At 37.2% G+C, this 57,671-nt stretch carries 58 protein-coding genes (2 of these 58 only partly in view); 56 read left to right on the top strand and 2 right to left on the bottom strand.

Annotated features, from left to right (window positions below; all coding sequences use genetic code 11):
• The 35 genes from TEPIRE1_RS08735 to guaA form a co-directional block, all read left to right on the top strand.
• On the top strand, positions 1-713 hold the 3' portion of the coding sequence (locus TEPIRE1_RS08735; RefSeq protein WP_013778806.1) for a nickel-dependent putative hexonate epimerase. Its footprint begins 559 nt before the window's first position; only the last 713 of its 1,272 coding nucleotides appear in the window; its start codon lies beyond the left edge, outside the window; the stop codon is at positions 711-713.
• Between the two features lie 39 nt (positions 714-752).
• On the top strand, positions 753-2,165 hold the full coding sequence (gndA, locus tag TEPIRE1_RS08730; protein ID WP_013778805.1) for an NADP-dependent phosphogluconate dehydrogenase: 1,413 nt from the start codon (positions 753-755) through the stop codon (positions 2,163-2,165).
• A gap of 110 nt (positions 2,166-2,275) precedes the next feature.
• Complete coding sequence (locus TEPIRE1_RS08725; protein WP_081460119.1) at positions 2,276-2,899, top strand: SDR family NAD(P)-dependent oxidoreductase; 624 nt, start codon at positions 2,276-2,278, stop codon at positions 2,897-2,899.
• A 385-nt stretch (positions 2,900-3,284) separates the two neighbouring features.
• Positions 3,285-4,442 carry an ABC transporter substrate-binding protein gene (locus TEPIRE1_RS08720; RefSeq protein ID WP_013778804.1) on the top strand — a complete coding sequence of 386 codons (1,158 nt, stop codon included), beginning with the start codon at positions 3,285-3,287 and terminating at the stop codon, positions 4,440-4,442.
• A gap of 111 nt (positions 4,443-4,553) precedes the next feature.
• Entirely contained in the window at positions 4,554-5,441 is an 888-nt protein-coding gene (locus TEPIRE1_RS08715; RefSeq protein WP_013778803.1) for a branched-chain amino acid ABC transporter permease, read from the top strand.
• A gap of 11 nt (positions 5,442-5,452) precedes the next feature.
• The gene (locus TEPIRE1_RS08710) at positions 5,453-6,427 is read left to right on the top strand and encodes a branched-chain amino acid ABC transporter permease (protein WP_013778802.1); all 975 of its coding nucleotides are present in this window, start codon (positions 5,453-5,455) and stop codon (positions 6,425-6,427) included.
• A gap of 5 nt (positions 6,428-6,432) precedes the next feature.
• On the top strand, positions 6,433-7,224 hold the full coding sequence (locus TEPIRE1_RS08705; RefSeq protein ID WP_013778801.1) for an ABC transporter ATP-binding protein: 792 nt from the start codon (positions 6,433-6,435) through the stop codon (positions 7,222-7,224).
• 2 nt (positions 7,225-7,226) lie between these two features.
• Positions 7,227-7,940 carry an ABC transporter ATP-binding protein gene (locus TEPIRE1_RS08700; RefSeq protein ID WP_013778800.1) on the top strand — a complete coding sequence of 238 codons (714 nt, stop codon included), beginning with the start codon at positions 7,227-7,229 and terminating at the stop codon, positions 7,938-7,940.
• A gap of 50 nt (positions 7,941-7,990) precedes the next feature.
• Positions 7,991-9,229 (top strand): Gfo/Idh/MocA family protein, encoded by a 1,239-nt coding sequence (locus TEPIRE1_RS08695; protein WP_013778799.1) that lies wholly within the window; start codon positions 7,991-7,993, stop codon positions 9,227-9,229.
• Positions 9,230-9,336: 107 nt separating this feature from the next.
• Positions 9,337-10,377: a zinc-dependent alcohol dehydrogenase gene (locus tag TEPIRE1_RS08690; RefSeq protein WP_013778798.1), complete on the top strand. Its 1,041-nt coding sequence runs from the start codon at positions 9,337-9,339 to the stop codon at positions 10,375-10,377.
• Between the two features lie 28 nt (positions 10,378-10,405).
• On the top strand, positions 10,406-11,491 hold the full coding sequence (locus TEPIRE1_RS08685) for a M24 family metallopeptidase (protein ID WP_013778797.1): 1,086 nt from the start codon (positions 10,406-10,408) through the stop codon (positions 11,489-11,491).
• A gap of 31 nt (positions 11,492-11,522) precedes the next feature.
• Positions 11,523-12,341, top strand: coding sequence for a 5-deoxy-glucuronate isomerase (gene iolB / locus TEPIRE1_RS08680; protein WP_013778796.1), 819 nt, complete (start codon positions 11,523-11,525; stop codon positions 12,339-12,341).
• 158 nt (positions 12,342-12,499) lie between these two features.
• Entirely contained in the window at positions 12,500-13,216 is a 717-nt protein-coding gene (locus TEPIRE1_RS08675; RefSeq protein WP_013778795.1) for a GntR family transcriptional regulator, read from the top strand.
• A 357-nt stretch (positions 13,217-13,573) separates the two neighbouring features.
• Positions 13,574-14,950, top strand: coding sequence for an N-acetylglucosamine-specific PTS transporter subunit IIBC (gene nagE / locus TEPIRE1_RS08670; RefSeq protein WP_013778794.1), 1,377 nt, complete (start codon positions 13,574-13,576; stop codon positions 14,948-14,950).
• A gap of 128 nt (positions 14,951-15,078) precedes the next feature.
• Positions 15,079-15,921 (top strand): PRD domain-containing protein, encoded by an 843-nt coding sequence (locus TEPIRE1_RS08665; protein WP_013778793.1) that lies wholly within the window; start codon positions 15,079-15,081, stop codon positions 15,919-15,921.
• A gap of 38 nt (positions 15,922-15,959) precedes the next feature.
• Positions 15,960-16,466 (top strand): PTS sugar transporter subunit IIA, encoded by a 507-nt coding sequence (locus tag TEPIRE1_RS08660; protein WP_013778792.1) that lies wholly within the window; start codon positions 15,960-15,962, stop codon positions 16,464-16,466.
• Between the two features lie 112 nt (positions 16,467-16,578).
• Entirely contained in the window at positions 16,579-17,778 is a 1,200-nt protein-coding gene (locus TEPIRE1_RS08655) for a sigma 54-interacting transcriptional regulator (RefSeq protein WP_013778791.1), read from the top strand.
• A 363-nt stretch (positions 17,779-18,141) separates the two neighbouring features.
• The gene (locus TEPIRE1_RS08650) at positions 18,142-19,326 is read left to right on the top strand and encodes an NAD(P) transhydrogenase subunit alpha (RefSeq protein ID WP_013778789.1); all 1,185 of its coding nucleotides are present in this window, start codon (positions 18,142-18,144) and stop codon (positions 19,324-19,326) included.
• 22 nt (positions 19,327-19,348) lie between these two features.
• Positions 19,349-19,612, top strand: a complete 264-nt coding sequence (locus tag TEPIRE1_RS08645) for an NAD(P) transhydrogenase subunit alpha part 2 (protein WP_041591561.1) — start codon at positions 19,349-19,351, stop codon at positions 19,610-19,612.
• A 14-nt stretch (positions 19,613-19,626) separates the two neighbouring features.
• Positions 19,627-21,021 carry an NAD(P)(+) transhydrogenase (Re/Si-specific) subunit beta gene (locus TEPIRE1_RS08640; protein ID WP_013778787.1) on the top strand — a complete coding sequence of 465 codons (1,395 nt, stop codon included), beginning with the start codon at positions 19,627-19,629 and terminating at the stop codon, positions 21,019-21,021.
• A 235-nt stretch (positions 21,022-21,256) separates the two neighbouring features.
• On the top strand, positions 21,257-22,099 hold the full coding sequence (locus tag TEPIRE1_RS08635) for a MurR/RpiR family transcriptional regulator (protein WP_013778786.1): 843 nt from the start codon (positions 21,257-21,259) through the stop codon (positions 22,097-22,099).
• An 83-nt stretch (positions 22,100-22,182) separates the two neighbouring features.
• Complete coding sequence (locus TEPIRE1_RS08630) at positions 22,183-22,863, top strand: PIG-L deacetylase family protein (RefSeq protein WP_013778785.1); 681 nt, start codon at positions 22,183-22,185, stop codon at positions 22,861-22,863.
• Positions 22,864-22,961: 98 nt separating this feature from the next.
• On the top strand, positions 22,962-23,453 hold the full coding sequence (locus TEPIRE1_RS08625) for a PTS system mannose/fructose/N-acetylgalactosamine-transporter subunit IIB (protein ID WP_013778784.1): 492 nt from the start codon (positions 22,962-22,964) through the stop codon (positions 23,451-23,453).
• Positions 23,454-23,473: 20 nt separating this feature from the next.
• A complete protein-coding gene (locus tag TEPIRE1_RS08620; RefSeq protein WP_013778783.1) occupies positions 23,474-24,256 on the top strand; it encodes a PTS mannose/fructose/sorbose/N-acetylgalactosamine transporter subunit IIC in 783 nt (260 codons plus the stop codon).
• 3 nt (positions 24,257-24,259) lie between these two features.
• Positions 24,260-25,126 (top strand): PTS system mannose/fructose/sorbose family transporter subunit IID, encoded by an 867-nt coding sequence (locus tag TEPIRE1_RS08615; protein WP_013778782.1) that lies wholly within the window; start codon positions 24,260-24,262, stop codon positions 25,124-25,126.
• Between the two features lie 76 nt (positions 25,127-25,202).
• Complete coding sequence (locus tag TEPIRE1_RS08610) at positions 25,203-25,592, top strand: PTS sugar transporter subunit IIA (RefSeq protein WP_013778781.1); 390 nt, start codon at positions 25,203-25,205, stop codon at positions 25,590-25,592.
• A gap of 130 nt (positions 25,593-25,722) precedes the next feature.
• Positions 25,723-26,661: a GNAT family N-acetyltransferase gene (locus TEPIRE1_RS08605; protein WP_013778780.1), complete on the top strand. Its 939-nt coding sequence runs from the start codon at positions 25,723-25,725 to the stop codon at positions 26,659-26,661.
• Positions 26,662-26,767: 106 nt separating this feature from the next.
• A complete protein-coding gene (murQ, locus tag TEPIRE1_RS08600) occupies positions 26,768-27,670 on the top strand; it encodes an N-acetylmuramic acid 6-phosphate etherase (protein ID WP_013778779.1) in 903 nt (300 codons plus the stop codon).
• Between the two features lie 366 nt (positions 27,671-28,036).
• Positions 28,037-28,447, top strand: a complete 411-nt coding sequence (locus tag TEPIRE1_RS08595; RefSeq protein WP_013778778.1) for a GntR family transcriptional regulator — start codon at positions 28,037-28,039, stop codon at positions 28,445-28,447.
• Positions 28,422-29,321, top strand: coding sequence for an ABC transporter ATP-binding protein (locus tag TEPIRE1_RS08590; RefSeq protein ID WP_013778777.1), 900 nt, complete (start codon positions 28,422-28,424; stop codon positions 29,319-29,321). The genes TEPIRE1_RS08595 and TEPIRE1_RS08590 overlap by 26 nt, the downstream gene beginning before the upstream one ends.
• Positions 29,296-30,360 carry an ABC transporter permease subunit gene (locus tag TEPIRE1_RS08585; RefSeq protein WP_013778776.1) on the top strand — a complete coding sequence of 355 codons (1,065 nt, stop codon included), beginning with the start codon at positions 29,296-29,298 and terminating at the stop codon, positions 30,358-30,360. The genes TEPIRE1_RS08590 and TEPIRE1_RS08585 overlap by 26 nt, the downstream gene beginning before the upstream one ends.
• 215 nt (positions 30,361-30,575) lie before the next feature.
• Entirely contained in the window at positions 30,576-31,802 is a 1,227-nt protein-coding gene (locus TEPIRE1_RS08580) for an efflux RND transporter periplasmic adaptor subunit (RefSeq protein WP_013778775.1), read from the top strand.
• Entirely contained in the window at positions 31,802-32,485 is a 684-nt protein-coding gene (locus TEPIRE1_RS08575; protein WP_013778774.1) for an ABC transporter ATP-binding protein, read from the top strand. The genes TEPIRE1_RS08580 and TEPIRE1_RS08575 overlap by 1 nt, the downstream gene beginning before the upstream one ends.
• Complete coding sequence (locus TEPIRE1_RS08570; protein WP_013778773.1) at positions 32,472-33,659, top strand: ABC transporter permease; 1,188 nt, start codon at positions 32,472-32,474, stop codon at positions 33,657-33,659. The genes TEPIRE1_RS08575 and TEPIRE1_RS08570 overlap by 14 nt, the downstream gene beginning before the upstream one ends.
• A 180-nt stretch (positions 33,660-33,839) precedes the next feature.
• Positions 33,840-35,375 carry a glutamine-hydrolyzing GMP synthase gene (guaA, locus tag TEPIRE1_RS08565; protein WP_013778772.1) on the top strand — a complete coding sequence of 512 codons (1,536 nt, stop codon included), beginning with the start codon at positions 33,840-33,842 and terminating at the stop codon, positions 35,373-35,375.
• A 642-nt stretch (positions 35,376-36,017) separates the two neighbouring features.
• Here the strand turns inward: guaA and TEPIRE1_RS08560 are convergent.
• On the bottom strand, positions 36,018-36,365 hold the full coding sequence (locus TEPIRE1_RS08560) for a tyrosine-type recombinase/integrase (protein WP_023211538.1): 348 nt from the start codon (positions 36,363-36,365) through the stop codon (positions 36,018-36,020).
• Between the two features lie 16 nt (positions 36,366-36,381).
• The gene (locus TEPIRE1_RS08555; RefSeq protein ID WP_015295585.1) at positions 36,382-36,807 is read right to left on the bottom strand and encodes a hypothetical protein; all 426 of its coding nucleotides are present in this window, start codon (positions 36,805-36,807) and stop codon (positions 36,382-36,384) included.
• A gap of 935 nt (positions 36,808-37,742) precedes the next feature.
• Here TEPIRE1_RS08555 and TEPIRE1_RS08550 point away from each other — a divergent pair.
• The 21 genes from TEPIRE1_RS08550 to TEPIRE1_RS08455 form a co-directional block, all read left to right on the top strand.
• A complete protein-coding gene (locus TEPIRE1_RS08550; protein WP_023211536.1) occupies positions 37,743-37,934 on the top strand; it encodes an antitoxin VbhA family protein in 192 nt (63 codons plus the stop codon).
• Positions 37,927-38,151, top strand: a complete 225-nt coding sequence (locus TEPIRE1_RS08545) for a hypothetical protein (RefSeq protein ID WP_049779037.1) — start codon at positions 37,927-37,929, stop codon at positions 38,149-38,151. Before TEPIRE1_RS08550 ends, TEPIRE1_RS08545 begins: the two co-directional genes overlap by 8 nt.
• 345 nt (positions 38,152-38,496) lie before the next feature.
• On the top strand, positions 38,497-38,673 hold the full coding sequence (locus TEPIRE1_RS13775) for a hypothetical protein (RefSeq protein WP_013778769.1): 177 nt from the start codon (positions 38,497-38,499) through the stop codon (positions 38,671-38,673).
• A gap of 461 nt (positions 38,674-39,134) precedes the next feature.
• Positions 39,135-39,740, top strand: a complete 606-nt coding sequence (locus TEPIRE1_RS08535; protein WP_013778767.1) for a hypothetical protein — start codon at positions 39,135-39,137, stop codon at positions 39,738-39,740.
• Between the two features lie 63 nt (positions 39,741-39,803).
• Entirely contained in the window at positions 39,804-39,929 is a 126-nt protein-coding gene (locus TEPIRE1_RS14255) for a hypothetical protein (protein WP_013778766.1), read from the top strand.
• A gap of 202 nt (positions 39,930-40,131) precedes the next feature.
• The gene (locus TEPIRE1_RS08530) at positions 40,132-40,359 is read left to right on the top strand and encodes a hypothetical protein (RefSeq protein ID WP_013778765.1); all 228 of its coding nucleotides are present in this window, start codon (positions 40,132-40,134) and stop codon (positions 40,357-40,359) included.
• Between the two features lie 255 nt (positions 40,360-40,614).
• Positions 40,615-41,703: a fructose-1,6-bisphosphate aldolase/phosphatase gene (gene fbp / locus TEPIRE1_RS08525; protein ID WP_013778764.1), complete on the top strand. Its 1,089-nt coding sequence runs from the start codon at positions 40,615-40,617 to the stop codon at positions 41,701-41,703.
• Positions 41,704-41,893: 190 nt separating this feature from the next.
• Complete coding sequence (locus tag TEPIRE1_RS08520; RefSeq protein ID WP_013778763.1) at positions 41,894-42,649, top strand: arginase family protein; 756 nt, start codon at positions 41,894-41,896, stop codon at positions 42,647-42,649.
• A gap of 235 nt (positions 42,650-42,884) precedes the next feature.
• Positions 42,885-44,468, top strand: coding sequence for a HEAT repeat domain-containing protein (locus TEPIRE1_RS08515; RefSeq protein ID WP_013778762.1), 1,584 nt, complete (start codon positions 42,885-42,887; stop codon positions 44,466-44,468).
• A 32-nt stretch (positions 44,469-44,500) separates the two neighbouring features.
• A complete protein-coding gene (gene metK / locus TEPIRE1_RS08510) occupies positions 44,501-45,697 on the top strand; it encodes a methionine adenosyltransferase (protein WP_013778761.1) in 1,197 nt (398 codons plus the stop codon).
• 163 nt (positions 45,698-45,860) lie between these two features.
• A complete protein-coding gene (locus tag TEPIRE1_RS08505) occupies positions 45,861-47,015 on the top strand; it encodes a sensor histidine kinase (protein WP_013778760.1) in 1,155 nt (384 codons plus the stop codon).
• Positions 47,016-47,029: 14 nt separating this feature from the next.
• A complete protein-coding gene (locus TEPIRE1_RS08500; RefSeq protein ID WP_013778759.1) occupies positions 47,030-47,677 on the top strand; it encodes a response regulator in 648 nt (215 codons plus the stop codon).
• An 88-nt stretch (positions 47,678-47,765) separates the two neighbouring features.
• Positions 47,766-50,612: a sigma 54-interacting transcriptional regulator gene (locus TEPIRE1_RS08495; RefSeq protein ID WP_013778758.1), complete on the top strand. Its 2,847-nt coding sequence runs from the start codon at positions 47,766-47,768 to the stop codon at positions 50,610-50,612.
• Positions 50,613-50,826: 214 nt separating this feature from the next.
• Positions 50,827-51,246 (top strand): PTS sugar transporter subunit IIA, encoded by a 420-nt coding sequence (locus TEPIRE1_RS08490; protein ID WP_013778757.1) that lies wholly within the window; start codon positions 50,827-50,829, stop codon positions 51,244-51,246.
• A 12-nt stretch (positions 51,247-51,258) separates the two neighbouring features.
• Positions 51,259-51,732 (top strand): PTS sugar transporter subunit IIB, encoded by a 474-nt coding sequence (locus TEPIRE1_RS08485; RefSeq protein WP_013778756.1) that lies wholly within the window; start codon positions 51,259-51,261, stop codon positions 51,730-51,732.
• Complete coding sequence (locus TEPIRE1_RS08480; RefSeq protein ID WP_013778755.1) at positions 51,729-52,187, top strand: PTS sugar transporter subunit IIA; 459 nt, start codon at positions 51,729-51,731, stop codon at positions 52,185-52,187. The genes TEPIRE1_RS08485 and TEPIRE1_RS08480 overlap by 4 nt, the downstream gene beginning before the upstream one ends.
• Positions 52,188-52,383: 196 nt before the next feature.
• Positions 52,384-53,541 carry a pyridoxal-phosphate-dependent aminotransferase family protein gene (locus TEPIRE1_RS08475; RefSeq protein WP_013778754.1) on the top strand — a complete coding sequence of 386 codons (1,158 nt, stop codon included), beginning with the start codon at positions 52,384-52,386 and terminating at the stop codon, positions 53,539-53,541.
• A 188-nt stretch (positions 53,542-53,729) separates the two neighbouring features.
• Positions 53,730-55,388 carry a PTS system mannose/fructose/sorbose family transporter subunit IID gene (locus TEPIRE1_RS08470; RefSeq protein ID WP_013778753.1) on the top strand — a complete coding sequence of 553 codons (1,659 nt, stop codon included), beginning with the start codon at positions 53,730-53,732 and terminating at the stop codon, positions 55,386-55,388.
• A gap of 315 nt (positions 55,389-55,703) precedes the next feature.
• Positions 55,704-56,201: a PTS system mannose/fructose/N-acetylgalactosamine-transporter subunit IIB gene (locus tag TEPIRE1_RS08465; RefSeq protein ID WP_013778752.1), complete on the top strand. Its 498-nt coding sequence runs from the start codon at positions 55,704-55,706 to the stop codon at positions 56,199-56,201.
• Positions 56,202-56,407: 206 nt separating this feature from the next.
• Positions 56,408-57,580, top strand: coding sequence for a MalY/PatB family protein (locus TEPIRE1_RS08460; RefSeq protein WP_013778751.1), 1,173 nt, complete (start codon positions 56,408-56,410; stop codon positions 57,578-57,580).
• Positions 57,581-57,644: 64 nt separating this feature from the next.
• A protein-coding gene (locus TEPIRE1_RS08455; protein WP_013778750.1) for a DgaE family pyridoxal phosphate-dependent ammonia lyase crosses the window boundary here: on the top strand, positions 57,645-57,671 show its beginning. The gene runs 1,077 nt beyond the window's last position; 27 of the gene's 1,104 nt are visible here — the first part of the coding sequence; the start codon lies at positions 57,645-57,647; its stop codon lies off the right edge, out of view.

Genomic DNA, 57,671 nt, shown 5'->3' with positions numbered 1-57,671 from the left:
AAAGAATTATGGGTAAGGATCATTCCCCGGTTCGAAAGGTTTACGACTATGCAGAGGAGAACTTTTTTGCAGATGTACCTTTAATGTATGTTTTAACAGTTATATCCCAAGAGCAAGGTGAAAATCAATTATCCGGACTTTTTATAGGCCGTGAAAGAGCAGTTTTTGAAGAGGCGGTTAAGCTCAGTCAGGAAAAAAATATAGTATTTCTAAAAAAACCTCTTAAAAAAATAGTGGTATATCTTGATCCGGAAGAATTTAAAAGCACATGGGTGGGTAACAAGGCTGTCTACAGAAGCCGCATGGCTATAGAGGATAATGGGCATCTGATTATTGTTGCTCCGGGTGTCAAACAGTTTGGAGAGGATAAAGGTATTGATAATTTAATAAGAAAATATGGATATGTAGGCAGAGATAAGATACTTTCCTTAACACATGATAACGATGATTTACAGAATAATTTATCGGCTGCGGCTCACTTGATTCATGGTTCATCAGATGGTAGATTTAAAATAACCTATGCGACAGATAAGCTTTCAAAAACGGAAGTAGAAAGTGTTGGCTTTGAATATATGCCGCTTAAAGATGCCCTTAATAAATATGATATTAGCAAATTTAAGGATGGTTTTAATGTCGTAGAAACTGGTGAAGAAATATTCTATATAAGCAATCCGGCACTAGGATTATGGGCATATGAAAAAATTTTTGACTAAATTAATGATAAAAGATATGAGAGAACAGGAGTAGTAATTATGAATAAATCTGATATAGGCTTGATTGGACTTGCTGTCATGGGCCAAAATCTGGCACTAAATATCGAAAGAAACGGATATCAAATCTCTGTTTATAATAGAACTGCAGAAAAAACTAAAGAATTTTTGGAAACATCAGCTAAAGGTAGGAGCAGGATAAAGGGTGTTTTTTCCCTAGAGGAACTTGTGGCATCACTTAAAAAACCTCGTAAAATAATGCTTATGGTAAAGGCAGGAACTGCAGTTGATGCTGTAATACATCAATTAGTGCCTTTAATGGAAAAAGGAGATATTTTAATAGACGGTGGTAACTCTTACTTTAAAGATACAGTGCGTAGAGCAAGGGAACTTGAGCAAAAAGGAATACATTATATGGGTGTAGGAGTTTCCGGCGGTGAAGAAGGGGCACTGAAGGGTCCGAGTATTATGCCCGGTGGCTCGAAAGAGGCATGGGAACAAATATCGGACATCTTTATAAAGATATCTGCAAAAACACCTGGCGGAGCAGCTTGTTGTGACTATGTGGGACCGGATGGTGCAGGTCACTTTGTGAAGATGACTCATAACGGTATAGAATACAGTGATATGCAGCTTATTAGCGAAGCCTATTTTCTAATGAAAGAGTTGCTTGGCATGACTGCTCTTGAAATGAAAGAAATCTTTGCCGAGTGGAACCAAGGAGAACTTAATTCATATCTAATAGAAATAACCGCCGATATTTTAGGTAAAGTAGATGATAAAACAGGTAAGCCTTTGGTTGATGTAATACTTGATAAAGCAGGGCAAAAAGGCACCGGAAAATGGACATCACAAGAAGCTTTAGATATTGGCGTTTGCATACCTACTATAACAGAAGCGGTGTTTGCAAGATATATGTCCTCAGCCAAAGAGGAGCGGGTTGAGGCGTCTAAAATACTGAAAGGACCTTCTACATCTTTTAAAGGTGATAGGAAGCAATTTTTAGAAGACATAAGGAAGGCACTATATGCCTCAAAAATCTGTTCATATGCTCAGGGGTTTGATTTAATGGCAAAGGCGTCAGATATATACAATTGGGATCTGAATCTTGGCAATATAGCCTTACTTTGGAGGGGAGGCTGTATAATACGGGCACAGTTTTTAGAAAAAATCAAACAGACATATGATGAAAACCTGCAGCTCAAAAACTTAATGCTTGCACCATACTTTAACCAAAGCATAGAAAACTGCCAAGCAGCCTGGCGCAGTGTAGTAAGTACAGCGGCTCTTAATGGAATTCCCGTGCCCTCTTTTAGTTCTGCACTTGCATACTATGATTCCTATCGCAGACATACCTTACCTGCAAACCTGATTCAAGCCCAGAGGGACTATTTTGGTGCACATACTTATGAAAGAATAGATGAAGAAGGAATTTTTCATACGATTTGGATGTAATAATTTGAATCAAAATTTTAAATGATGTGAAAATGGCTTGACATAATACGAGTAGATATAGATAGAAATAAAAGGGGGCGGTTAAAAAACCACAGAAAAGAAGATCAAATATTTTAGTCTTAATACTACTTGGAGGTGAAGCTGTTTTTGTTCCAGGGGATGTATCAGATGTAAAATCTGCAGAAAGCATCATTGAAAAGGGAATAGAGGCTTTTGGAAAGATAGATATATTGGTTAACAATGCAGGCGTTGTGATACCGGGGAATTTGGAAAGCACGTCTGAAGAAGAGTTTGATTTAACTATGGATATAAATGTAAAAGGAACTTTTTTCATGTCTAAATTTGTATTGCCTCATATGAAGAAACAAGGCGGCGGCGTAATAGTCAATATGGGTTCGGTTGCAGCACTTAAAGGTCATGTGGATAGAGCAGCATATTGTGCATCAAAAGGAGCTGTTGTTGCATTATCTAGGGCTATGGCTGCAGATTATGTAAAAGATAATATTCGTGTTAATGTAGTTTGCCCGGGTACTACTTATACTCCTGCCATTAAAGAAAAAATTGCTACAGCCGAAGATCCTGCCGCAATGGAAGCGACTTTTATAGGGAGGCAACCTATGGGCAGACTTGGTCGCGTAGAGGAAATAGCTCATGCTGTATTGTTTGCTGCAAGCGATGAAGCTGCTTATATGACAGGTAGTATCATAGTTATTGATGGCGGCATGACTATGTAAAGCTACTGCTATTAGTTGCAATGCAAGAAGTTTAGGAAGAGTCATCCAAGTTAAGTAGCCGGCAAAATACTATTTGAGCAGCAGCTCAAAATAATTTTCATAGCAGTAAAAGGAGGAGGTGTAAGTCAAATTTAATAAATTTGTAGTAGATTAAGTATTGCAATAAAAATTAAAAAATTTAGAAAAAGGAAGTGAAAAATCGTATTTAGGAGGATGTTAGATTTATAGCTAAAAAATTCTCAAGGCAAAAATTATATAAAATACACCACTTTATAGCTCACAAATATCAACAAATTTATAAACTCAAGTCGTATTCCCTTAGAATGATTATTGTCGTAAACAAATTAAAAAGACAAATAAATAAAAATAAGGGGGAGGACCTTATATGTTAAAAAAATTAATAGTAAAACGCGGTTTTGCGATTGTTTTACTGGTTATCATGGGTTCCAGTTTATTGCTAGGAGGGTGTAATAATAAACCAGAGTCATATAAAATTGTACATTTGGCACCTCTTACAGGTGATGCATCGTTTCAAGGTCAAATTTTGGTAAATGCGGCTAAAATGGCAGTGGATGAAATAAATGAGAATGGCGGAATTAATGGTGTTCCAATAGAATATGTAACGGTTGATGAAACTTCAAGCACAACAACAGGGATTGAAGCAGTTCGTAAGGCTATTGCTTTAGAACCTGTAGCTGTTATAGGGCCTAACCGTTCAGGGACTATTCTTGCAGCAGAAGATTTATGGAGACAAGCTAAAATACCGTTTATTACAGATGGAACAAATGCCGATACCACTAAAAAAGGCAATCCTTATACCTTCCGAATCCAAATCCCATCAACCTATTGGATTCCGATTTTAGCTAAGACAGCTAAAGAACATTTCAATGTAACAAGACCTGCTGTCTTATACGGTAACAATGAGTATTCCAAAGGCCTTTGGGATGCTACCTTACCTGCGCTTGCGGAATACGGGCTTGAGCCGGTTACTATTCAAACATATAATGACGGTGACCGAGATTTTACGGCTCAACTCCTACAAATTAAGAATACCGGTGCAGACGCCTTGTTTCTATATGGTTATGAAGCAGAGCTTGGGCTAATTTTAAGACAACGGATGGAGCTAGGAATGGAAAATATGCTTGTATTTGGAGAACGCGGTTGTGCTTCTCCGGCTGTAGAGGAATTGGCAGGAACAGCTAATATTGAAGGATTAGTATGTAGCACAACATTTTCACAAGGAGATCCAGATCCTAAGCGTCAGGAGTTTATTAAGAAGTATGAGGAAAAATTTGAGGAGTCGCTTTCGCCAACTCATATTAACCATTATGATTCAATTTATATCTTGGCAGATATAATAGGCCGCGTTGGCGGAAATCGGGAAAAGATACGTGAAGAACTCTCAAAGCTTGATTATGAAGGTGTTCTTGCTCATTACCAAGCGGACAAGGAAGGCAATTTAGTTCATACAATTTACACCCAGATATTTAAGGATGGAAAATGGCAGTTGCTTTTAACAGAGGAGTATCCTGTAGAGCGCTAGCATTAATATATTGTTGTAATTAAGGAATGAGTTGGTCGCTAGCAATTTAATACAGAGGTAAGCCTGCTAGCGACCTTATTACCTACAACAATCAGAAGAGGTGTTGATATTTTGACAATTGCTACCTTATTTCAGCTTATTTTAAATGGTCTTGCTATGGGCGTTATTTACTCTTTACCAGCATTAGGCATATCCTTAATCTGGAACGCTTCAGGCTTGTTTAATTTTGCTCAAGGTGATTTGCTTACACTTGGCGGTTATCTCATGCTCTCGATTTTTGGTGCATTGAAAATACCATATATTCCTGCTTTTGTTACTGTTATAGTCATAATGGGACTGTTGGGATATATTCTGAGTCAAATCTACTTTTATCCTATGCTAGAGCAGGGAGTGAATCCACAGATCATTCTTATTGGTACGATAGCTCTTTCAGTGTTTATCCGTAATCTAATTCTGGTTATCTGGGGGTCGACGCCTAAGACCTATGCTAATCCCTTCGGTTCTAAAGTTATGCAGATTGGCAAATTATATTTGATGCCACATGTAATAGGGATTGTTATTATAGTAACTTTACTTCTCATATTACTGCAATATTTTCTTCGAGGAACAATGATTGGAACTGCTATGAGAGCTGTGGCACAGAACCAAACTGCATCTTGGTTAATGGGAATCAGGAATGATCGTATGATTGCATTAACTTTTCTGTTGAGTACGGCAATAGCTGCTGTTTCTGGAGTATTAATTTCTCCAATTATTCCACTAACTCCATCGATGGGGGGAATAATTGCGGTAAAAGCTATGTCTGCTGTAGTTATTGGTGGTCTTGGCAGCTTTACCGGAGCCTTAGTAGGGGGCATAGTAGTTGGCGTTGCAGAGACAATTTTTGCGACATTAGTTGATCCGGCATACCGCGATGTATTCACATTTGTTGTGCTTGTGATATTCCTCCTTTTTAGGCCGGGAGGAATCTTTAGAGCTCAAATTTCCGAGAAGGTTTAGGGGGTTTAATAATGTCAAAACTTATAGAGCTGCTGCGCAAGCATGTGCTATTAGTAATTGGAATAATTCTACTAATAGCACCACACATAACATCTCAATATGAATTCTATGTAGTACAACGGGGTGTGCAAAATGCAATACATGTGGTTGGCTTATTAATTCTAACCGGTTATGGCGGAATGTTATCAATGGGCAGTGCTGCACTTTTAGCTGTAGGTGCTTACGCCTATGGTATTCTTCTTGTTAAGTTTGGTTTATCTCCGTGGCTGGGGATGATATTAGCTACTGCTTTAACTACTATTATAGGGACAGGTTTAGCCTTTCCTTCTTTTAAGCTTTCAGGACCATTTCTAGTCATTACTACGATAGGTTTTGGCGAAATAGTACGCATCTTACTTCTCAATCTTGAGCCGATTACAGGAGGGGCATACGGATTATCTGGGTTTGCGAAACTGTTTCCCAACGTACAATGGGTTTATTACTTTATGGTTATTACATTAATATTTGTTATAATTGGAACGGAAAGAATAGGCAGATCTCGATTGGGCTTAGCATTAAAAGCAATTCGCCAAGATGAAGTTGTTGCCGAATCTATGGGAATTGATGTAAGACGCGCAAAGCTTGTTGCCTTCAGTTTATCCGCGATGTTAGCCGGTTTATCAGGGGTTTTCTTAGCCAATCTAACTGGGTACATGAGTCCGGACTCTTTTACATCGGCTGAGAGTACCACTTATTTATTGATGGTAGTAATGGGCGGTATGCAAAGTGTAATAGGAACCGTAATATCTGCGATTATACTTACTGGACTGCCTGAAGTTTTGAGGTTTTTATCTAGTAGTCGTTTGTTAGTTTATTCACTAATTTTATTAATCTACCTTCGATTAAACTGGGTGAAATCCGACAATGCATTTCTCAAATTACTTAAAAGTATAACAAAAAGGTTTGGAATGTACACAAGCTCGACTGAACCAGGGAATAGGAGTTGATTGTAATGAACGCCGAAAAAAATGATGATAATTTAGTACTAAAAGCTGAATGTATTACTAAGCGTTTTGGTGGACTAGTAGCGGTAGACAAGCTAAATATAAACGTTTATGACGGCCAGATTTGTGCATTAATCGGTCCTAATGGGTCGGGAAAAACTACAGCAATCAACCTTATTACTGGTATTTACAATGTTGACGAAGGAATTATCGAATTTCTAGGACAGCCGATACAAGGCCTCATGCCGCACTCTATTTCTTGGATGGGAATAGCCCGCACCTTCCAAAATATACGAATTTTAGGCTCGCAAACGGTATTTGAAAATGCATTACTAGGTAAAGGCTATGGTAATGGTGGTGCGAGTATTATTCATACTGTTTTGAACTCAGCTTCATATCGCAGGGAGGTTGTTGCTAGTACAAAAGAAGTAGATGAAGTCTTAGACTTTGTGGGACTAAGCGATTTGAGCAATGAGAAAGCGTGCAATCTCCCGTATGGCAAACAGCGAATTCTTGAAATTGCAAGGGCGCTTATTACTAAACCAAAACTACTTTTACTTGATGAACCAGCAGCTGGACTAAATTCCCAAGAAATACAAGATTTGACGGAATTAGTTAAAAAAATTAATAAGCAGGGCATCTCAATTCTGCTTATAGAGCACCGCATGGAAGTTGTAGGTAAACTTGCGGACTGGGTATTCGTTATTAATCACGGTAGCAAAATTGCCGAAGGTACCTTTGATGTTATTAAAAAGAATCCGGTCGTAATTGAGGCTTACCTAGGCAGAGGAGGTCGCTAAATTTGCTCAAAATTTATGAACTTACAGTGGCTTATTCTACAGTTCCGGTATTACACGGAATTGATCTTGAAGTTCCGCAAAACAAGATTGTCGCTTTGCTTGGGGCAAATGGTGCAGGTAAATCCACAATTTTAAAGTCAATATCAGGCTTGATTAAACCTATATCTGGTCGAATTGAATTTTGCGGACAATCTATAGCAGGTCTACGCCCGGATGAAATCGTAAAACTAGGAGTAGCACATGTTCCGGAAGGTCGTCTGGTATTTCCTGGTTTAACTGTAGCAGATAACTTAAAAATTGGAACATATTCCCGTAAATACTCGAAAAACAAGCTAAAAGCTAATATGGAAAAAGCCTATGAGCTATTTCCCAGGCTAGCTGAACGTCGCAATCAATTAGCAGGTACAATGTCTGGTGGAGAACAGCAGATGCTAGCTATAGCAAGAGCGATCATGTCGGAACCCAGGCTTTTGATGTTAGATGAGCCATCCTTGGGTCTTGCACCGGTGATTGTGGATTTGATAATGGATAAGATTAAAGAAATAAATGAACAGGGTACTACAATACTGCTTATTGAACAAAATGCGGAGCTTGCACTTGCTATATCTGATTACGCCTATGTAATGAGCGTCGGAGAGTTAGTGCTATCTGGCGAAAGCCGCGAAGTTGCTAAAGATAAATCTATGCTTGACGCGTATCTTGGCGGTGAAAAATAGCCAAGTTAGCTGCGATAAATAATATATGACGAAAGAAGGGAAGAACGCGTATGAAGAAGATTAAGATTGGTCTTGTGGGAGCGGGATTTGTATCTCACATACACATGGACGCATATAATCAAGTAATTGGGATTCCTATTGAGGTGTTAGGTGTTTTCTCGCGAACGAAAGAGAAAGCGGAATGTTTTGCAAAACAATATGGGATAGTTCGGGTCTATGATGACTATCAGCAGATGCTCAATGATAAAGACATTGACATAGTGGATATATGTGCCCCGAATATACATCACAGACAACTGTGCATTGATGCTGCAAAGGCAGGAAAGCATATTGTATGTGAAAAACCTTTGACAGGTGCTTTCGGGGAAGGTTTTAAAGGTAATGTGGACCAAACAGGGCATATTCCAAAACTGCATATGTACAAAGAGGCCATGGATAATGCCAATGCTATTCTGGCTGAAGCCAAACGCAATAATGTGAAGATCTGTTATGCTGAAGACTTTATCTATGCACCGCCGGTTGCAAAAGCAAAGCGGCTTTTGAAACAAAGTGAAGGTGCAATTCTTGAGATTAGGTCTGAAGAAAGTCACAGCGGTTCTCATGCAGCCTATTCGAGGCATTGGAATCTTGCGGGGGGTGGATCTCTGCTGAGGCTGGGTTCACATCCTTTGGGTTTAGTTATACATCTTAAACACTTTGAGGGCAACCTAAGGCAAGGAAAGCCCATTCATGTAAAATCAGTAGTAGCAGATGTAGGCAACCTTACACGTACAGAAACTTTTAAAAACTTGTCCGCTCGATGGATTGTAGATGAATGGAAAGATGTAGAAGACTGGGCTACTGTAATTATTACTTTTGAGGACGGTACTAAGGCATTGGTAAAGTCTAATGATACAACATTAGGCGGCGTTGTAAATACACTTGATGTTTATACTACGAATTGTGTGATTAAATGCAACATGGCATCTAATGATTCGGTTAAAGCATATGCACCTGCAAATGAAATATTTGGTAATGAATATATTTCAGAAAAGATAGAAACAAAGGCAGGTTGGACTTTCCCGTCACCGGATGAAGATTGGATGCGCGGTTATCCTCAGGAGATGCAAGACTTTGCAGAGGCGGTTTATTACGATCGTGAACCTATTTCCAATGGTGAGCTTGGTCGGCAGGTTGTTCAGGTTATTTATGCGGCGTATCTAAGCGCAGAACAGGGCCGGCGAATAGATTTAGAAGAACTGGATGCAAGCATCAATGATTCCAAAGGGAGTAAAAAAATTAATATATAGCTTAGAGCTAACATTTTATCATTTTATTTTTGTATATGTTTGAAGTTTAAGGTTAATCAAAAGTTTGCTCAATTTTATATATTTATTATTATAGGGGAGGAATAGTAATGAAGGCAGCTGTAAAGAATGATGACTCTAAAAGGTTAGTAATAATGGATGTTCCCATTCCGGAACCCAAGCCGTATGAAGCATTGGTAAAGGTAAAAACAATAGGATTATGTGGGACTGATGTTGCTATTAGAAATAATACATTTATGGGGCGACATGGTAGAGTAAAAACCCCAATAATCCCCGGGCATGAACTATGCGGTGAGGTCGTTGCTGTTGGCTCGCAAGTGCGTAAAGTAAAAGTCGGAGATCGTGTTACATCAAGTGCAATTCGTGGTTGCGGACAATGTTATGCTTGTCGTACGGGAGTATTGAATAGGTGTCGCAAATGGGAGCATATAGGTATAGACTTACCCGGGAGTTTTGCAGAATATGTGGCTATAGATGAAGATATTTTGTTTCAAGTACCCGATTTTGTTTCTGATGACCATGCTGCGATTTTAGAACCTGCTACTACCGCTGCAAGAGCAGTTAGGACAAATAAGATTACGCCGGGCAGCTTTATTGTAATGTTTGGTCCAGGGTCATTTGGTCTGCTTATTATGCAAACAATGCTTGCAACTTCACCTGTGCGCTTAGTAATGGTTGGTTTAAGTTCTGATAGCGAACGATTAAAGCTTGCGTTGGAGTTGGGTGCTACTGATGTAATTCAAAGCGATATTGAAGATCCTATTGAAAAAATAAATGAAATGACCGGTGGAAAGGGTGCTGATGTAGTTGTTGAAGCTACAGGAAACACCGAAGCTGTAACCCAGGCAATAGAGGTTGCTGCGGCAGGCGGACTGATTCTCATGGGTGGAAGCGGCTTTGGCGGTAAAGAGGTCAGTTTTAAACCATGGAATGTTGTACGTGATGAGAAACAGCTGAAGGGTCTGCAGGGATTTGAATGGGCTGATTATTTATTAGCATTGGATTTGTATGCTTCAGGCAAATTAAAGCTAGCACCCATGATTAGCAAAAAACAACCATTAGATGAGGTTAATGAGGCATGTGAGCTGGTAGAGGCTAAAAAAGCTTTGAAGATTATATTAATTCCATGAATGTAAAATGTAAATGGAGGTATTTTTGATGAGTTGGACTAAAGCGGAATTTGAAACGAAACTGTTTAGGATACGTACATTAATGGACAGAAAAGATATTAAAGTTTTATCTATCAGTGATGCCATCAATTTTCTATGGCTTACAGGGGGGAGGCCTTATATTGGAATTACCTCACCCAAGGCATGCGCAGAAATATTAATTACTCAAGATAATGTTTATTTACTTTCAAATAATATAGAGGCGCAAAGGCTAATACAAGAAGAACTGAATGGTCTTCCTATAGAAGTGGTGGAATTTCCTTGGTGGGAACCCAAGGGACGTCAAACGTCATTGGACGAAATTTCAAGAGGGAAAAAGGTGTTTATTGATACCGACTTAGGGGAAGAATTAACGCAATTACGGTGGGATCTGCTTCCCGAAGAGCAGAAAAGATATATGGAAACAGGAATTTGTGCATCGAAAATCCTTGAGAAGGTGGCTTTTAGTGTAAAGCCTGGTGACACTGAAATAGAAGTTTCTAGAATGATCAAAAAAATTTCGGCGGAATATGATTTTTACCCGTTTGTAAATCTTGTAGCTTCTGATGAAAGAGCTTATAAATATAGACATCCGTTACCAACGGAAAAGCCAATAGAAAAATATGTTCTTCTTGCAGTTTCCGGTCATAAATACGGTCTGATGACTTCTCTGACACGTTTAGTTTGTTTTGGGGAAATTCCCGAAGATTTAAGAGAACGCCATCAAGCGGTACTAAAAGTTGATGTTGCTTTTATAGATGCAACAAAACCAGGACGCAAAGTAAAAGATATATTCGAAGAAGGTAAAAAAGCCTACAAAGAAGTAGGATTTGGTAATGAATGGCATTATCATCATCAGGGAGGAATGGCTGGATACAATTCTAGAGAGTTTAGAGCTACTTCTTATAGTGATGTAACAGTAGCCGTAAATCAAGCTTATGCATGGAATCCGAGTATTGCAGGAACAAAATCAGAGGATACGATTCTAATAACTGAAGACGGTGCTGAAATTATAACTAAAACGCTCGAATACCCCTTAACAGAAATTGAGTTTAGAGGAGTTTCTATGCTCAGGCCAGATATTTTAGTAAGGTGAAGTAAATTTTAGAAATAAAGGAGGCAGGCATATGCAATATTTGTATCCAAATCAAGATTTAACTGGTTATAGGCAAATAGTAAAAGTTGGAGAAGATCTCGAATTTTGCGGGTTTGAATTGCTAAGATTAGATGCTGGAAAAAGCTTTGAATCAGAAACTTTAGATGAAGAAGCTGTTCTGGTTATTCTATCGGGTAAGTGTGATATTTCAGTAAATAAGAAGGAATATACTAATTTGGGTGTGCGAAAGGACGTATTTTCCGGTAATCCAACTTCTGTTTACGTTCCTGTTAAAAGTTCATTTAAAATCAGAGAAGCGCAAGGCTTATTCGCGGAAGTCGCTATTGTAACAGCTAAAGCAGAAAAACAATTTGAGCCTTTTATTGTAATGCCGGAAGATGTAGTTTGCAATAATCGTGGTATATTAAACTATAAGCGAGATGTAAGAGATATTATAGTAGCTAATGGTGAGGGAAAGGTTCATCGTATCATAGTTGGTGAAACAATAAACTATCCTGGTCATTGGTCTGGGTACCCATCGCATAAACATGATGTTTATAATCCTCCTTATGAAACTAAAATGGAAGAAATATATCATTTCAGGATAAAACCTGAAGGTGGATTCGGAGTTCAGGTAATGTATAATGAGGATCTTTCCTTAAGGAAGGCTTACTTAATAAAAGACGGAGATACTGTAATATTGCCGGAAGGGTATCATCCGATTGCAGCTGCTCCTGGGTTTCAGGTGTATTACCTTTGGGTAATGGCAGGCGAACATGGGAGAAAACTTTTACCTAGGGAAGACTCCAAACTTTCATGGCTGAACAATGTAGGTCCTTTAATAAAATAAAATATTATAATGTAATTACGTAAAATTTTGTCCTACCTACTAAGTGTTTTAAAATCTCATGCATCAGTGCAGTAAATTTTATTGACATCCATGCTATTGACTTTTTATGGGCTTATACAATATAATATCAAAAGAGTAGGAGAAAGTTTGGGGAAATTATGTTTGAAAAGCTAGAAAGACTTCAAAGAGAATATGCAAGAGAATATGTAATAAGAGTTTTGCGCCATAACATTATAAATATGAATCTCAAACCAGGACAATTAGTTAGTGAAAATGAAATTGCAGAAAAATTAGGAGTTAGCCGTACCCCAGTCAGAGAAGCTTTTATAGAGCTTTCCAGATCATCGTTGGTTGAGATATATCCTCAAAAGGGAACTTGTATTTCACCTATTGATATGGATATTGTTGAGGAATCTCGCTTTATGAGATGTGTTATGGAAAAAGCCGTTGTCCAATTCTGTTGCGATGTCCTTTCAAAATCTGATATTGTTATTTTGGAAGAGAATCTTCGGCTACAAGATTTCTGTGTTGAGGATAAAGATTATAAACGTTTGCTGTCATTAGATAATAGCTTCCACGAACTATTGTTCAGATCATGTCAAAAGGAAATGACCTTTAATCTGATTAAAAGCGCATTGGCTCAGTTTGACAGGGTACGCATTTTGAATTTCGCAGAAATGGATATGCAAATAACTGTCGATGAACATAAAAAAATATTGCGGGCTATAAAGAACAAAGATAAAGAAGTGGCGTCAGACCTTATGGAAAAGCACCTTACCAGGATTATTTTTGATATGTCTTACCTTATGGAAAAGCATCCAGAATATTTCAAGAGAACTTCGATCCAAGCTGAATACTTAGCTGAGAGAACATAAGAAATATACATTATTTTTATTACCTATTGGCAATGAGAGGATTAAGCTATCTAAAATAATACACAAAAAAAGTAAAGTATTGAAAATCACAGAAATATCTGTTATAATAAATACAAATAAATATTTAAGTTTTTAACCAGCGTGTTACTGTTTTGCAGGCATGAGCTGGGAAAGGATTTTATTTTCCTTTCTCAGCTCTTTTATTTTTCTAACAAATATAGCAGCCTAATAAATGTTATTTATGCAGCATTTTTTGATAAAAAAAATAATGGGAGGTGAAAGCTATACGAAAATAATGTAAGGCGAAAGGCTAGAAGAATTGAAATTGACTTTAGAAAAATGTAAGGGGGTTAAAAAGTGAAAAATTATATAGGGAATCTTCAAAAATTGGGGAAAGCTTTAATGGCTCCGGTGGCAGTGCTGCCGGCAGCAGCACTTTTGATGAGACTTGGCGCTCCTGATGTGCTAAATATTCCTATAGTTATGGCTGCCGGTGATGCAATATTTGGAAACTTACCATTAATCTTTGCTCTTGGAGTTTCCATGGGTCTTGCCGGCGGTGCAGGGGCAGCCGCATTGGCCGGTGGCGTAGGTTATCATGTCTTAATTAAAGTATTGGATACTATGAATCCTGATATTAACATGGGAGTTTTAGCAGGGATAATTACAGGTGTAGCAGCTGCTTCCCTATATAACAAGTATAAAGATATCAGACTGCCGGATTTTTTAGGGTTTTTTGGAGGGAAGCGTTTTATTCCTATTGTAACTTCCTTTACAATGCTCATACTTGGAATCATATTTGGATTTATCTGGCCACCAATTCAAGCGGCAATATATGCTGCAGGTGAATGGACCATACAAGCAGGAGCTCTCGGGGTAGGAGTATTTGGTTTTTTAAACCGCTTGTTAATACCTACCGGCTTGCACCATGTTATAAATAATGTGGTATGGTTTATCTTCGGAGAATTTACCAATGCTGCAGGGGAAGTAGTTACCGGTGACCTATATCGATTCTTTGCAGGCGACCCGAGTGCCGGAATTTTTATGACAGGGTTCTTCCCGGTAATGATGTTTGGCCTGCCTGCCGCATGTTTTGCTATGCTTCACGAAGCTAAAGATTCGGAACGAAAGGCTGTAAGCGGTGTATTGATCAGTGCCGCATTGACATCTTTCCTTACAGGCATTACCGAGCCTATTGAATTTGCCTTTATGTTTTTAGCACCTGTTCTTTATGTGATACATGCTCTGCTTACGGGAATATCAATGGCATTAACGTATATGTTGGGATTAAGACACGGTTTTGGATTTTCTGCAGGATTTATTGACTACGCGCTGAATTTTAAGCTGGCTACACAACCAATATTATTGTTGATTATTGGTGTTGCGTATGGCGCACTGTATTATGTAATATTTAGATATTTCATCAGAAAATATGACCTTCCCACTCCCGGACGTATTGAAGGTGAGACCAGCGAGACTCCGAAGGGAAAGGTAAAAATCAGCGAAAAAGCCGAAAGAATTTTGGCAGGTCTTGGAGGCCCTGATAATATAGAGAATATGGATGCTTGCATAACGCGTATAAGACTTACGGTTCGCGACATCTCTGAAGTGGATGAATCTGCAATCAAAAGGGCTGGAGCTACCGGGGTAATGAAGCTTGGAGGAGGTAACCTTCAGGTTGTTGTGGGCACTGAAGCAGAACTGATAGTTGAGGAAATTAAAAAAGTATTATAAGATATGTTTACAGTGTGTGACAAAATGTTTTAAAATAATTTATAAAAGGAAAATTAAAAGGGGTTGTCTTAAAAGCCAGCCCCTTTTGTCAGATATGATTTGAATATATATTAAATGGGGTATTTTTAGTGCGACAGTTTTGCATTATAAAAGTTTTTAATAATAATGTTGTACTGGCCCGGGATAAAACAGACAGAGAGGAAGCGGTGCTCGTAGGCAAAGGGTTGGGATTTAATGCCAAGCCAGGAAACATGCTTGAAGATGATAAAGCGGAAAAAATATTTTATTTTATCGATAAAGACAAGGTAAAACAGCTTAATCGTTTCAATGAAGACATAATAGGGATTACTGAAGAAATTATATCAATGGTGTCGCAGGAATTGAAGGAGCAATTAAACGAGCATATTCATGTAGCTCTGGCAGATCATATAGGTTTTACTCTGGAGCGGCTGGAAACCGGGCTTGAAATAACAAATCCTTTCCTAGAAGAGATTAAAGGCCTTTATCCTAAAGAATATGAGTTAGCATGTAAATCTGCTGCGATGATTGAAGAAAAATTTGCGGTTGATATTCCAGATGGGGAAAAGGGTTTTATTGCCATGCATATTCATTCGGCTAGAATAGACAGAGAACTGGCAAAGACTGTTAAAAGCACATCAATGATCAACAAAATGGTAGAGATTATAGAACAAGAGCTGCGGCTAAAACTCGATCGTCAGGATACTAACTATGCAAGGCTTATAATTCATTTAAGATTTGCACTTGATCGCATTGACAGCGAAATGACTATCAAAAATCCACTACTTGCCAGAATAAAGGAAGAGTTTAGTGAAAGCTATAAAATTGCAATAAAGATTGCCGAATATATTAAAGAAAGAATCGGAAAGGAACCGCCTGAAGATGAGCTGGGATATCTTGCTTTGCATATCCAAAGAATCAAAGATTCATTGGCTGAGCATCATATAAAGTAGAAATTTGAGCCATATCTATAGAAGAGGAGGATTTACGGGTGTTCGGAAACATATTCAATAACAAAAACAATAATGTTAATAATTATGTAATTATCAAAGCTCCTATAAGTGGAAAAATCATGGATTTATCCGAAGTAAAAGATGAGGTTTTTGCAAGCAAGATGCTTGGTGACGGCATAGCAATAGACCCTTCGGAAGGCAGCCTTATAGCTCCATTTGACGGAATTATAAAACAGATATTTCCAACAGGCCATGCGGTTGTTTTAGAATCAAAGGAAGGCCTTACCGTATTAATCCATATTGGCCTTGATACGGTAAATTTAAAAGGAGAAGGCTTTGAAATTTTGGCAAAAGAGGGTCAGAATGTAAAAACTAAAGATCCAATTATAAAATTCGATATAGATTTTATACGAAATAAACAGTATTACTTACAGACGCCGATACTTCTACCTGAAGGGAATAATATAAAATCTGTTGAGTTGACTGAAGAAAAATATGTAGATGCAGGCGAAGATGTATTGATGAAAGTAAGTCTGAACAAGTAAGAAGGTTTGGATAGGTTAATGTAAAGAGAATTTTCGAACTTGGGTTTAAAAATTTTATGGCTCTTGCTAAGCCGAAAAATATCATGGTGGTGATAATTTGGGAGCTTTCAGGTTGCGGATTGAATTTGATGACAGGACAGGTATGGTCTATGATACCAGTAGGGTTATAGCTAAATATAATATCAGTATTTTAGCACTGGAAGTTTTACCAAATCTCATGTATTTTGAATTAGAATGTGATGATGAAGAAATCAAGAAAAAGATTATGCTAGATCTGGCACCTATTCCTAATATAAAAAAGGTTGAAGAAGTAAGATATACTACCTTGGATGTTCCTAGAGATGATCCTTTTAATATCATCTTAGGCGAGAGCCGAGCTTTGAAAAAAGCAATATTCAGGGCAAAGCTGGCAGCAGACAGCAGCAGTACTGTTTTGCTTTTGGGTGAAAGCGGAACAGGCAAGGAGCTCTTTGCAAAGGCCATACATCTTTCAAGTCCAAGAAGCAAATTCCAATTTTATCCTGTAAATTGTGCTGCATTGCCTGATACTCTTTTGGAAAGTGAGCTGTTCGGATACGAAGACGGAGCTTTTAGCGGAGCCAAAAAAGGCGGTAAAGCCGGGCTGCTTGAGGTTGCAGATAAAAGTACGGTATTTTTGGATGAAGTAGGAGATCTTTCCTTAAGTACGCAGGCAAAACTGCTTAGGGCTATTCAAGAGATGAAAATACGCCGGATAGGCAGTTATGAAGAAAAACCCATTGATGTTAGAATTATTGCCGCAACTAACCGCGACTTAGAAAAGATGGTTCAAAAAGGTGAATTTAGAGAAGACCTTTACTATCGTCTTAATGTCGTACCTATTGCCATACCATCTTTAAAAGAACGCAGAGCCGACATTCCGCTGCTTGCAGAATATTTTCTTTCAAGATATGTAAAATCGACCGGCAAACCACCTAAAACGCTTACAGCAAGAGCAATGGCTTTTTTAGTGAATTATGATTGGCCCGGCAATGTAAGAGAGCTGCAAAATATGATCGAAAGGGCCGTAAATTTGACTCCCGGCAGAATCATTGATATAGATAATCTTCATTTTGAAGTTGATAATGAGCTTATATTGCCAGATGCCGAGGATAAACCGTTAAAGGTCATGGTAGAACAGCTAGAGTCTAAAATGATTACCGAAGCTTTGTTAAAACACACTTCAATAAGGAAAGCATCTCAGGCATTAGGTCTGTCGCATCCGGCGCTGATTAAAAAGATGAAAAAATACAATATAAATAAAGAGGAGCTAGATGATAAACCTCCCCGGTAGCAAAAGTTACCATGGAGGTTTATGTTCAAAAGAATTACTTAAAAAACTTTATATAATATATAAGTATACGGTTAATAGAAAATAGTGACTTTATTTGATTAATTCCGATATTAAAAAAACTTTATATTTTTAAACCATTTATTCAAAGCGATAATAGCAATAAATTTAATAACTAAGCCACATTATCGGTAACATTAGTTACCGATTTAGACCTTAAATATTGCTTTTTGGCAACTATAGTTACCAAAAAGCAATATTTTTTTATAATAATTTCACAAAGGTGCGGCTGTATTAGACTGAGCAGTTATGGCATGATTTTTGCAATATACTATTATAAGAATAAATTCTTAAGGGGGTTGTAAAATGTCTGAAGGACAGTTTAGAGGGTTATCTTTCGGCATACCTAGAGAAATAATGAGTGGCGAGCGGCGTGTAGCTGCAATACCTGATACGGTAAAAAAGCTTGTTGATGGCGGAGCTAAAGTTTTTTTTGAAAAAGGTGCGGGAATTGGTTCGTATTTTTCTGATGATGAATACAAAAAAGTCGGTGCGGCAATTATTGATGATATTCAAAAACTATATGATGAATCGGATATTATTTTAAAAGTCAAGGAACCGTTATTTAATGAAGAATTGGGAAAACATGAAGTTGATATGATGCACGAAGGTCAGGTTTTGATAACATTCCTCCATCCCGCAGCACCTGCTAATCATGAAATGGTAAAGAAGCTCATGGAGAAAAAGGTAACTAGCCTGACGCTAGATGGCATACCTAGAATTTCTCGGGCTCAATCAATGGATGCTTTAACTTCTATGAGTACTGTAGCAGGATATAAAAGTGTTTTGATGGCAGCTGACCGCTTGCCGAAGTTTATCCCAATGATAGGTACAGCAGTTGGCATGATTCAGCCGTCATCAGTTATGGTAATTGGCGCAGGTGTGGCTGGGCTGCAGGCTATAGCCACAGCAAAGCGGTTAGGTGCAGTTGTGCATGCTGCGGATATTCGTCCTGATGCAGCTGAACATGCAAAGAGTTTAGGCGCAAAAATAGTTGAAACTGGTGTGCCGGCTGATGTAGCAATAGGAAAGGGTGGCTATGCGCAATCATTGCCAAAAGAATGGCTTTTAAAGGAAAGAGAAGCTATAAAAGAAACGGTAGTAAAGTCTGATATTTTAATATTAACAGCCTTGGTTCCGGGAAGATTAGCGCCGGTTTTAGTTACAGAAGAAATGGTAAAACAGATGAAACCCGGTTCTGCTATTGTAGATGTGGCCATAGACCAAGGAGGAAACTGTGAACTTACAAAGGGCGGCGAATTAACAGTCCAATATGGTGTTAGTATAGACGGCACCAAGAATATTCCCGGCATGGTGCCTATAAGCTCAACATGGATGTTTGCTCATAATATTTTTAATTATATCACATCCTTTATTAACAATGGCAGGTTGGAAATAGATACCAGTGATGAGATTATAGCCTCAAGCCTTGTCACAAAGGGCGGCAAGCTGTATCATGCCGGAGCTCGTGAGGCTATTGGCTTGGATTAAAGGAGTGAAAAGAGTGAAAGAAATGTTTCTCATAATTATTTTTATTGTTGCGTCCTTGCTGGGGTACAGGGTTATAAAAGAGGTTCCCTCTTTGCTCCATACCCCTCTGATGTCAGGCACCAATGCTATATCCGGTGTGACTATATTGGGTTCCCTGGTTTCTACGGCTTATGCCGTATCATCAGGCAGTAAATTCTTAGGTTTTATTGCCGTAGTTTTGGCGACGGTCAACTTAGTTGGGGGTTTTGTGGTCACAGATCGGATGTTAAAAATGTTTAAGAGCTAATGTGAGGTGTAGCAATGATAGGGACTTATGAAATAGTTTCCATTGTTTTATCGATTTTGGTCCTTGTGGGAATTAAATTGATGAGCTCGCCCAAAACAGCTGTGCAGGGCAACCGAATAGGGGCCATGGCAATGCTGGCGGCTGTCATTGTGGTTTTGGCCTATAATGGGATTATCGATGTGCCTTTGTTATGGTTTGCTATCTTTGTCGGCGGGGTAACCGGGTACATCATGGCTATGAGAGTTAAAATGATTCAAATGCCGCAAATGGTAGCACTGTTAAACGGTCTTGGCGGTGGAGCTTCAGCTTTAGTGGCTTTGGTGGAAATCTTTGAGAGATATAAGCAAATGACTTTATTCGGCCGGCTTACCGGCCAATTGGCACTGGCGGTAGGGGCAGTGACTTTCAGCGGCAGCTTGATTGCTGCAGCCAAGCTTGATCGAAGGATATCCCAGAGGCCGATTATTTTAAAAAACCACGGTCTGATTTCAAACGCTGTTTTATTGATAATTATTTTATTAATCATAACTGCTTCTGTCGCTAATATATCTGGCATAGGATTTATCGCAATTATAACCGCATTTTTGGCACTGGCCTATGGGGTGTTGTTTGCTATTAGAGTCGGCGGAGCCGATATGCCGATAACCATTTCACTGCTCAACTCTTTTTCCGGATTGGCCGGAGCTATTTGCGGCTTTACCATAGAAGACCCGCTGCTGGTAGCCGTAGGGGCTATCGTCGGAGCTTCCGGGCTTATACTGACCCAGATTATGTGTGGTGCGATGAATCGGTCATTGGTCGATATACTTAGTGGATCACAATTAAACTCTGGAATTAATAAAAAAGAAACCACGCCTAAAGAAAAGGTCATAGATGTGGGAAAACCCCCTGTGACAGCCAAGAAATTACCTGCAGAAATACTAAAAACCGCCAAAAAAGTGGTCATTGTTCCCGGCTACGGTATGGCCATAGCCCAAGCTCAAAGCCAGGTAAAAGCTTTGTATGATACACTAGAGTCTCAAGGCAAGGAAGTAAAATTTGCCATACATCCGGTAGCAGGCCGCATGCCTGGCCATATGAATGTGCTTTTGGCGGAAGTGGATGTGCCCTATGATAAGCTTTGCGAAATGGATGTAATCAATCCGGAATTTTCCGAAACTGATGTAGCTATAGTAGTTGGAGCATGTGACGTAATAAATCCGGCTGCCAATACCGCCGAAGGCACACCTATCTATGGCATGCCGGTGTTGAAAGTGGAAGAGGCAAAGAACGTCATCGTGTGCAACCTAGATACCAAGCCGGGTTATTCAGGAGTGGAAAATTCGCTGTATGAATTGCTCCACGTGCATCTGTTATTAGGTAATGCCGCAGATACTGTTAAAGAGCTGGTTGAGGTCATAAAGCAATAAACGGGTCTATACCATCTTAACTTCTGAAATATTAGGTAGAAAGTATTAAGAAAATGAGCTGCTGCACTTCAGCGAACGGAATAGTTCGCAGTGCAGCAGCTCGTTTTTATATTATTATGACTTTATTCTAAAATGTAGGGTTATAAAAGTGAAGCAAAACTACAAAAAATTTTATAAATGATGAAGGAATAATACAAAACGTGTCGAATAATATAAATAAGAGGTGAATTTAATTATGGCAGGAGAAATAGAAAAGATTAAAGCGATATATAATAATTTAACCCCTTCCGAGAAAAAGATAGCCACATATATTTTAGAACATCCACTGGAAATTTCGGATTTACCCATAGCAGAACTTGCAGCAAAATGCGACACTAGCGAAGCCAGTGTTGTAAGGTTTTGCCGCACATTGGGGTATAAGGGTTATCAGGATCTGAAGATAAAAGTTTCGGCTGATATAGCGTTTAAGACGAGGAAAATACAAGGTGTAGTTAATATCGACGATGACTTGGACGCTATTATTGCCAAGATTACTAAGAATAACATGCAAGCAATTGAAAGTACCATGGATGTACTCAGTCGGGATGAAATAAACAAAGCCGTTGAGGCTATCATGCAGGCTAAAAGACTTGATATCTATGGTATTGGTGCATCGGCTATAGTAGCTCAGGATGCCATGCATAAATTTATGCGTATAAATAAAGCATGTACCGCTTATTTGGATAATCACATGCAGCTTGCATCGGCGGCTAATCTCACAAGCAAAGATGTAGCCATAGGAATATCATATTCAGGTCAAACTATTGATACCGTAGAAGCCCTAAGACTTGCAAAAGAGGCAAGAGCTACTACGATTTGCATTACTAAATTTGGAAACTCCCCTATCACCGAAGTTTCCGATATAAAGCTTTTTGTCACATCCAGTGAAGCTTTGTTCAGAAGTGGTGCTATGGCATCGCGAATGGCTCAACTCAATGTTATTGATATTATTTTTTCTGCTGTAGCCTGTAAAAAATATGATGACATAAGCCAATACCTAGAAAACACCAGCAAGGCCGTATCTTTTAGAAAATATTAATTTCTTTAAACAGAAGTGAAGTAAAATTAGGCAACGGTTTCTTGCCGTTTTGGCCTTAAGTTAAGTGAAAGGAATGTTAGAAAATGAGCAATGTTAAAAGAGTAGTCAGTATCGGTGCACATTCACTGGACGCTGAGCTTATGGGAGGACCGCTAATAATCAAATATGTTAAAAATAAAGCCAAGTGTACTCTGCTCCATGTTACGCAGGGAAGGCTGGAAGACCCTAAGGCCACAGAAGAAGAAAAGCAAGCTTATCTTAAAGACCTTCTGAATCAGAACCGGAGAGCCGCCGAAAAACTGGGAGCAGATTACCTCTGGTTGGGGTATGTATCCAGTAATATGCCCAAAACTGAAGAATTTGCCAAAAGATTAGAAGAATACTTTGTTGATGAAAAAGTCGACCTAGTTATTACCCATTGGAGAGGCTCAATGCATAGAAGGCATATCGAGACACATGATGCAGTCACATTAGCCGTGAAGAATATGAGAGAAAAAGGAAGTCAAATCAGACTGGTATACGGAGAGACCTTTGAAGATTTGGTCGGATTTATTCCGCAGGCATATTTCCAGCTGGATGACGATGAGAAAGAACAGTGGTTCAGCGCTCTTAATGAATATGACGTATTCAGAGGCAAAGTAAATGATTTCCCTTATATACCTTACTATACCAATAATGGCAGAATACGTCAGATAGAATCCAACTCTTCAAAATTCACCGTCTGCTATATGTATGCCAGTCTCATTGAGAATAAATTATGGTGATTCAATGGAAGAAGTAAGAAATTAAGATTTATGAATCTGATGGTTTTGCCAGAAAATATATATACATTGATAAATATTATGCAGAAAGGAGAATAATATTGGGAAAAGTTTATATAAGGGTTGACGACAGACTGATTCATGGGCAGACAGTAGTTGCATGGTGCCCGACTTTGGGGATACAGGAAATCATTGCAGTGGATGATGAGAGTGTTAAGAATCCAATGCTTAAATCCATAATGACCATGGGAGTTCCCTCAAAGTACAAAACGAATATTGTTTCAACTGAAGAGGCAAAGACGCTCTTAAGAAACGATTCCGACAGGAATAGACTGGTTATCGTCAAACAGCCTTCAAAGCTGAAAGAACTGGAAGAGAGTATTCTATGCTGTGAGCAAATTATACTGGGCAATCTGGCAAAACGCCCGGATACCATTTATAAAGTGAGTGGAGCTACCGGGATATTCTACTTAAGTGAAAGCGATGTAGCTTTGCTGGACTCCATTGCGGCAAAGAACATCAAAATTACATTCCAGCAGCTGCCCAGCACTACAGAAACTAGTTGGTCCTCATTTAAGCAATCAATAAAATAAATATATTAAGGAGGAAAACAATGAGTACACTACAAATTATTTTGATTTCCCTTTTTATCTACCTTGGATCTATAGGTTCTATTATAGGCAATACCTTGGGTTGGTATACCCTTGGCAGGCCGCTGGTTGCTTCCTTTGTCGTCGGACTTATATTAGGTGATGTTAATACGGCAATGATAGTAGGTATACCATTGCAGATCATGTACATGGGCAATGTGACACCCGGCGGAGCAGTTGCATGGGATTTGTCTTATGCAACATATATCGGTACAGCAGCCGCAATTGTTTTTGGAAAAGGAATGGGTGCAACGGAAGTCATTGGTCTTGCTGTTGTCTTTGCCGGAATAGGCGGTCTTGTCGGACAAATCATGTGGAACATCTCATATGCTGCATGCCTCCCCCTTAACAGAGTGGCATACAAATATGCAGAAGCCGGTGAAACAAGAAAAATGTTTATCCCTAATCTAGTGCTGGGACAGCTCATCGGATTTGCAGTTCGTTTCATTCCTGCTGTGCTGCTTTTGACTTCTATGACGGCTGCTTCTGAGCAGGCTGATTTTGTTTCTCTGATACCGGCTTGGCTGACAACAGGGCTTTCTGTATTTGGAGGAATGATGGCTGCACTTGGAATGGGAATTATTCTATCTTTTCTTCTGAAGGAGAAGTACCATATTGTCATCTATCTGGCCGGTTTTATTCTTGTAACGTATTTTAACCTAAATACCATGGCTGTAACAGTAGTGGCCTTAATTGTGACAATACTTTATTATTACTCATCATCTAAGAAAGTTGAGGTGGAGTAAGAAATGGAAAAGAAAATCAGTGAAAAGACCCTAAAAAAATCATTCCTGAACTGGTTCTTTTGGAATGGGTGCTCGCAACAGGCAGAAAGCATGCTAGGGATGGCCTTTGGCCAATCCATGGCTCCGGTTATTGAGGAACTATACGATACAAAGGAAGAAAGAAGCGAGGCTCTCAAGAGACATATTACACTTTATAACTCTGAATCTCAGGTTGGTTCTATAGTTAATGGTATAGTATGCGGACTGGAAGAAGCCAATGCTAACAAAGCATGCACACCGGAACTCATTAGCAGTGTGAAAGTAGCTCTTATTGGCCCTACATCAGCCATAGGAGATTCTCTGTGGGTTGCGACAATCATCCCTATTCTTCTAACTATAGCACTTTCAATATCTCAGGCATCTGCAAATATTTCTTGGATTGGCTCTCTGCTTTACATGATTGTCTATCCGGTGGGAACATTTCTTCTCAGCTGGTATCTATTTAAAATAGGATATAAATCAGGCCTTGAAGGCATGCAGACTTTTATGGCCGACGGAACTCTTAACAAACTTACCGATGCCATGACTGTTCTTGGGTTAATTGTCGTCGGAGCTCTTACGGCTTCTTTCGTAAATATGCCGCTGCCTATTCAAATCGTAAGAGATATCTATGATGCTACAACCAATACCGTGATACCGAATCAGGTGATATTCAATGCAGATAATATGATAAACAGTATTTTTCCTAAACTTTTACCATTATCTCTGACACTTGCAGTGTATTATCTTTACTCTAAGAAAAAATGGTCTCCGCTTAAACTGATGGGATTAATCCTTGCATTGGCAGCAGTTCTTACGGCATTAGGCTACTGGACAGGTTTTTATGCATGAGATATACAGAAGAAATATTTATTAACAATGAACGAAGTCGAATTCATATTTGAAAAACACAGAAGGAGAAGAAGAAATGATCAATATCATTGTAATAGGCCATGGAGGATATGCCGAAGGAATAAGAAAGAACCTTAATATGCTTTCGGGAGTGCCTGAGTACATGCACTTTCTTGACCTTGATCCCGAAAGTGATTTAGATACTCTGGAAACCAATCTGGATGCTCTTTTGGAAAAGATTGGAGATGAAGATATACTTTTCTCTTGCGACCTCTTTGGCGCATCTCCTTTTAGAGTGGCAGCCATGAAGTGCATGGCCAATCCGGGAAGATACATGCTGGTAACCGGAATCAACACTATGGCTTATGTGGAATTAGCTATGCCTTCGGAACTGAGCTTGGAAGAATTGGCAAAGAGAAGTGTGGAGACAACAAAGGATTCTGTAAAAATGTTTCCGGAAGAATAAAAGGATTAAAGTCAACCAACAAGGAGGAAAACTACGACCTCTATCTGTACAATTATTATCTCACAAGAATAGTGAGATAGAAAAGAAATATAGTTTTTAAACTATGACTTTATTATACGAGGAGGATTCAATGAAGATTATCAATTATGAACAACGATATGAACAAGATGTTATAACTCTTTGGAACAAGATATTGAAAGCAGATACCCTAACTGCATTAAAATTCAGAAAGCAGGTAATTTTTGATGACAATTTTGATTCCAACTTGTGTTATATAGCATTGGAAGATGAACAAGTCATTGGATTTCTGTTGGCAATGAAACGGAAATTCCCGTATCTCGAAAGGGGCCTGGAACCCACAAGAGGCTGGGTAAATGTCATGTTTGTTGATGAAAATTATCAAAGAAGAGGTGTGGGAGGAAAACTTCTCATGAAAGCCGAGAATGCTCTTAGAGAACTGGGCTGTAAGACAATTACTTTGGGTGCATACAGTCCAAGTTACTTCTTTCCGGGTTTAGACGAGGAGAACTATCCATCTTCCATATCCTTTTTTGAAAAACATGGCTACAAGAGTGGAGAGATGAATTTTTCCATGAAAAAAGACCTTCACGGCTATACTATCAGTGAAGAGACCATGGAAAAGTACAGGGAAGCTCAAAATCAAGGATTTTCCATCATTAACTTCGATTACAGTTATGCACTTGACTTACTTGAATTTGCAAAAAAAGAATTTGGCGGAGGATGGAAAAGGAATGCACTTATAAGCATGCAGAACAACCTTGCAGAAGACTGTATTCTTCTGGTTTTAGACAAAGATAAAAATATTTGCGGCTTCTGCATGAGAATGATCGACGGAAATCCGATGAGATTTGGGCCGATTGGAATAAGTGAAAAGGTTAGAAATTATGGCTTGGGAGGAATCCTGTTTGACTTCATGCAGGCGGAGATGACAAAAAGAGGAATCTACCATCTCTATTTTGTTTCCACAGATGTCCCCGGAAGACGATTCTATGAACGGCATGGTGTTCAGGTATTCAGAACATTTATAGATTATGATAAAACGCTCTAAATAGAAGAAATCTCAAGGCAATGCTTACGCAATGCTGACTCAGCGGCCTTTTAGCTGCCGAAATAAAACCGGGTAAAAAATTTCGATTTAGAAAGGAACTCAAGTAATGAATCTTTCAGAACTTATTACTGAAGAAAGAAATCTTGATACATTAGATATAGATACATTAGATACCAAAACCATGCTGAAAAAAATAAACGATCAGGATAAAACAGTACCTTTTGCGGTAGAAAAAGAAATACCACATATAGCAGAAGCTGTTGAAAGTATAGCACACCGGTTAAGAAAAGGTGGAAGGTTGATTTATATAGGCGCAGGAACAAGTGGAAGACTGGGGATTTTAGACGCTTCTGAATGTCCTCCTACTTACGGGGTATCTCATGAGATGGTACAGGGTATAATTGCCGGCGGTGATACAGCCATACGCCGTGCAGCCGAGGGGGTGGAAGATGATTTTGAAGCAGGAGAAACAGATCTAAAGGCAAAGAATCTTAGCTCAAAGGATGCGGTGGTAGGTTTGGCAGCCAGCGGCAGAACTCCATATGTTTTAGGTGCTTTGAAATTCTCAAATAATAAAGGGGCACTAACTATAGGTGTATGTTGTACTAATAATAGTCCTATGCAGCAATACTCGGATATTATGATAACACCGATTGTAGGACCTGAAGCGGTTATGGGTTCTACCCGCATGAAAGCAGGAACAGCTCAGAAACTGGTGCTCAACATGATTTCTACCGGTGTTATGATTAAATTAGGCAAGGTCTATAGCAACCTTATGGTGGATGTACAGGCAACCAATGAGAAGCTGGTGGAAAGGGCAAAACGCATTGTAAAGATTGCTACAGGTGCTTCCGATATTGAAGTAGAAAAGACTTTAAATGAAACAGATTATGATGTGAAATTGGCTATTATGATGCTTTTGACTCAAAGCGATAAGGATACGGCCCGCCAACTGCTAAAGGATAATGACGGCCATATAAGGCAGGCATTGGGCGGTTTAGCTAAATAAGAGGGTGCCTTAGATTAATTCTTATATCTGAAACAAAACGATTATTTGATTCTGCCATTTTACTATGTACTACTGTCATTCTAAATTCTGATTATACTCCTGTTATTCTGAGCACAGCGAAGAATCCTATATCCTATTATCCTTGCAAAGATCCTTCACTGCGTTCAGGATGACAGGCAGTTCCCGGGATAAAAAGCCGTTTTTAACCTATAACAGCTACCCGGACAGTAGAAAAATAGAAATACAGGAGCAAAAAAATAAAAGTTAGGGATAAACCTTGACTTTTATTTTTTTATAAGTTATTATGTATGCAGTGTATTAATACTACTAGTACACTATATTCAAAATGCCGTTGGAGGTGAAAAATTGATTGATATAGATGTAACCAGCAGCACGCCTATTTATGTGCAAATTGTAAACAGTATAAAAGAAGGAATATTGAAAGGCGTGTTTGAACCGGGGGAAAAGCTGCCGTCGGTTAGGGATATGGCCAAGATGATGACTTTAAACCCAAATACTGTTCAAAAAGCATATAAGGAACTGGAGAGGGAGAAAGTGGTGGTTACGATTCAGGGTAGAGGAACATTTATTTCTGAAGAATATAAGCCCAGAAAGGACGAGCACAAGCTGAATGAAGTAAAGGAGATATTTAAAAAAGGAATAATTGAGGCATTTTATATGGGGTTTAATAAGGAAGAGTTGATTAATCTTATTAGAAATTTAATAGATGAAATGGAGGGATTTGATAGCAATGATAGAAATAAAGGATTTGAATAAATATTTAGGTAAAGATAAGATACTTGATGATATAAACATTCATGTCAATAAAGGCTCCATATATGGATTGATAGGGCCTAACGGGGCGGGTAAAACAACCTTGATAAAGAACTTAGTAGATATATATAAACCGGAAAAGGGTGAGGTGCTAATCTCTGGCGAGAACATCAAAGACAATGCTAAGATAAAGTCCAGACTTGGCTATGTATCAGACTATCAGTATTTTTATCCTTCTTTTAAAATCCATGAGATAGTCGAGTTTTATAAAGATGCTTACCCGTTTTGGAGTGATGAAAGATATATTCAATTAATGAAGCTTTTCAAGCTTGACGGCAATAAAAAAATCAAATATTTATCAAAGGGCATGAAAACACAGCTTGCCATACTTTTGAGCTTATCCATAATGCCTAATGTACTTATATTAGATGAACCCACATCGGGTTTAGATCCTGTTGTTAAGCAAAAGGTTTTAAACTTAATTGTCGACGAAGTAAGTGCAAATGAAACTACTGTTTTGATTTCAAGCCATAATTTGGGGCAATTGGAACAAATTTGCGACCATATCGGCATTATCCATGAAGGCAAGATGTTGCTGGAAGATAGTGTAGAAAATCTAAAAAGTAATGTGAGAAAGATTCAAGTTGCATTTAAAGGTGAGTTTCCAGAGGAGATAAAGAGCAATGAACATATACTAAAAATAGAAACTATCGGCAAAATACATCAAATAGTGGTAAAAGATAATCTTGAGACTGTAATAGATGCGATTAAAAAATGCAATCCTATTTTATTGGAAACGATAGATATGTCTCTTGAAGAGATTTTTATATACAAGATGGGAGTTGAAGGCTATGACTTTACAGACATTGCCATTTAATAAGGCTTTACTGAAAAAGGACTGGAAAATGACTAAATGGCTGTGCTTTGCGGTAGCAGGCATATTATTTTTTACGATGACTTTAGGCGTGATAAATACATACAACAATTATCAAAGAACAATTCAAGAAATGGAAAAACACCCGGAATGGTACGCGGGCTATGATAAAGATGAATACAAAGCCGAGTTAAAGAATCTTTTACAAGATAAATTTAAACAACTATCAGGTATGGGAGCAATGTTAGTAGTATTTACACCCATGGCAGCTGCGGCACTTCTATTTGGAGAGGAAAAGCGAAAAAAGACATTCGAAATACTTGCGACTATGCCATTTAGCCGTACAGAAATCTTTTTTAATAAGGTTGTAATAGCTTTTGTAAATGCTATTTTGCCGTTTTTAATAAATGCGGTGATAATGGCAGCGGCTCTATGGTTTTCAAAAGGTTTAAGGGATTTTTACTCGGCAGGTATGGTAATGTCCTGGTTTGGAGCAGATGCCTTTAGATTATTTGTTATATTGAGTTTCTCACTGCTTTTTGCAAGTTTGACAGGTACTTCAATATCCCAGTTAGTGCTGACTATTATATTTTTCATATTCCCGATAGGTTTTACAGGATTGCTGTATATGAATATGGCGGTGTGGGGGTATCGTATATCTGTAATTGACGAGTTTTTAAATATTTTTGGGTCATATACTATGCCGGGGATATTAAGCAACATTAAAGAGGTGCCAATTACATTTCACCTTATATCAGCAATAATAATGCTTGCTGCAGCAAAACTATTATTTGACCGCAATAAGCTGGAGAGAAGCGGCGAAACTCTGGAGTTTGAGACAATAGAAACATTTTTCAAGTTTGGGGTGGCAGTGTGTACTTCTATGCTCATTGGAGTAATAGTTACCGGATGCGCAGGAAGTTTTATATATTTCACAAATAATGTTCCCAGGATATTTACAATAATTGGCTATATCATAGGAATTTTTTTGGGATGGTTTGTAGCAAGTTACAGCATAAAGACAAACCGAGCAAAGGTATAAAAATAATGTGGTCAGATACTTACTTTTTAGACATTGATCTTGGGAATATGCTGCTTAATAATTTGTGTTTACTTTGAATAACTAAAGCAGTATAATGAAATGAAAAATATTACTATTTATAAAGCCCATGTGGGGAATGTGTCACATGGGCTAGTTTTAAGGGTTATGCAGTTGGCGTATATAATAGAAGCTATTTTTACAAAAGGAGGATTCGGGTGAACAAGCGAAAAAAAATTTTAATTATTGCAGTTATATTGCTGATAGGTGTTGCTTTTTTTATTATCCGAGCAAAGCGCCAGCCAAATACTGCTATGGCATTACCTACTGTAAAAGCAATCAAAGGTGATATTTCATCAAAGATTACCGCACTTGGAAATGTGGAAACGAGACAAAAGCAGGAAGTATATTCCGGTATTCAAGGTATGGTTGAATATATAGCCGAAGAAGGTCAACAAGTAAAAAAGGGTGATGTTGTTCTAAAAATTGATGATGGAGAGTTGAAGCTAGAGTTAGAACAAGCGCAAAGCAAAGTAAAGCAACAAAATGTCGAACTTTCAAGGCTTTTGGGCGGTCCAAGACCCGAAGAGTTAAAAAAAGCTAGGATAAAATATCAGGAAGCTTTAACTTCTTATGAAGCAGCATTAGAGGACTATGAGAAAAACCAAGGACTTTTTAATGAGGGAGCTATTTCTGAAAATGAATACATAAATATCAAAAGAGAATTAGATGTTAAAAAGAATCAGCTAGCTATTATGGAAGTGGAGCTAAGTCTATTAGAAAATCCTGATGAACATGAAATTGCATTAAAACAAGCAGCATTGGAAGAAGCAGAAAAAAGTCTGGCGAATATTACAAAAAAACTTGATAAAACAATAATTTTGGCAGAATTTGACGGAATAGTAATAAAGCAAGAAATAAAGCAGGGGATGACCGTATCATCGGGCAATTTATTATTGAGTATAGGAAGTCCTGACGACTTACAGATTGATATTGGAGTAAATGAGTATGATGCATCTAATATAAAGGTTGGGCAAAAGGCGATTATAACAGGTGATGGTTTTGGTGACAAGATATATAAAGGTGAAGTTGTGAAAATTGCACCTTCGGCTTCAACCATACAAACAAGCAGAGGTAATGAAACTACCGTAAAGGCTACAATAAAAGTAAATGATCCTGACGAAAATATAAAGCCCGGTTTTTCAACTACCGCAGAGATTACGATAGAAGATAAGCAAGGTGCAGTTTTACTGCCGCTAGAATGTGTAATATCAGGGGAAAAAGGCAAAAAGGTTATGCTGGTAAAAGATGGTGCTATTTCTGAAAGGGAAGTAAAGACAGGAATCGAGAATGAGTTATACACAGAGATAACATACGGCATCAGTGAAGGCGATGAAGTTCTTCAAAATCCCTCCGCAAATAGCTCTTTTGAAGGTGATGCTTAATGATACTGATTGAGAATATGGCAAAAGTTTATAGAAACGGCGAAAATAAAGTTAGTGCATTAAGAGATGTGAATCTGCATGTAAAAAAAGGAGAATTTGTGGCTATAATGGGACCGTCAGGCTCAGGAAAATCCACGCTTATGAATATACTCGGTTGTCTTGACAAACCTACATCAGGAGAATATTACTTAGATGGGAAATCTATAGCTCAGCTAAATAGCCGTCAATTAGCCCATACCAGAAATAAAAAGATAGGATTTGTATTTCAAAACTTTAACTTGCTTCCTAGGATAAATTCTCTCAGGAATGTGGAGATACCTATGATATATGCAAGAGTTGCACCTAATGAGAGGCGAAAAAAAGCCATGGAAGCGTTAAAATCTGTAGGACTAGAGGATAGATGGCACCATAAATCTAATGAACTTTCAGGTGGACAGAAACAGAGAGTTGCTATAGCTAGGGCTTTAGTCAATTCACCAGAGATTATATTGGCCGATGAACCTACTGGCAATCTTGATAGTAAGTCTGGTGCTGAGATTATGGATATATTTGCTGACCTGCATATGAAAGGAACGACAATTGTATTGGTAACACATGAAAATGAAATAGCCAGATATGCCCAGAAAGTTGTAATCTTTCGAGATGGCAGAAAGGTGGAGGAGCTGTCCAGTGAACTTCTTTGAAAGTATTGTAATTGCGTGGGAAAGCATTATTGCCAATAAAATGCGCTCTCTTCTCACAATGTTGGGTATTATTATAGGTGTTTCTTCGGTAATCACTATTTCAGCATTAGGCCAAGGAGGCCAGTTTGCCATCAGCAAAGAAATGGATGCTTTTGGTGCTAATAGGTTTGGAGTCTATTATAAATATAACTCTGATAACCCATTGACTCAAGCTGATTTCTTTACCATTCAAGATGTAAAGGCTATAAAGGACATATCACCGGTGGTTGAAAATATTGCGCCGGTAAGTTGGGATTCGGCAAACGTTCGGTTAAAAGGCAAACAAATCGGTGTACAAATAGCGGCGACCACCTCAGATTATATAAAAATAGCAAATCTAAAGTTGGATGCAGGCAGATTTCTCAATCATGAAGATGATAATGGCAAAAAACATGTAGCAGTTATTAGTGAGTCATTGGCAAAAGAATTATTCAATTCATCTGGAGCCGTTGGTGAAAAAATAATGGTAGGAAACCAACCTTTTAAAGTAATTGGTGTACTAAGACGAGAAGAAACCGTTTTTTCTGGTCAGGACAACAAATTAATGTATATACCTATTTCTACATATTTTTCTATCAGTGGTTCAGATTGGGTAGATAATATTGAGGGCAAAGCGATATCCCAAGCTGACGTGGATACAGCCATTGAACACTCTCTAAGTATTTTGCATCGACGTCATCATAATACAGATAAATATCAAGCATGGAATTCCCAAAAAGAAATGGATAGTGTAAATAAAGTAACCGGTATTATAACTATAATAATCAGTGCTATTGCCGGCATATCTTTATTAGTCGGTGGGATAGGCATTATGAATATAATGTTAGTGTCGGTTACCGAAAGGACTCGCGAAATTGGCATTAGGAAAGCATTAGGTGCACAAGAAACTGACATAATGATGCAGTTCTTAATAGAGTCTTTAGTCCTTTCTTTCTTTGGCGGTATCATAGGAATGCTTTTAGGCTTTGGTGTTTCTAAAATAATAGCCGGATTCATAAAATTGCCTACGGTTTTATCATGGCAAATGATAGCTCTTGCGTTTACTTTTTCAGCGGGAGTTGGTGTGTGTTTCGGACTTTATCCTGCACGGAAGGCCGCACTTCATGATCCCATAGATGCACTAAGATATGAATAATCAACTTTGATTTATTGTGGTCAGACACTTACTTATATACTTATTAAAAAGTCGAGGGAGATTTCTCATCGGCTTTTTTTTAGGTTAAAATCTGTGATATAATAGCAAAAGAATTACATATAAATAACTTCTATCGGCAGAATAAATATTACATACGATTAATCCTCAGGAGGGGTACATATGGAAAATACAAGAGAAACGGTAGTAATCCTTGATTTTGGCGGTAAATATGCCCAGATGGTTGCGAGGCGAGTTAGAGAAGCTCAGGTTTACTGTGAATTATTGTCTTATAAAACCCCGTGGGAAGAGATTTTGCAGAGGCAACCAAAAGCAATAATTCTATCAGGGGGCCCATCGGGTATTTTTACTGACAATGCGCCGGCTTGCGATGAAAGAGTATTTAATGGCGATGTGCCCATTCTTGCCATAGGGTATGGTATGCAACTCATGGTTAAGAGTTTGGGCAAAGACATAAAACCCGGTAGCAAGCGTGAAATCGGTCCTGCAGACCTTTTGGTAGATATTGACCAAGGACTATTTCAGGGTATGGGTAGAAAAATGACAGTTTTTATGGACAGTGGCGATTTACCGGCTTCTCTCCCTGAAGGGTTTGAAGTACTTGCTCATACTCAAAAGACTCCTTTTGCAGCGATAGGGAACGGTAAAAACCTTTATGGCGTGCAATTTCATCCAGAGGAAAGCCATACACAGTGCGGCCGTGAAATACTAAATAATTTCTTATTTGGCATAGCAGGATGCAGTGGAACTTGGTCCACAAGGGCTTTTATACAAGAGCAGATAAAGCTTATCAAAGATAAGGTGGCAGATAAAAAGGCGATATGTGCTTTAAGTGGAGGCGTGGACTCATCAGTTGCGGCTCTCTTAGTGCATAAAGCAATAGGAGACAATTTAACATGTATTTTTGTGGATCATGGTTTGCTTCGCAAGAATGAGGCTGAAAATGTTATAAAAACCTTTAAAGATAAATTTCACATGAACCTGATAGCAGTAGATGCATCTAAGCGATTTTTAAGTAAGCTAAAAGGTGTTACAGATCCGGAAAAGAAGCGCAAAATAATAGGTGAGGAATTTATTAGGGTATTTGAAGAAGAAGCGGCTAAACTTGGTAAAGTCAATTTTTTGGTTCAAGGCACAGTATACCCTGATGTAATTGAAAGTGTAAATCCTATAGGTGGGGCAGTTAAAAGCCATCACAATGTGGGAGGGCTTCCTGAAGACTTGGAGTTTGAATTAATAGAGCCGCTGAGGGAACTGTTTAAGGATGAAGTAAGAAAAATAGGCCTTGAGCTGGGCCTTCCTGAAGAACTCGTATACCGCCAACCATTCCCCGGCCCCGGCCTTGCTGTGAGGGTTCTTGGAGAAGTTACAGAGGATAAACTCAGCATATTAAGAGAAGCTGATTTTATTGTAACTGATGAAATTAAAAAGGCAGGACTTTATAAAGAGTTATGGCAGGCATTTGCCATTCTTCCAAACATTCAAAGCGTTGGAGTTTCAGCGGACAGACGCACATATACACATACCATTGCCGTAAGAGCTATCGTAAGCGAGGATGGAATGACAGGTGAATGGGCAAGACTTCCCCATGATTTATTGGATAGTATTTCTACCAGGATTACCAGTGAAGTAGAAGGTGTCAACCGTGTTGTTTACGATATAACGCCAAAGCCTCCGTCCACTATCGAGTGGGAATGATATCTTGAAACTCGGAAAGCCGCATTATAAGCGACTTTCCTTTTTTGTTTTCTGCTTTTGGCTCTATTTTGGCTCTACAAATCTAAGTTATGGTTAAGTCATGGAAAATATGCTCGGCTTCGAGGTCCTCTGTGACCTGTAGACCTCTCTATCCTCATCGATGGCTATAGCACTCCGGATAATTCCGTCCTTGTGTCGGCTTAGCTCTCGGGCAATATCCTGACTTTTATTTGGATAAAGATGGGCATAAGTGCGGTCCATTTCTTCTGGCATGTCACCGATCCGCTTGGCGATGGCGTGAGTACGGTATCCCAGTTCAATCAAAGTGCTACATGTGAGTGCCTCAAATCATGCACTCTTATCCTATTAATGCCGGCCTTCTCGATATACGGTCAAGCTCTTTATTGAGAGCTGTTTTGGTAAAGTAGAATATCCTATCATCCTGCTCCAATCCATATAGGGCACCTATGTACTGTTGCAGCTCCTAGTATAAAAAATCTAGCATTGACACAGTGCGGAAGCTATTCTCGGTTTTGGGATCATCGAAAATATCCTTGCCATCCTCACGCTTATATGTCTCAGCGATATTGAGAGACTCTATATCGTCAATTACTTTCCTAGGTGTGAGGGCCAATAGTTCGCCTACCCGTTGCCTGCCCAATATAACATCATAAAGGCAACGCGATAGGCCGGCAGCTCCTCACAGGCGGTAACCTCATTAAACTGGTCTAGAGTCCAAAAATTCATTTCATCAGCACGTTTCTTCCCGATAGACTTTACCCGGGAGCATGGATTTTTTGGTAAACTGTAAAATTCCACTGCAAAGTTTAATATGGCACTTAATTGGTGTAGATATGTAGGCTTATAAGGTTTATCATTGCGTGGGTTTTTCTTCTTTAGCATTAGATTCTGCCAGCGTCTGATATCAGCTTTTGTGATTTCTGAAATTACCTTTTGCTTGAAAACCGGCAAAACATGTGTGTCGATCATGCTCCACTTTGTGTTCTTAGTTAGACCATCTTACCCGATGAGTAGAATCCTCATAATATAGATCGACCAACATCTCAAAGGTCATGTTGGGACTTCTACTTTGTCTTAGTAGAAATTCTCTTTCAAAATCCTCAGCTTGAGATTCATTTTTATCGACTACTAAATGAGGTAAGAGTGCTGTGTTGCCGCAGTGATACATGTGTGCTGTTTCGTGTAAAATGTATTCTCGCTGTTGATAAGTAGCTTTAACTTTATGGCCTAGGTATATTATTTTTTCTTTGCTATCTTCGTAATAAAAAGCTTTTTTTAGGTATTTTGTAATTTGAAGCTTTATTCCTTCTTTAAAAGTAATTTCATCTATGACATCAATCCGAATGGGGAATTCCGTAATGCTATATTTCTGTAAAAGCATGATAGCTTTTTCAAGCATCTGTAAATACATCTATAGGTGTGACCCTCCTTTGAGAATAAAATTCAGTTTTATTTTCATTATAAGACAAGCCACCGTACCAAACAAGTGTTCAATTAACAGTTTATTGGTTATTTTTACATTATTTTAGTGATTTACTCCTCCTTATGAAGGATTTTTCTGAAGTCTACAGAATTATTTTATATAGATAATAGGCAATGAGAACCAAATAACAAAAGGAGAGACATTTGTGAAAAAATAGAATAAAATTCAAACAAGACTATTTACTGGATGTCAAAATATTTTAAATATAGTATAATATAGACAGGCAATTTTATAGGTGTAATGATGTATCGCCTCCATACTCCATATATGAGATACTTCGGGTAACAAGTAAGCAAGGAGGCGATGCGGTGGAAGAACATCAAATAGTGCTTATAATTATTATCGCAGTTACGATCCTGATGTCACTCATAATAATTTGCTTTTCCAACAATACTCTGGAGCTAAATGTCGAACTAAACGTGTTCAAAGCTAAAATAAAAATTGAGATAAAAAAAAGGAATTAATTAAGCTGCAACTTAATTAATTCCGGTTCTTAATTCTTTTCTACACATTACACCGATACCCGAAGTATCTCTTTTATATATATTATAGCATAAGAATATTATTTTATGCAAGAAGGATGAAGAATAATGAGAAAAATAATGATAACTATAGCCCTCGTATTAGCTTTTATGGCAAGTTGTATTCTGTTTAATATAAATTATGAATATGAAGGAAAAATCTTCTCATTAAGAATTAGAACACAGAAAAAAAGATAGTTGAATCTAATACTAATTATAACATAAAGCATTTATAAGAGTCACGTATGATATTATCTGTAAATGATACAATAAAAAACGAGAAAGACATGGATCGTGGCTTTGACAGGTAATGCGTGAGGCAGCGAAAGGAAGATTTTAAATATGGGTATGAGTAAGGAAAAGGCATGGAATTATGCTTTAGGGATCATCAAAGTTGCTGGACTAGAGCCGTCGCCGGAGTTTCTGAAACTCGTAGATAAGGAAAAGCGGGGTGAGATAACAATGGAAGATATTAAACGTATACTGGATAAAAAATATAAAATGAAAGAAGAAAGGGATGGGAAAAATGCTTGACCCATACCTTTTCCCTGATAGTGAAGTCTTGAAAAACAAATTAGATATAAAGGAAAAAGACAAACTTGAAATAGTCGAAGCAGAATATACCAGTCTACTGATAGGCGCTATTGCAGAAGAAAACACGATAAAGGGTGATTTTAGTTTTGAGCATTTATGCCAGATGCACTGTTATATTTTTCGGATATATATGAATGGACCGGGCAACCAAGAATAATAAACGTTGAGAAAGCAGAATCGGTATTAGGTGGTTTGCCTATTGAATATACTGGATTTCAGGATATAAGACTTATGGCGTCTTCTGCAATATCCAAAATGAAAGCTGCTAATTGTGTTCAAATGACACTTGACGAAAGAGCGTAAGCATTATCAAAGTTCGTGGCCGATAAATCAAATCCACAATACTTGATTAAAATTGTTAAGGATGCCTTAGGAAGAAGAGAGATAGCAGAAAAGACAACTTTAAAGGACAAAGCTTTTAAGAAAAAATAGACATAGATAGGGGCTTTGATAGATAAAGCAACAACCCGCCGAAAGGCGGAATGATGGGAGGCTGTTGCCTTTGACTAAAGGTGAAATTGATAAGAGTCTTGAATACGTAAAAGGCACGATGGCTTATGAAGATATGGAGTTGCCTGATGATACATTGGAAATTTATGAGAAATATTTGAAAGAGAAAATAACAGATAGTCGTGCAAGGGAGTTGCTTATTAAAAAAAACCTCTCCAAAGAGGTGTAGCATTATGAATCAAAAAAATTACTGTTATCCTAAGGACAGGATTTTCATTAAAAAGAACGACCTGGATCGGGGTTTTCAAAGATGAGCACAATTTTAAGTGCTCTTTTTTGATGGGAAAAACACAAGGAAGAATTTAAATATAAAATAAGGAAAGATACTATTATGAAAAATGAAAATATATTGCCGATACCGCAAATTATGATCATAATGGGTTTGGCCATAGCTGAAGCTTATTTGGCTTATAGCTATGTATCTGAAAAAAACATACGTGAGCATAAACGGCTGCCTCCCCAAAGGGTCCCCTCCATTTATCCCTCCCAGTGCCCCTTGACACATCACGTCGGCCTTTCTTTTATAGTCAAGCCGTGAGTCGGTTTTAAAAAAACAGAAAAATGGAGGGTCTTTATGGAAAATTGCGGTTATTCATGGTATAATAATTTTAAGCAGAAGGAGGAGGGGTGATGAGTATGGCGGAAAAAGAAATTGCGGCCGGTAATGATGAACAGCGGCCAAATGAAACTCACGAGCCCAAGATTTTTGAATCCGGATATTTTTATCTGTCACAGCAAATAAATGACCTGAAAGACCGCATGGATGCAAAATTTGACAGAGTAGATGTCAAGTTTGAGGCAGTCCGGAAGGAAATCAAGGATCTATCCGACAAAACCGATGCTAGGTTCGATAAAATAGACGCAAAGTTTGAGTCTATGAAAAAAGAAATGGATTCGAGGTTTGATAAGGTTGACGCTAAGTTTGAAGCAGTTCATAAAGAAATCAAAGATTTATCCGATAAAACCGATACTAAGTTTGAAGCCAACCGTAAGGAAACCGATGCAAAATTTGATATGGTTCATAAGGAAATCAAAGATCTATCCGATAAAACCGATGCAAGGTTTGATAAAGTAGACGCAAGGTTTGATAAAGTAGATGAAAGGTTTGATAAAGTAGACGAAAGATTTGACAGAATAGAGGACAAATTCGATGCTTTAAATAAATGGGCAGTTGGTTCCGTAATAGCTATATTAATCGGAACTATTGGCGTAATCACTGCTTTGCTGCTAAAATAGCCTCAAAGGTGGGACAGCTCCCACCTTATTTATAATAAGCGCCCAAGAGAAAGAGGATTACTTGTGAGGAAAATAGCGGTTTTTATTATTTTGGCATCTATGCTGCTTGTAAGCGTTCCTACTTTGGCTGAAGATGCCGAAGATGCAGTTTCTGAAGATAGAACTCCTATGATAATGATAGATGGCTAATGGCATTTGCTCGATGAAATTTACAGCGAAATACTCAAAAAGGGAATTGATAATGTTTACGTGGATCAAAATATAGTAATTACTTTACAATACTACGGGTACATGTATAAAGATTTACCGTATCAACCACTTATTGACGCCGGTTATCTTTTTTAAATGCAGTTATATTTGCTATGTGTTTTGGACGCAAAGGAGGGATGATATGGAAGAAATAGTAAAAGTTGCAATTTTGGAAAATGAAATCGAAGCTAAACTGTTATCTTCCTTATTAAAAGAATACAAAATTCCACATTTTATAGGAACGTATCATGATGCGGCTTATGATGGAATCTTTCAAACTCAGAAAGGTTGGGGTTTTGTGGAAGCTCCGACCTACTACAAAAGCCAAATTTTAGATATTCTGTCAGACATTAGGAAAGGCAGCAATTGATTTAGAAGAATACTTAAAAATATCAGCGCGTGAAGCTTTTGTGCAGTCACTAATGATAAACCCTTTGTCATAAGAAGGTTATCGAGTGTATTGCACAATATTTTTATCCAAAAGTATCAAACTATTAAGCATATTGCGACTTTAATTCAAAGAAGGAATATTAAATAATGTATCGAATATATATTAAGTATAGCACATTTAGCTAGTTTACAGCAAAATAGTACAGCATAATAAAAAATATCAGGAGGTATAAGAATGGGTTCGAAAATAACTCTTTCAGTTATTAAAGCCGATGTGGGTGGATTTGTAGGGCATGGGAGTGTTCACCCGGATATGCTAAAAAACGCAGAGGAAATATTAGAACAGCAAGGGAAAGAATTATTGGTAGATTTTTTTGTTACTAATGTGGGTGACGATATAAATCTCATACTCACACATAAAGAAGGCATAAATTCTGAAAAAGTTCACAAGTTAGCTTGGAATACTTTTCTTAGCTGCACTGAAGTGGCAAAGAGCTTAAAGATGTATGGCGCAGGCCAGGATCTCCTGTCAGATGCATTCTCCGGCAATATAAAAGGCATGGGCCCCGGGATAGCAGAGATGGAATTTGAAGAGCGCCCCAGCGAGCCGGTGATAATATTCATGGCGGACAAAACCGAGCCGGGAGCTTGGAATCTTCCTTTATATAAGATATTTGCAGATCCGTTTAATACTATTGGGCTTGTAATAGACCCTAAAATGCATTCGGGTTTTTGTTTTGAAGTGTTAGACCTCGTAGAAGATAAGAAAGTAACTTTTTCATGCCCGGAAGAGCTTTATGATTTATTAATTTTCTTAGGTGCATCAAACAGATATGTTGTAAAGAGTGTGTATACAAAAAATAAGGAAATAGCAGCAGTATCTTCAACACAAAAAATGAACCAAATGGCAGGCCGCTATGTGGGTAAAGATGATCCGGTGCTTATAGTGCGGTGCCAGAGTGGATTGCCTGCGGTGGGGGAAGTATTGGAGCCATTTGCAAATCCTCATCTTGTAACAGGCTGGATGCGAGGTTCGCACTATGGACCGTTAATTCCTGTGTCTCAAAAGCAGGCAGTTCCTACGCGCTTTGACGGACCGCCTCGAGCAATTGCCATGGGATTTCAGTTGGCTAACGGAAGATTAATAGGGCCACAGGACCTTTTTGCTGATGTAGCCTTTGACAGAGCTAGACAAAAAGCTCTTAAAGCAGCTGATTATATAAGGCAAATGGGTCCGTTCGAACCTCACAGATTACCTCTTGACGAAATGGAGTATACCACAATGCCGCAGGTGATGGAAAAGCTGAAAAATCGGTTTAAATAACAGAAAATATCATCGGCACGGTACCGGTCTACCGCTTACCTTATTCAAAGGCAAAGCAAAAAACCGTTCCGTGCTTTTTCTATTATATTTTCTATGATTCCAAAGCATCTTTTAGAATAGGCTTTTACATGTATTCTAGTTTTATGATAAAATTAAATTGTAATAAATAGCAACGAAAAGTTGTGATCATATGGATTTTGGTGTTAATATAATTAAAACAGATAATAGTCTAGATTACCAGAAAAAATTATTAGAAGAAGCTGATACAATCATAGACCTAACAAGTTATAAAGGATTGAGATTTTGCAGTTATTCAAAAATACTTGACGAGATTTCAAATAAACTTCGAAAATTATCTTTAGGCATATGTTTTTTAGGGTCTGGGGATTTTCATCATCTTTCATTTTCATTAATAAGCAATATTTCAGTCAAACCTATTCTATTGCTCATTGACTATCATGCCGATATGTATGAAACATTTCCAGATATGATAAGTTGCGGTTCTTGGGCTATGCAAGCTCTTAAAGAGGAAAAGGTTAGAAAATGTATAGTAGTCGGAGTAGATGCGAAAGATCCGGCTATAAACAAATTTAAGTTCCAAGATGAATATGTGACTTTCTTTCCTATCAATATCCCCCAAAAATTAATGATACCAAAGGTCTTGGATGAGTTATCCAAATCCCAAGATCCTATTTATATAAGCATAGATAAGGATGTACTTTGTAAAGAGGATGCTGCTACCGGATGGGAGCAGGGTTTGATGCATTTAGACGAGCTTTTGGAATTGCTTTTGCATATAAAGAAAACCGGTAAAGTGATCGGAGTTGATGTGTGCGGAGAATGGGTGCTGCCTATTGACGAAATTATGTTTAGTATTCAAGATAGGTATAGCATGCAGCTTAATCAAATAGCCAATGTAAAAATACTGGAGAGGATGCTGCATTGATTTTAATAAGTTCATATGGATAAATTATTAAAATTGGTTTATAATGCTAAGAGTAGTTGTTAGAAGAAGATAATTCAAGAAAATTTAAAAAAATATACAGAAAATATGGCAATTCTAGGGCTTATAATCAAATATATATATAGATAAGTGTATTGAGTTTAAGCGACATTGCTAAAAAGATTTTATTGTAATATAATAGATAAAATGATTTTTCAAATTAAGGAAGGAGCGGGCAATGCAGAAAAGAATTCAGGAAAAAGCGCCCAAAGTTGATTACCGACTTTTATATAAAAAGCAAATATTGGACTATCTTGAATCTTTAAAAGATACGGAGCAAACAATCTGGCAAATGGATGAATCCATGAAAAGACTTTTCCGCATTGGTGAACAGGTAATACCCGTTTGCTTGGCCAAACTCAGGGAAAATGACGAGGAAATTGCCCCCATTGTTTGCTATGCATTGGAATTTGCCAATGACTACAGTGTAGTCGAACCTTTGATGGATATATTAATAATGCCTAATGTTTCCGACCGTATAAAAGCTCGGATATTGGCAGTGTTGACTCATTATGGAATAGATGCCAGTGAGCTTCCGCTTGAAATAATAATGGAAGATTTTGATAAAATGGCATCTGATTCAATGGCTGAGATGCTGGAGGATATTGAAAGTGATCCTTTTTTAATACCTTACATACTCGATGATTTGGATGAATTTTCCTTAGAAATGAAACTGGCTTATATAAAAGATCTGGGAGCACAGAAGGATGAAAGAGCTATTCCCATTCTGGAAATCATGGCATCAGTTGACGATTATCCGGTAGCTCATGAAGCCATAAAAGCTTTGGGCCAGATAAAATCAGGCAAAGCGCTGTATGTCTTATATAAACTGGCAACCAAATCTGCTGAGGAAGATATACAAAGAATAGCACATCGTGAATCTCAAAGGTTGAAATTTAACGGCATATCCATGGAATTTTTTGAGCCTTGGGAAAATCTTCAAAACCCAGCAAAGGTATTTATTTCTTCCATAGATGGTATAGGAAGCCGTGTATTGTGGATAGCCTGGAAGAACCCTTTTAAGAGTCGAAAGTTAAGCTTTATGAATTTGCTTATAAGCGCTGATATGGGTGTTAGGGACTGCTGGGGAGTTTCAAATATAACGACTCGGGAATTTAATTCTTCGGTGAAAGATTTTTCAAGGACTACAGTCGTAACAAAATGTGATTTGGATTACGCGATTACACTATTAGGTGATGCACTATTTTTTAATAAAACAAAAGATTACCCTATTCCATATCAATTTTATTTTTGGAAACATCTACTGGAGCAAAATTGCCGCATAAATTGCGAGCCTTACTATCCGCAATTTACAGGCTATGATTTGGAATTAATTGAAAAAGACCAAGAATGTTTTAAAAGTACTTTTGACTTATTTAATCACAGCTTTTTTAATGACTGGTTTATAGCACACCCCCGAGTTTATGATTATGCTGAAGAAAACAAGTCTAGAAAAGGATATTTAATAAAAAAAATGACATACCAAAAAGCGGAAAAGCTTTTTGCAAGATTTACCGAAGAGCTCATTGAACCTAATGCAGATAAGGTGAAGAGGATGCTGGAACTGTCCGCGGATTTTTTAGATAAAGCCGGTCAAACAGAAATAGCAAAAACCGCCCTTTGTGCCTTTTTGCATATGGATATTAAGCCACTGCATCATCATCCTTTTATTCAGCGGATGATAATTGAAAGTATAAAAGTAGCTCTAAATAACATGAAGAACGGCTTTGACATGCGGTTTAATCCCGGCGACTTTGAATAGTCAAGAGCCTGAAACAAAAAAGGAGGTACAAAATGGGGAAAAACTTTTTATTTACTTCAGAATCAGTAACTGAAGGGCATCCGGACAAAATATGCGATCAAGTAGCTGATGCTATTCTTGACTCGATTTTAAGCAAAGATCCTTTGGCAAGAGTTGCCTGCGAAGTGGCTGTTACCACAGGTTTGGTAATGGTTATGGGAGAAATTACAACTGATTGTTATGTGGATATTCCCAGCGTTACTCGAGAAACCGTAAAGCAAATAGGATACACTCGGGCTAAATTTGGCTTTGACTGTGACACATGTGCAGTAATTACCAGTATAAATGAGCAATCACCTGATATTGCCATGGGCGTTAACTGTGCATATGAAGCAAGGCAAAGCATGGACAATGCTGATGAATTTGATAAGATTGGTGCCGGTGATCAAGGCATGATGTTCGGATATGCCGTAAATGAAACTTCGGAACTAATGCCTATGCCTATTTCGCTTGCTCATAAGCTAGCAAGAAGGCTTGCTGATGTCAGAAAAAATGATGTGCTTCCGTTTTTAAGGCCTGATGGGAAGACTCAGGTCACGGTGCAGTATGAAGATTCAAAACCTGTAAGGGTTGACAAGATTGTGGTTTCTGCTCAGCATAGCTCTTCGGTGGAACTTTTGACTTTAGAAGAAGGCATTATAGAAGAAGTCATCAAAAAAATAATTCCGGCGCATTTAATGGATAAAAAAACACAAATTTATGTTAACCCCACAGGCCGCTTTGTTGTGGGAGGACCTCACGGCGATTCGGGCTTGACAGGTCGTAAAATCATAGTTGATACATATGGTGGTTATGGCCGCCACGGCGGAGGTTCATTTTCAGGTAAAGATCCTACGAAAGTCGATCGTTCCGCATCTTATGCGGCTCGCTATGTGGCTAAAAATATTGTTGCAGCAGGCCTTGCTTCCAAATGTGAGCTTCAGCTTGCGTATGCTATAGGTGTGTCAAGACCGGTTTCGGTAATGATTGATACATTTGGTACAGGTATTTTGCCTGATGAAGAAATTGAAAAGTTAGTAATAAATAATTTTGATCTTCGCCCCGGCGCCATTATAAGGGATTTAGATCTTAGAAGACCGATATATAGACAGATAGCATCTTATGGGCATTTTGGGCGAGATGAGCTAGACCTACCTTGGGAGAAAGTAGATAAAGCAGAAATATTAAAAAATCAAGCCGGCAGCCTTTAGCAGGCTGCTTTTTTTCGCTTATTTTTGTCAAGGGCTATTAACACAGATAAAAAGGTAAAATATAGCAAGCGACTATTCAGATGTCAAAAGAAGGGATATCCGCGATTTTCATCGAATATAATATTTGATTGATATATTCTACAAAAATCAACGGGGGTTTATTATGCATAAAACCCAAATAAATATAGAATATCTAAATGAAGTGATAAATTCTACTATTGATGCAATTGAAAAAGGGCAAAAAGAGATTTTTAACATTTTTGAGCATGCAAGACAAGAGTGTGAGCGCATACAAAGAGAGCTTGAAGATTTAAAAGCTCAAGTTAAAGATAGAATCAGAGAGGTTGACAACCTAGCTAAGCTAGAAAAATCAGCTAAATTTAAGTTGATGATAGTAAGCAGGGACTTTGAAAAACATTCGGAGGAAGATATAAAAGCTGCTTATGAGGAAACCAAGGATATACAGATAAGACTTTCTATTGAGCGTCAAAAAGAAATTCAGCTTAGGGAAAAACGAGATGATCTTGAGCGGAATCTAAAAAGCATGCTTAATATATTAAACCAATCAGAACATTTGATGATGCAGTTGGGAGTGGCTTTAGGTTTTTTAAAGGGAGATCTTAAGGATATGTCGGGGCACATTTCAGATATTAATGAGAGACGTAACCTTGCAGCTAAAATCATAAAGGCCCAGGAAGAAGAACGGCAGCGCGTGGCACGGGATATCCATGATGGGCCGGCTCAGACACTGGCTAATATAGTTATTCAAACAGATATATGTGAAAGGCTTATGGAAAGAGATTTGAATGAAGCTAAAAAGGAGTTGAACCAACTAAAAAAAATTGTTCGATCGTCCTTGCAAGAACTAAGAAAAATCATATTTAATTTAAGGCCTTCATCTTTAGACAATCTTGGACTGCAAGCAGTTACAAAACGTTATTGTGAGGAATTTCAGGAAGAAACCGGTATAAGGACGGAGTTTCGATTTTTTGGAGATAAAACAAGACTTGGTTCTGAAATCGAAGTGACGATTTTTAGGTTAATTCAGGAAGCCCTTACAAATGTGAAAAAACATTCAAAAGCAAAAAACTGCATTGTTAAACTAGAGTTTGGCGACGGTAAAGCGAATTTAGTTATAGCTGATGACGGGGTAGGCTTTGAAGTATCTACCAAAGATAGCAGCGACTCTGAGCAACATTTTGGCATTATGACAATAAAAGAGCGGGTTGCTCTTGTCGATGGCTCTTTTAATATTGAATCTGAACCGGGTCAAGGTACTAAATTATTTGCAACTATTCCTTTTGCTAACAGACTTTAAAGGAGGATTTAGTTTTGGAAAAAATTACTGTGGTGCTGGCTGATGACCACGTACTTATGCGAAAAGGTCTTAGAAAAATCTTAGAGATGGAAGAGGATATTGAAGTCATAGACGAGGCTTCCGATGGAATCGAAGCCATCGAGAAGGTTATGGAGAAAAAGCCTCAAGTTCTTCTCCTAGACATAAATATGCCAAAGTTAAACGGCATAGAAGTGACAAAGTCTCTAAGAGAAAAGAATGTCGACTCACAAATAGTGATTCTAACGATATATGATGATAGGGAGTATCTTTTGGAATTATTAAAGCTTGGAATATCCGGCTATGTTTTGAAAGACATAGAACCTCAAGGCCTAATAGAAGCAGTTCGAAGTGCAAGTCGTGGTGAAACATATATACAGCCTAATTTGACACGAGCACTGGTGGCTGAGTATAATAGGCTGACACAGCCTGTATCAAATAATGATGTAAGAAAAAATCTTACGGCAAGGGAAAAAGAAGTTTTGGCGGATATAGCCAAAGGTATGAGCAACAGAGAAATATCTATTGACCTGGGTATTAGTGAGAAAACTGTAAAGAACCATGTCAGCAGCATACTGCGCAAGCTCAACTTGATGGATCGAACGCAAGCTGCAGTTTTTGCTATCAAAAATAGGCTTGTTTAGCTGGAATATATTAAAATAAATAAAATTATTAAAAAGTTAAGCGTCTAGTATTATTGTTTTCAAATGATACTTTATTTAGGAGAGAAACATGATGACTAGAAAGGAAAAAGTTTTTATAGCTTTAAAGAATTTGTCATCTGACGTATCAGCAGCAAAAATTGCAGAAGACCTAAGTTTTGGATTTGATGCAGAAACTATTTCTAAAGTCACTGAAATCGATAGAAGCAATGTAAGTAGAGAATTAAACGAATTAGTAAGAGAAAACAAGGCTATCAAAATTATTGGAAGGCCTGTAAAGTTTTTTGCAAAATCTTGCCTAGAAGAAATTTTGCAAATAAAGTATGAAGGTGATGGGGTAATAGAAGACGTAAATAATTTTTTGCATAATACCAATTTTGCTAATGATGAATTGAATACAAAAGAAAACGATCCTTTTGCAAGAATAATTGGAGAAACAGGTAGTTTAGAACTGGCAATAAAACAAGCGAAAGCAGCTATATTATACCCTCCAAGAGGACTTCATACGTTAATAACAGGGCCAACGGGTGTAGGCAAGACTACATTCGCGGAAGTAATGTATCAATATGCAATATATAATGGAAATATTTCAAAAGATGCCGAACTTATAGTATTTAATTGCTCTGAATATGCCGATAATCCCCAATTAATTTTATCACAGTTATTCGGTTATGTTAAAGGAGCTTTTACAGGTGCAAATCAAGATAAAGCCGGCCTTATTGAAAGTGCTGATGGGGGTATATTATTGCTTGACGAAATTCACAGGCTGCCACCTGAAGCACAAGAAATGTTGTTTCTACTTATGGATAAGGGTATATACAGAAGACTAGGAGAAACAGATAAATACCATACTGCAAGCATATTAATAATTGGAGCTACCACAGAAAATTTAAATTCAGTACTTTTGCAAACTTTTTTGCGGAGAATTCCAATGACAATAAATCTTCCATCTTTGGAGGATAGACCTCTTAATGAAAGATTAGAATTCATAGAAACTTTTTTTATGAGCGAGGCAAGTAATGTTAAAGTGCCAATTAGAATACACAAGGATGTAATTAGAGCTTTTTTGCTTTATGACTGCTACGGAAATATCGGGCAACTTAAAGGTGATATACAGCTTCTATGTGCGAGAGGATTCTTAGATTATAAAACCTATAATAAAAAGGAGATTGAAATAAATATTCATCTTTTGCCGGAACATATATACAGTGGCTTACTAAGCAGACACAAAGATTACAGTGAAGTTTTTGAGCTATTAGAGTACGGCAAAGACTATTATATATACAAACCTGACGATAAAAAGTTAGCAGAAACTATTAACTTGAACAGCTTTGATGTATCTGATAATTTGTATAAAGAAATAACTAAAAAGTATAATCATTATCTAAATATAGGCTTTTCAAATGATAAAATCAGCGAAATCATAAATAATGATATAATAAAATATTTAAAAAAACTCTTAAAGAAATATGATCATAATACAGAAAAGGCCTTGTTGGATAAAAATGAATTATTTAAAATTATAAATCCGAAGGTATATAATGCTGCGGAGACAGCATTGATACTTGCGGAACAAAAATTAAATAAACATTTCAGCAATAGAGCTATAATAGGTCTTGCTATGCATATAAGTGCTTTGATGGAAAGGATAGCTGACAAAAGCCTAATTTATTATGAAGAAATAAATAAAATTGCTTTAAATAATCCGAGCGAGTTTAAGGTGGCCAAAATGATTAGAGAAGTTTTGCAGCAAGAGTTAGGAATCAGCATACCGACAGGCGAAATTGGTTTCCTAACTATGTTTTTAAGTGCTGTTGATACAGGTGATGATTACAGCAAAATTGGAGTTATAGTTTTAGCTCATGGAGAGGCAACAGCTACTAGTATTGCTGATGTTGCCAATACCTTGCTTGCTACGGAACATTGCAAAGCAATTGACATGCCACTTGATATGAAAGTAGACAATGCATTAGAAAAAACTATAGAAATGGTTAAAAAAGTAGATGAAGGAAAAGGAGTATTATTGCTGGTGGATATGGGATCCCTTACTGCTTTTGCAGAGATTATTACTCAGAAAGCAAATGTTTTAACTAAATCCATAGAGAATATTTCTACCCCAATAGTAATAGAAGCTGTAAGAAAAAGCCTATTGCCAGAAATGACCTTATCAGTTCTTGTTGAAGATCTAAATAGAGCAAACCCATATATCGGAAGAATAATTAGTGGAGATATTAAAAACAGAGTTAATATTTCATCTTCAAAAACAATACTTACTACATGTATTTCAGGCATGGGTGCTGCTGTAAAAATTGCACAACTTTTAAAAAACACTTTAAATTTTGTGGATGAATATAATGTCAAGATACAACCAGTAAATAAAGCTGAAAACTTGGATAATATCTTAGATAAAAATGGTTACGACGATGTAATAGCTGTAGTTGGAACAGTAGATTTGCATATACCACAAGTTCCTTTTATCCCAATAGATGAACTAATAATAGGAGATGGAGTTAGGAAACTGGAAAAAAGTATTACTGGTTCGAACAACTATATAAAAAGTAAAAAACAATCGGAAGAAAACGTATTCATTAATATGTTGGAAGAATTACTTACTTTTCTAAATCCTATAAAAGCATATAATGTGGTTAATGATTCATATACTGCAACAATAAAATTGTTAGGTATAAAGGATTCTGCCAGAATTAAATCTAGATACATTTTTCACAATTGCTGTATGATAGAAAGGCTTATTCAAAATGATATATTACCGTATAACAACATTGATGAATTAATACAAAAAAAGATGAGTATATATGAAAAAGTGAAATTATCTCTAGCAAACATTGAAGAAGCATTTGGCATTACCGTTCCTGACACAGAAATAGGGTATATAATAGACTTGCTTGACACACAATAGCACACTTGAGCTTTGCATTTTAATTAATCATATTAGAATAACATATTGTTATGCTTCAAACCCATGAAAGCAAAGAGAAGGTAGCGAGTAGCGCAAAATTCTCTTTGCTTTTATAATTTTGACACAATTATATTGGCATGAATATTGCTCTATAAATTACTTTATAATATGTTTAAGGTTGCATTTAATTTACTTAGGATTGGGAGGATAATTTATGCTAGGAATATTGATAGTAACTCACAGCAATTTTGGAAAGGAGCTTTTAAGAAGTGCTGAGCTTATTGTAGGAAGACAGGAAAATATTGAAACTTTAGGCCTTGAACATGGAGATAGTGTTGAAGAGTTATATAAGAAAGTTAAGGATTCACTTAAAAAGTTGGATAGGGGAGAAGGAGTTTTAATTTTAACAGATCTTTTTGGTGGCAGTCCATCCAATGTAACTGCTGCAGCCATGAAAGAAAATAATATTAAGGTCGAAAGTATTTCGGGAGTTAATTTACCAATGCTTATAGAGGCTTTGGACTTGAGAAATACTACAGATTTAGAGTGTATTATAGACAAAATTATCCAAACAGGAATTTTCGGAATTAAAAATATTAAGCTTGAGTTAAAAGAAAAAAGCAATAGTGCTTAGGAGGCATTGAGAATGGCAGATATTACCATGGTAAGAGTGGACGAGCGACTTGTGCATGGTCAAATAATAATTAAATGGCTCCAAGCTAAAAATGCTAACAAAATTATAATAGTCGATAATGAACTATGCAAAGATCCAATAATGGGAAATTTTTTAAGTATGACTGTTCCACAAAATGTTAACCTCGAAATCTATGACATATATGAAGCAGTAGAAACTCTAAATGCAAGTGAATCGAATGACAAAGCAATTATCTTACTTAAAAATTTATATCTAGTAAAATTTATGCATCAAAAGGGGGTGAAAATTAAAGAAATAAATATCGGTAGGATACCTTCAGGACCAGGAAAGAAAAAGATTCATCAAAATGTTTTTTTATCAGATGAAGATATAGATGCTATTGAATACTTTAGAGAGAAAGCTGTTCCGATTATTGTTCAAATGGTGCCTGATAGTTTACCGATTCTTATTTATGATGTGATTTGAAATCTTTTAAGAGAGGATGTGAGTTTATTTTAGAAAAAGAAAATTTGCCATATATTATTTTACTTACGCACGGTAATTGGGGTCAAGAATTAATTAAGAGTGCAGAAATGATATGTGGCACTTTAAAAAATGTTTATGCGTTTCCATTACAGCCAGCTCAATCGACTAATGACTATATGGTTAATATTGAATCAGTCGTGAAGACTGCACCAAAAGGCAGTATCATAATCGCTGATTTATTTCGAGGTACTACATCTAATATAGCAGCAGCAATTTCAGCCAAATATGATGTAATAGCTTTATCGGGTTTAAATATTGCGATGCTTATTGAGGCCAATGAGTATAGGACAAAATATAAAGGTGAAGAGTTATCAGAAAAGCTAATAGAAAAGGCAACTGAAAATTGTAAGAATATAGGTAAAATATTACGAGAATCTAAGTATCTCATGAAATAATTAAAGATTCTTAAGAAAAATACTGTTATCGCTGAAGTGCTTTTTAAAATTCACGCGGATAATCAATGTTTCAACTATGTATTAAGTAACTTACCATGTTATTTCTAACATTCTTTAAAAATGCAATGAATTTACGAGAAATACTAGAAAAATAAAAAATTATTTAACAAAATATAGAAAGTGAGAGGGAAAATAAATGATCGATAAGGAGTTTTTACTAATTCCAGGCCCTACACCGCTTCCACCACGCGTGATTTCAGCTATGACTCAGCCAATAATTAATCATAGGGGTCCACGCTTTAAAGAAATGTTTCAAAAAGCGATGATTGCACTCAAAGAATTAATTAATTGCAGCGGAGATGTTTATCTTATTCCATCTTCAGGAACTGGTGCGATGGAACTTTCTGTAGATAATTTTACCAGTAAAGGCGACAAAGTACTTGTTGTAGATACTGGAATTTTCGGAGAACGTTTTTATATGATGAATGTTGCTCGCGGAAGAAATGCATTAAGACTGAAAGTTGAATGGGGAAGAGCTGTGCAGCCTGAAGAAATAACAGAGGTATTAATATCGAATTCTGATGTAAAAGCTGTTTTTATAGCACATAATGAAACCTCTGCTACTACCATAAACGATATAAAACAAATTTCATCAAGAATAAAAAAAATGTCAGATTGTTTTATTATTGTTGATGCTGTAAGTTCAATTGGAGTTACTGAAATTGATATAGATAATTGGGGTATTGATGTTCTTATTGGTGCTTCACAGAAAGGGTTGATGAGCCCACCTGGAATCGGGATTGTAGCCGCCAGCAAAAGAGCAGTGGAATATGCTATGAAAAAAGAAAATGAAACTTACTATTTTGATGTAAAGAGCATAAAAAAGAACGCAGATATTAACCAATCATTTACAACATTTCCAGTTTCTACCTTTCTTGGTCTAAGCGAGGCTCTTAAGATGATACAAGAAGAAGGATATGAAAATATTTATAAACGACACTTAATCTATCGAAACTTAGTAAGAACTGCATTAAAGGAAATTGGATTAGAATTGGTGGCGAACGATGCGGATGCTTCACCAGGTCTTACTGGAATATATGCGCCTAAAGGAATAAACGCAAATGACATAATAAGCATGATGAGAGAGCGTTACGGAGTTGAAATTGCTTCTGCTCAAGGAAATCTCAAAGGAAAGGCTTTTAGGATTAGCCATATGGGATATATCAATTCAAATGACTTACTTGTAGCGATTTCAGCACTAGAATGTACCCTAAAAGACTTAGGCTATAATGATATCGAAATGGGCATAGGAACAAAGAAGTTTTTAGAATTACGAAGGAAGTTTGAAGTGTAAAATATACAAATAAATATTATCTGCTGCTCACATGTAAAATTATGTAATCCTAAAATCATAAACTAATCAAACTAGAAATTTTGTAATTTCCACTTTTTGAATATTTAGCGTATATATGTGTAAAGAAATAGTATGCTTATGTATGATTCTAGCTAAAATCAATGAATAAACATAGGGAGGGTATAATAATGCAAGCACAAGCAGTTACTTTGACTATTATGCAATCAGCTTTAATATCTTTATGGATTTCCATCGTCATGACGCGTAGTACAGGTTATTCTTCAACTGCCTTTAGATATAGCCCTTTGATGACGGGATTGATTGTAGGCATTGTTTTGGGCGATGTGCCTAATGCAATGATGGTTACTGCGGCAATTCAATTGATCTACATGGGAGTTATTTCTCCTGGCGGTTCTACACCAAGTGAGCCTGCGGTAGCTGCTGCAGTAGCAGTTCCTGTAGCAATTTTATCAGGTCTAAAGCCAACAGAAGCAGTTACAGTAGCAATACCTGTAGGACTTTTAGGTTCATATCTTTATCAGCTTAGATTCTTTTTAAACACGGTTGTTGTAACACCATTAGTTGATAAATATGTAAAGCAAGCAGATGAGAGGGGTATAACTTTTGCTTCTATTTTTCTACCTATAATCTTGGGATTTGCGATATTCTTTCCGGCAATGTTTATTACACTTTACAAAGGAGTTCCTTTAATAACTGAAGTTGTAAAACTTATGTCAGGACGTACTATACATGCATTAGAAGTTATTGGAGGAGCACTTCCTGCAGTAGGAATTGCTGTTACGCTTAAAATGATTGGAAAGAAGAGTTTAATGCCTTTCTTCTTGCTAGCGTATTTTCTAGTTATAATTTTACAGTCATTAGAAATTAATATTATAACTTTTGCAATTTTAGGGGCAATAATTTCTTACTTATATGTGCTAGTTATAATGGAAAAAGAAGGGGAAATTAGTGGAGAGCTAGAAGAAAATGATATAGCAAAGGATGCCAATAGTGCAGGTGAAGGTCAATTTACAGATAGAGATCTTCGCAAAATCTGGCTTAGATGGAGATATGCAAACGAAATTCCTCATACTTTCGATAGAATGATTGCATTTTCTTTTCTATGGTCGTTGATACCAGGCTTAAAAAAACTGTATAAGAGCAAAGAAGATTTAAGTGAGGCATATGAGCGACACTCGCAATTCTTCAATACTGAATGCATTGGCGGTGCGCCAATTGTTGGAATGACCCTTTCGCTGGAAGAACAAAGAGCAAGAGCATTGTCTGAAGGAAGAAAGGATGAAGCAGTAAGCGAAGAGGTAATAAACAGCACAAAAGTTAGTTTGATGGGACCATTTGCGGCTTTAGGAGACTCAATAGAAGAAGGCACAATTCAGTATATTTTAATTGCTTTATTTCTTCCTTTGGCAAGTGCGGGCAACTTTTTAGGTGGAATCCTTCCGTGGCTGATATGGATTATAGGAAATTACTTTTATGGTTTTTACTTCCTCAAGATGGGATACAAACTAGGAATTCATGCAGCTACCACAATTCTTGGTGGCAAGAGCATGAGGTATATACTTACCGGACTATCGATATTGGGACTCTTTATGATGGGTGTATTAACTGCCTCTTATGTTGATGTTACAACTCCTTTAAGCTGGACTATTTCAGGCAAGACTTTTGAACTTCAGGGTATATTGGATAGCATATTTCCAGGACTATTGCCGTTAGCGACAGTAATAATTATATATCTCTACTTTGATAGAAAAGAATTAAATGTGTTAAAAGTGCTTATTAGCTTAGTAATCATTTTAGCTATATTAGGGTTATTGAATATACTTTAATGCTATCTAAGGTGGAAAGCCTTATAAAGTTTTTTGCTTAGAAGCAACTTTGTTGTTAGTACTGATGACTAATTAATCATCAGTACTAACATGCTTTTCCGTTCATAACAATATATAGTTGGGAGCAGCAGCGACGAATTTATGTAAAGGATCATTAAAAAAGTTTAGCAAACAGTTAAAAACTAAAAGCACTGTGTTTATGAGGTACAATATTGTGGAAAGGTAAATTAACCGATGTCAAACGGATTATTTTTATAACTCTAGATAAGCTAGTGATAATAACAAAAATCTATTATATTGGAGGATTGATTTTAAATGGGAGAAATAGTTTTGGCACGAGTGGATGATAGATTAATTCATGGTCAAGTTATGACAAAATGGTCTAAGGGATTAAATTGCAATGCTATTTTTGTGATAGATAATTCAATTTCGAAGGACCCGCTTATGAAAAGTGTGTATGAAATGTCAGCAGGAGCTTACGGTTTAACAATTAAAGTAATGAGTGTTGATGAGGCAATAAAAAGTTGGGAAGAAAATAAATTCTGGCGATATAAGGTAATTTTGTTGTTTAAAAATATTTCAACGGTAAAAGAAACAGTAAATAAAGGCTTGCCAATACAAAAATTAAATATTGGAGGTATTGCAAAGAAAGCTGATTCTACGTTTATAATTCCTAGTGTTGCTTTGACGAAGCTTGATGCTGACATCCTAAGGGAATTAAATCAAAATTATGGCATAGAAGTGACATTCCAGACACTGCCTGATACCAAGAAGGTAAGTCTAAAAGATGCTCTAGATAATTCTGAGTTATAGAAAAATCAATGTGAAATTATAATTGATTCCACTGTAAAAAGTTAGTTTTTCCATAAAACATTTATGTATTGCTTGCTCTATAAAAAGGACATTATTAATTTTACGTTAAATAATAAAGGTTTTTGCGTCGTAAATTATAATTAACCTGGCTAAGATGTAACTTAAAAGACTATAACATTGTTAATGAAAGCAGAGGTTTTAAAATTATGTATGAATTTGACTACGTAGATAATGCAAAACAGTATAGTTCTGAAAAGTGGTATGGTCTTAAGGAGAAGTTCGGTAGCGAGGACTTAATTCCGCTATGGGTAGCCGATATGGATTTTAAAGCTCCGCAACCTGTGATAGATAGACTTATGGAAGTTGTCGAATTTGGAGTTTATGGAAATATTAGGAGACCTGAGACCTATTACAATGCAATAATAAATTGGATGAGAAAAAGATATAATTGGGAAATTAAAAGAGAATGGATAGGTATTGCTTCTCGCATTATTCCATCAATTGGGTTTGCTATTCGAGCACTTACTCAACCCGGAGATAATATTATTATACAGCCACCAGTTTATGATAATTTTTCCAATATAATCAAGAAAAGCGAAAGAAAAGTCGTAACTAATCCATTGATTTTTAAGGAACAAAAATACCATATGGATTTTTTAGACTTGGAAAAGAAAGCGCAAGATCCCAAAACAAAAATGTTAATTATCTCAAATCCGCATAATCCGGTCGGCCGTGTATGGACAAGGTCAGAACTGACGGAATTGGGTAGGATATGCTTGAAGCACAATGTAATTGTAATTTGCGATCAAGCTTATGCAGACCTAACATATCCCAACATTGAATATACCCCCTATGCATCAATTTGTGAAGATTTTGCCCAAAATTGTATTACCTGTACTTCGCTAAGTAAGCCGTTTAATTTAGCGGGTATACACACAGCATATATGATTATTCCGAATAAAAATTTGTTTGATGCATATGATAGTTTTATTGAATCGCTGCATTTGAAAAGAGGAACTATTTTTAGTGTAATTGCGACAGAAGCTGCTTATGAAGAAAGTGAAGAGTGGTTGAATAATGTTACGAAATATATTAACGAAAACTTGCAATATATGAAATGTTTTATCAAGGATAGAATTCCGAATATCAATGTGATAGAGCCTGAATTTGCTTATTTAGTCTGGTTGGATTTACGGAATATAAAAGTAGATAGTTCACAGTTAAATAATTTTTTAGTGCAAAAAGCTAAAATAGCTGTAAATGATGGACGAATGTATGGTGAGAACGGAGCTGGATTTGTAAGAATGAATATTGCATGTCCGAGGAATATCTTAAAATCTGCCTTGGAAAGGATTGAATTTGCTGTTAATATTTGTTGAAATTAGTAACACAGGAAATTAAATTTCTTAAATCTGCAATGGCATAAGGGAGAGAAATACAATTATGAATATTTACCAAAAATATGGTTTA

Source organism: Tepidanaerobacter acetatoxydans Re1 (assembly GCF_000328765.2).
GTDB classification, from domain to species: Bacteria; Bacillota; Thermosediminibacteria; order Thermosediminibacterales; family Tepidanaerobacteraceae; genus Tepidanaerobacter; species Tepidanaerobacter acetatoxydans.
This window is presented reverse-complemented; position numbering and strand designations above follow the sequence as displayed.

Coding starts and splice junctions, on each gene's coding strand:
- gndA (WP_013778805.1), top strand. CDS start 753: ATGAATAAATCTGATATAGGCTTGATTGGACTTGCTGTCATGGGCCAA.
- TEPIRE1_RS08720 (WP_013778804.1), top strand. CDS start 3,285: ATGTTAAAAAAATTAATAGTAAAACGCGGTTTTGCGATTGTTTTACTG.
- TEPIRE1_RS08710 (WP_013778802.1), top strand. CDS start 5,453: ATGTCAAAACTTATAGAGCTGCTGCGCAAGCATGTGCTATTAGTAATT.
- TEPIRE1_RS08705 (WP_013778801.1), top strand. CDS start 6,433: ATGAACGCCGAAAAAAATGATGATAATTTAGTACTAAAAGCTGAATGT.
- TEPIRE1_RS08695 (WP_013778799.1), top strand. CDS start 7,991: ATGAAGAAGATTAAGATTGGTCTTGTGGGAGCGGGATTTGTATCTCAC.
- TEPIRE1_RS08690 (WP_013778798.1), top strand. CDS start 9,337: ATGAAGGCAGCTGTAAAGAATGATGACTCTAAAAGGTTAGTAATAATG.
- TEPIRE1_RS08685 (WP_013778797.1), top strand. CDS start 10,406: ATGAGTTGGACTAAAGCGGAATTTGAAACGAAACTGTTTAGGATACGT.
- iolB (WP_013778796.1), top strand. CDS start 11,523: ATGCAATATTTGTATCCAAATCAAGATTTAACTGGTTATAGGCAAATA.
- TEPIRE1_RS08675 (WP_013778795.1), top strand. CDS start 12,500: ATGTTTGAAAAGCTAGAAAGACTTCAAAGAGAATATGCAAGAGAATAT.
- TEPIRE1_RS08650 (WP_013778789.1), top strand. CDS start 18,142: ATGTCTGAAGGACAGTTTAGAGGGTTATCTTTCGGCATACCTAGAGAA.
- TEPIRE1_RS08645 (WP_041591561.1), top strand. CDS start 19,349: ATGTTTCTCATAATTATTTTTATTGTTGCGTCCTTGCTGGGGTACAGG.
- TEPIRE1_RS08640 (WP_013778787.1), top strand. CDS start 19,627: ATGATAGGGACTTATGAAATAGTTTCCATTGTTTTATCGATTTTGGTC.
- TEPIRE1_RS08635 (WP_013778786.1), top strand. CDS start 21,257: ATGGCAGGAGAAATAGAAAAGATTAAAGCGATATATAATAATTTAACC.
- TEPIRE1_RS08630 (WP_013778785.1), top strand. CDS start 22,183: ATGAGCAATGTTAAAAGAGTAGTCAGTATCGGTGCACATTCACTGGAC.
- TEPIRE1_RS08620 (WP_013778783.1), top strand. CDS start 23,474: ATGAGTACACTACAAATTATTTTGATTTCCCTTTTTATCTACCTTGGA.
- TEPIRE1_RS08615 (WP_013778782.1), top strand. CDS start 24,260: ATGGAAAAGAAAATCAGTGAAAAGACCCTAAAAAAATCATTCCTGAAC.
- TEPIRE1_RS08610 (WP_013778781.1), top strand. CDS start 25,203: ATGATCAATATCATTGTAATAGGCCATGGAGGATATGCCGAAGGAATA.
- TEPIRE1_RS08605 (WP_013778780.1), top strand. CDS start 25,723: ATGAAGATTATCAATTATGAACAACGATATGAACAAGATGTTATAACT.
- murQ (WP_013778779.1), top strand. CDS start 26,768: ATGAATCTTTCAGAACTTATTACTGAAGAAAGAAATCTTGATACATTA.
- TEPIRE1_RS08590 (WP_013778777.1), top strand. CDS start 28,422: ATGATAGAAATAAAGGATTTGAATAAATATTTAGGTAAAGATAAGATA.
- TEPIRE1_RS08585 (WP_013778776.1), top strand. CDS start 29,296: ATGACTTTACAGACATTGCCATTTAATAAGGCTTTACTGAAAAAGGAC.
- TEPIRE1_RS08575 (WP_013778774.1), top strand. CDS start 31,802: ATGATACTGATTGAGAATATGGCAAAAGTTTATAGAAACGGCGAAAAT.
- guaA (WP_013778772.1), top strand. CDS start 33,840: ATGGAAAATACAAGAGAAACGGTAGTAATCCTTGATTTTGGCGGTAAA.
- TEPIRE1_RS08560 (WP_023211538.1), bottom strand. CDS start 36,365: ATGATCGACACACATGTTTTGCCGGTTTTCAAGCAAAAGGTAATTTCA.
- TEPIRE1_RS08555 (WP_015295585.1), bottom strand. CDS start 36,807: ATGTATTTACAGATGCTTGAAAAAGCTATCATGCTTTTACAGAAATAT.
- TEPIRE1_RS08550 (WP_023211536.1), top strand. CDS start 37,743: ATGGGTATGAGTAAGGAAAAGGCATGGAATTATGCTTTAGGGATCATC.
- TEPIRE1_RS08545 (WP_049779037.1), top strand. CDS start 37,927: ATGCTTGACCCATACCTTTTCCCTGATAGTGAAGTCTTGAAAAACAAA.
- TEPIRE1_RS08535 (WP_013778767.1), top strand. CDS start 39,135: ATGAGTATGGCGGAAAAAGAAATTGCGGCCGGTAATGATGAACAGCGG.
- TEPIRE1_RS08530 (WP_013778765.1), top strand. CDS start 40,132: ATGGAAGAAATAGTAAAAGTTGCAATTTTGGAAAATGAAATCGAAGCT.
- fbp (WP_013778764.1), top strand. CDS start 40,615: ATGGGTTCGAAAATAACTCTTTCAGTTATTAAAGCCGATGTGGGTGGA.
- TEPIRE1_RS08520 (WP_013778763.1), top strand. CDS start 41,894: ATGGATTTTGGTGTTAATATAATTAAAACAGATAATAGTCTAGATTAC.
- TEPIRE1_RS08515 (WP_013778762.1), top strand. CDS start 42,885: ATGCAGAAAAGAATTCAGGAAAAAGCGCCCAAAGTTGATTACCGACTT.
- metK (WP_013778761.1), top strand. CDS start 44,501: ATGGGGAAAAACTTTTTATTTACTTCAGAATCAGTAACTGAAGGGCAT.
- TEPIRE1_RS08505 (WP_013778760.1), top strand. CDS start 45,861: ATGCATAAAACCCAAATAAATATAGAATATCTAAATGAAGTGATAAAT.
- TEPIRE1_RS08495 (WP_013778758.1), top strand. CDS start 47,766: ATGATGACTAGAAAGGAAAAAGTTTTTATAGCTTTAAAGAATTTGTCA.
- TEPIRE1_RS08490 (WP_013778757.1), top strand. CDS start 50,827: ATGCTAGGAATATTGATAGTAACTCACAGCAATTTTGGAAAGGAGCTT.
- TEPIRE1_RS08485 (WP_013778756.1), top strand. CDS start 51,259: ATGGCAGATATTACCATGGTAAGAGTGGACGAGCGACTTGTGCATGGT.
- TEPIRE1_RS08475 (WP_013778754.1), top strand. CDS start 52,384: ATGATCGATAAGGAGTTTTTACTAATTCCAGGCCCTACACCGCTTCCA.
- TEPIRE1_RS08470 (WP_013778753.1), top strand. CDS start 53,730: ATGCAAGCACAAGCAGTTACTTTGACTATTATGCAATCAGCTTTAATA.
- TEPIRE1_RS08465 (WP_013778752.1), top strand. CDS start 55,704: ATGGGAGAAATAGTTTTGGCACGAGTGGATGATAGATTAATTCATGGT.
- TEPIRE1_RS08460 (WP_013778751.1), top strand. CDS start 56,408: ATGTATGAATTTGACTACGTAGATAATGCAAAACAGTATAGTTCTGAA.